Below are 55,969 nucleotides of genomic sequence, written 5' to 3'. Positions count from 1 at the left end.
CGGTCGCGAAGCCCACCCCGGCCTCGTAGTCGGTGTCGACCCACAGATCGTCGAGGCTTCCGGGAGCGAGGTAGCGAAGGCTCACGGAGCGGAAGATGCCCGGGAGCCACCACTGGTCCTGGTCCTCCAGGTAGGAACCGGGGCTGAACTGGTGCACGCGCACGGTGATCGTATTGGCGCCGGGGCGCACCACGTCGGTGACGTCGAACTCGTGGGCGAGCCGCGAGCCGCGGGCCATGCCGATCCACGTGCCGTTGACCCAGACGCTGGCCTGGCTTTCGACGCCGTCGAAACGCAGGGCGATGAGTCCCGTGTCCCACCCTGCGGGAAGCGAGAAGCTGCGGCGGTAGTCGCCGACGGGGTTCGCCTCCGGCGGGAATGGCGGGTCAACCGGGAAGGGAAAGTCGACGTTCGTGTAGGCGGGGTGACCGAATCGTCCCTCGCCGCGCAGCACCCAGTGACTGGGCACGTCGATCTCGGCCGTCTCCCCCGTGGCCTCGGGCTCGTCCCAGGGGCGTTCGACGTCAGTGAAGGGGGCAGGGTCGGTGCGGTGGTAGGAGAAGCTCCAGATTCCATCAAGGCTGAGGTGCGCCGAATCGTCGGCGAAGTGCGCGCGCGGGGGCACAAGCGCGCCCGCGCCGGGGGCGTAGGAAGGTATCATCGTGTTCACGTCTGGGTGCCTTTCGGATGTCGTCGTCGAAACTCCGATCGTCACCGTAAGACTAACACGTTATAGTTGTTGTGTTTCAACGAAACACCACCGAGCATCCGGAGCCGATTATGGAGCGCGCAACCCGGGCCGACGTCGCTCACGCGGCGGGCGTCGCCCCCTCCACCGTCTCACTCGTCCTCAACGGGCGGGGTCGAGACGTCAAGATCGCTCCCGCCACGATCGAGCGGGTCCGGCGGGCCGCCCGCGACCTGAACTACATCCCCAACGCGGCCGCCCGGTCGCTGCGCCGCGGAAAGTCCCACCTCATCGCCCTCCTCATGGCCGAGCTGCCGGATGACCCCTTCGTGCCCGTCGTTCACACGGTCCTCACCACCGCCATGATCGATATCCAGCGCCGCGGCTACCTGCTCCTCCCCCTCTTCCAGTCCGGGGATGGCGCCTCCGACGCCGAGGTGATCCGGGGGGTCCTGGGCGACACACAGCTGGCGGGCATCATCCGCGAGACCACGTCGGCCGAGGCCTTCACCTCGCGCCTGCTCGCCAACCTCGGCATCCCCGTCGTCGCCATGTCGATGATCGAGGCCAACCCGACCGGATCGGAGTCGGCCCTCATTCGCATCGACGAGGGCGCCGGCGTGGGCGACGTCCTCTCCGACTGCGCGCTCGTGGACCCATCGACCGCCGCGGGCAGCGGGCGGGCGGTGTTCCTGGCCGGACCGAACACGAACCACGCGCGCCAGAACCCCATCGCACGCGCGTTCGGCACCAAGTTCACCCTCTACTCGCTGCCAGACTGGGAACCCACCACCGCCTACCAGGCCACGCTGCGCCTCCTCGACGAGGACCCGTCGATCTCGCTCATCGCCCTGGCGGATGACTCGCAGGCACCCGGCGTCTTCCAAGCCGCCGCAGACCTGGATCTATCCGTGCCCGGTGACCTGTCGATCCTCGGCTTCGGCAACCAGGACCACCGCAGCGCCTCCGCGCTCGGCCTGACGACGGTCGAGTGGCCCCTGAAGGACATGACCGAGGCCGCTGTCTCCTCGATCATCAACGTCATCGAGGGGCGCTCCCCCATGAGCGATGTTCACCCGCAGGCATCCATCAACGAGAAGTCCGCAGACGGGACACCAATCGCGACGATCCCGACGCGCCCGGTGTGGCGCTCCTCGGTGGCCAGGCGCGCATAGGACGGCGCTTGATAGAACGCGGGGAGGGGCGGATGCCACGTGGCATCCGCCCCTCCCTCACGCTTGCACCTCGCTCCGGGCACTCCCGCACGCTCACAACATGCGGGAGCGCGCCCAGCGGCGACGCCATTTACTCGCCGAGGCCGCAGGCCCGGTAGATGTTGGCCAGCATGGCCAGGCGCTGTTCGAGAGACGCGTCCTTGGGGACGCAGACCTTCGCGCCGAGGTACTTGGCGCCGCCCTCGATGGCCGCCTTGGCACAGCGAGCGATCTCGGCCTCGTTCATGAGCGAGGTCGGCTCATCGGCCTGCGCGGGCAGGTGACCGTCGATCCAGGAGTAGCCATATTGGGTTTCCTCCGGGCCCGCACCCGAGAAGATGATGCCGTCCAGGACGCCTCGCTTGCCTGCCTCGAGCACGTGCTCGTACGCAGTGTCCGCGCCGCGACCCTCCACGGCGGAACGTCCCCAGTTGAGGTGAATGCCGATGCCGACCTCAGAGACGATGTCGATCTCGGATTCGAGGGACAGGAAGCCCTTTTCGGGGTTCTGCTCGGGCACAAACTTGTCGCAGTGCTCGATGACGAGGCGGGCTCCGCACCAGTCCCAGGTGGCCAGCTCGGCGAGCGAACGCTGGAAGGCATCCGACTGGGCCAGGCGCGTGGGCGCCGAGTGCAGCTGCACGCGGGCGACCAGCTGGCGGCCCGCTCGCTCACACAGGGCAGCGAGGTCGTCGCGCAGCGCGCGGGTGAAGTCGAGAGCGGCGGCGCGTCCGGCCTCGTCGGGCGAGGCCAGGCCGAAGTTCTCGTTCTTCCACACGTTCTGCATGGTGCCGGGGATCGCGGTGATCGTGTTGAAGTCCCAGCGCGGCGCCAGGTGGCTGGCCAGGACCTCACCTTCGGCGGCAAGCTGACCCGGGTAGGGCATCTCGACGCCGTTCACCCACGGCTGATCCGCGAGGAGGCGGTAGTAGTCAGCCTCCAGCTCCTGTGCCGGATGCGACGCGTACGCGCCGATAACAAAAGGAAGTGTCATGGTAATCATCCTTCCTTGATGATTTCGTCGTTTCCATCTTCGGGACGAACATACTCCGGACCCACGGCCTTCTGCAGGAGACGCGGGATATTCGCACCGATGGACACCATGACGATCGCGGCGAATCCGAAGGACAAGATCGCCAGCGCCATGCCCAGGCCCAGCTGGTCAGCGATCGCAGCACCGAGGACGGGGCCGACCGCGCCACCGAGGGCACCGACGTTGTAGCAGAAGCCGAGACCCGCGGCGCGCTTGTCGACCGGGAAGTAGGAGGAGACCCACTTGGGCAGCAGACCCGAGACGCCCTGGCCGAACATCTGCTGGAAGAAGAGCAGACCCGCCACGAGAGCAACATACTTTCCGTCCTGCTTGAACAGCGGGAAGACGATGACCTGCGAGAGCAGAAGCGAGATCGCGTACCAACGACGCATACCAAACTTGTCGCCGGCAAAGCCTGCGATGATGTAGCCTGCGGCATTGCCGAGGCCGGCGAAGGACACAACGTTGGCAACGACCTTCTGGTCCATGCCAACACCATGCAGGTAGGTCGGCAGGAGGCCCTGGATCGGCCAGGTGTACATGAAGGACGCGAAGATCGTCAGCATGATCGCAATGCCAATGATCCAGCGATTCGAGTCGAACTGGATAATCAGGTAGATGAAGACGATCGCGCACACGACGCCGATGAGGCTCACCGCAACGATGCCGCCCACCTGCTGGGCGAAGATCAGCAGCAGGCCAACGAAGGCGATCGCAACGACGATGTAGTTGAGGACCTTGCGCTGCCCGCCAAAGAGGACGGCGAGCATGTCATTCTTTTCGTCGCCACTCTTCTCCTTGGCCTCGCTCCAGTCTGCGGCCTCGGGCAAGGTGCGCCGCATGTAGATGGCGACAACGATCGGGACGATGCCCGTCAGGAACAGGGCTCGCCAGCCCCAGCCAGGGTGCATCGAATCAACCCAGGTCACGAAGTACTTGTCGACCTGAGCAGCGGCGATAACACCGAAGGCGTAGCCGGAAAGCAGGAAGCCCGAGGCCTTGTTGCGCATGTGCTTGGGCCACGATTCGATGACGTACGCAGCGGATGCGGAATACTCCCCTGCCATCGCGAAGCCGATGATGAGGCGCAGGACGAACAGGATCCAGAAGTTCGGAGCGAGCGCGCAGGCGATCGATCCGAAAGCGAACATGAAGATCGACAGGACCATCGCGGGCTTACGGCCGTAGCGGTCGCCGACAGCACCGAGCACGAGGCCACCGATCCAGCGGCTAATGAAGGCGGCCGAAATCAGGGATGCGCCCTGGACGAGCGTCAGGCTGAACGCCTCCTTGATCGCGGGGAGCGCGAAGGAGATGAGGACGAAGTCGTAGCCGTCCAACAGAACGCCGATCCAGGCGGCGAAGAAGGCCTTGCAATCTTCTTTGGTCAGGTATTGATACCAGGGCTTTGTGGGAAGCGCCTGTGCGGGGGACGTACTCATGATGAGTGCCTTCCTGAGATTTCATCGTCGAATAACGAGGAGCTTTGAGTCCAGATGCCTAACTAGGAAGTTGTCAGACAACTTGCCGCAATGTTAGCTCTCTCTCACACTAGAGTCAACACGAAATTTCGACCAGATCTGCGTATTGCCAACGAAATGTCATGGTGATAATCTGTCTGACAACTTACTATTTGTGATTGACCACATGCTCCGTTTCGTAATGATGCGAGGCGGAGTGAGCAACAAACAGAAAGGTGTCAAGCATGACCATCGACGCAGGTCACCCGGGATCCTCCTGGACCTTACAGTTCCGCGCACGCATCGACGGAACGCTCATCAAGCTCAGCAGCGCGGATGACACAGGGTGGGACCTGTTCATCCGCTCCAGCGCTCTCTTCCTCGAGGGATCAACGACATCAATGACGTTCGCCCTGGACATGGAGGACACCGCCTCCGTCACAGACGGCACCTGGCATTCGCTTGCGCTCACGGCGACGAGCGCCGGATCGAAGATCTTCCTCGACGGCTACCAGTGCTTCTCAACCTGCGCAGACCTTTCTCCCGCCGGAAGTGGCCCCGACGCCGCACTCGCACTCACCCCGGGAGCTGGCATCGAGATCCGTTCCTTCGCGGAGCACGACTTTGTCCTCTCCGCGGAAGAGATCCTCGCCCTCTCCCCCGCCCCGACGCCCCTCATCGAGTTCGCCGCCGCCCACCTGTCGGATTACGACGTCGCCGAAGCGTCCGAGCTCGCCGCCGGCACGATCTTCGCCCGCTATCGTGTGCGCGGCCCCGGCCAACACGGAACGATCCTCGCAGCCGGTGGCGCCGGCACCGAGCAGCTCAATCTGTCGGTCACAGCGGAAGGCATCGAATACAAGGTCCTGGGACGCAGGGGCCAGTGGCGTACGTTCACCGCACACGGGCACTGGGATCAGGGACACTGGCACGACGTCGTCGTTCGCGTCGGTCACGGCGCGGTGCAGATCTACGTGGATGGCTACCTCGAGGCTCACCTCCCCGGGCAGGCATTCTTCGCAGCCGTCGATTCCCTCGACGAGGTCGTCATCGGTCAGGACACCTCCGGCTCCCGACTGTTCGGCGAGGTCCGCAACGCCGCACTCTTCTCCTCAGTCCTCAACGACTCGCAGATCAAGAAGCTGTCCTCCGTCGCCCCGCTCGAGACGCAGTGCCTCTTCGATGCCGGGTTTCACGACTCCATCAGCTACCGGATTCCCTCGCTGATCACCCTCACGTCCGGGGTCGTCGTCGCCGGCGCCGACCAGCGCGAGACCATCGCCAACGACTCCCCCAACTCCATCAACTTCACGGTCCGCCGCTCCTTTGACGGCGGGCATACCTGGGGAGACCTCCAGACGGTGCTCACCTACCCCGGCCACGGGGCAAAGGGCGCGTCGGTCATCGATTCGTGCGTCGTGCAGGATCGCCGAAACGGCCGCCTCGTCGTCCTCATCGACCACTTCCCCGGCGGGATCGGTCAGCCCAACGCCGAGGCCGGCCTCGGCGTCGACGAGAAGGGACGTTACATCCTGCACGATGGCCAGGGTGCCACCTACACCTGGAACGAGGATGGAAGCGTCACTGACGCTGACGGCAACACCGCCCCATTCAGAATCTCCGAGCGCGGCGATGTCACCGTCACCGCGGACGGCCAGGAAAACCCCGGGGGCAATGTGTTCCTCGCCGATGGGGAAGACCCCCACCAGACGCTGCTCACCGCCCGCACCTGCTTCCTACAGATGATCTACTCCGACGACGACGGCGAGACCTGGTCCGGTCCCTTCAACCTCAACCAGGACGTGAAGGAAGAATGGATGTCCTTCTGCGGCACCTCCCCGGGCACGGGTGTGCAGCTGCGCAGCGGGCGCCTCGTCATCCCGATCTACTACAACGGGGACCACAAGCGTCACTTCTCCGCATCTGTCGTCTACTCCGACGATGGTGGTGCCACGTGGAAGCGCGGCAAGTCCCCCAACGACGGGCGTATCTTCGAGGGCCGGGAGATCGATTCGCGCACGCTCGACACCGAAGCGGCCGCCACGCACGAGGCCACGCTCATTGAACGGGCCGACGGTTCCCTCCTCATGCTCATGCGCAACCAGCACCCGAGCGGCAAGGTCGCCACAACCGTCAGCACCGACGGAGGCGAGACCTGGAGCGACGTCTCCTTCGCACAAGAGATCACCGAAATCTTCTGCCAGCCCAATGCCGTTGCGTGGCCGACGGAGGACTGCCCCGAGCGCGTCGTCTTCGCGAATGCCTCGCAGATGCGCCCCTACCGCGGCCGCGGCGTCCTGCGGTTGTCGGAGGACGGAGGGCGCACGTGGATCGCGTCGCGCACCTTCAACCCGGCGCACTACGTCTACCAGTGCATGACGATCCTGCCCGACGGAACTCTCGGCCTGCTGTGGGAGCGCGAGATGCAGGGACTGTACTTCAGCCGCATCCCGCTGGAGTGGATCGAGGCCGCCAAGATCTGACGATTCGTCTTACCCTGACACGACGCCGCCTGCCGCACTCTCCACACAGGAGGGAGGCAGGCGGCCTCGTACGTCGAGGACGTATACGCGCAGGGCGGGCACCGGCCGGTGCCCGCCCTGCGCATACGCTTCTCAGACGCTCACAGCGTCAGGTTCTCCTTGACGACGTCCGCCAGCGACGCGGCGACGGAATCGGCCTCCTCCTGGGTCGCGGCCTCAACCATGACGCGAACGAGCGGCTCGGTGCCCGAGGGGCGCAGGAGCACGCGCCCCGTGTCGCCCAGGCGAGCCTCAGCGGCCGCCACGGCCTCGGCGACGGCCTCGTTCGTCGACGCAGCCGCGCGGTCCACTCCACCCACGTTGATGAGGGTCTGCGGCAGGCGCTGGATGAAGGACGTCAGGTCGGCCAGCGAGCGGCCGGACTCCTTGACCATGCGCGAGATCAGGAGCGAGGACAGGATGCCGTCGCCGGTGGTCGCATGATCGCGCGCGATGATGTGGCCGGACTGCTCGCCACCGAGTGAGTAGCCGGACGCCAGCATCTCCTCGAGCACGTAGCGGTCGCCCACGCCGGTCTGCACGGTGTTGATACCGGCCTCGCGCATTGCGATCAGCAGCCCCAGGTTGCTCATCACGGTCACAACCAACGTGTCCTTGGCCAGGGCTCCCCGGTCGCGCGCGTTGACTGCCAGCGCCCCCATGATCTTGTCGCCGTCGATGAGGTTGCCCTCGTGGTCGACCGCCAGGCAACGGTCCGCGTCGCCGTCGTAGGCCACACCGAAGTCGCAGTCGGCCTCGACGACGGCGGCCTGAAGGGCCTCCGGGTGCGTCGAACCCGCGTTCAGGTTGATGTTGCGCCCATCGGGGGACGCGTTGATGACCGTGATATCAGCTCCGAGCTCGCGGAAGACCGCTGGACCGAGCTCGGAGGCCGCGCCGTTCGCACAGTCAATCGCGATCTTCATGCCCCGCAGGTCCGTGCCAATCGCGCCAACAAGGTGCGCAATGTAGGAATCCTTGGCCCACGCGTGATCGGCGTTCACCTCGCCGACGGCCTCACCCGTGGGGTGATCCCACACCGTGCCAATGAGAGCCTCAATCTGGTCCTCGACGGCGTCGGCCAGCTTGTAGCCGCCGTGCGCGAAGAACTTGATGCCGTTGTCGGGCATCGGGTTGTGGGAAGCGGAGATCATGACGCCGAGGTCGACGGTGTCCTCGGTGGCCGTCAGGTGCGCGACCGTGGGCGTCGTCACCACGCCGATGCGGGTCACGTCCATTCCGGCGCTGGCCAGACCTGCCGCAAGGGCGTGATCGAGGAACTCACCCGAAATGCGGGTGTCGCGCCCGATGATCGCGCGGGGCTTCGAGCCGTCCGCTCGTGGGGAGCCGCCGAACTGGCGGGCGGCCGCCTCGCCCAGCTGCAGAGCAAGATCCGCGGTGATATCAACGTTCGCCAGTCCTCGCACGCCATCCGTGCCGAACATCCTGGGCATAGTCTCTCCATTCGGTGGGTCATTCGACTGCACTAAGCGTACCGCGCCAGCGCCCGCGCACACGCGCGAGGTCGTGACGCGGACAGGCCGATCAGTTTCGTACGCGAAAGCCGCGCCCCGCAGGTGCGGGGCGCGGCCATCGACAATGTGCTGGAAGAATCAGCGCTTCGAGAACTGCGAGGCCTTGCGGGCCTTCTTGAGGCCTGCCTTCTTACGCTCGGTGGCGCGGGCATCGCGGGTCAGGAAGCCGGCCTTCTTGAGAGCCGGACGGTTGGCGTCGCGGTCGATCTCGTTGAGGGCGCGCGACACGCCCAGGCGCAGGGCGCCGGCCTGGCCGGAGACGCCGCCGCCGTTGATGCGGGCGATGACGTCGAAGCGTCCGTCAATGTCAAGCAGGACGAAGGGGGACTTCACCAGCTGCTGGTGCAGCTTGTTGGGGAAGTAGTCCTCGAGGGTGCGGCCGTTGATGGTCCACTTGCCGGAGCCGGGGACCAGGCGAACGCGGGCGACGGCCTCCTTGCGGCGACCCAGGCCCGCGCCGGGCGCGGTAATGGACTGACCGGCGCCGGCGGGAGCCGACTCGGTCTCGGACGTGTAGGAGCTGGGGACGACTTCCTCGTCCAGCTCAGCGGAAACGATGGTCTCAGCCACGGTTCTCCTCAGTGGTAAAGGTGCCAGCGACCGGTGGTCACTGAGCCACCTGGGTCAGTTCGTAGGGAACCGGCGACTGGCCGGCGTGGGGGTGCTCCGGGCCTGCGTAGACGTGCAGCTTCTTGAACTGCGCGCGGCCGAGGGAGTTGTGGGGAAGCATGCCCTTGACGGCCTTCTCGACAGCGCGCTCGGGGGCGGCGGCGAGGAGGTCGCGGTAAGCGGTCGCGGTCAAGCCGCCGGGACGACCGGAGTGGCGGTACGCCATCTTCTGGTCGAGCTTCTTGCCGGTCAGAGCAACCTTGTCCGCGTTGATGATAATGACGTTGTCGCCCATGTCCATGTGAGGGGCGAACGTCGGCTTGTGCTTCCCACGGAGGAGGGCAGCGGTCTGGGCTGCCAGGCGACCGAGGACGACGTCGGTGGCGTCAATGACGTACCACTTCTTGTCCGCGTCCCCAGGCTTGGGTGAATAGGTGCGCACGGGCGTAACCTTCAATTCTTGTTGGTCATGGGACGCCGCGCCGATTTTTCGGGGGCGTCCGCGATGAAACGGTTCGCGCGAGGCGTCGGCGAGGCTTCCTAGCGAGTGGGAGACACTAGGTGCTCTGCTGACGCACAGCACTAGCCATATTATCGGCGCACGCGCCGACGGTCAAAGCGCGGCGGCTACTGTGTCACATTCCTCAGGCATCATCGCCGCAGCAGGAGTCCCGCCTGGCTCGCGCCTGCGCGGCTCGGGCTGCCCATTCCTCGGGCGCGGGGTAGTCCACCCCTTCAAGGGTCAGTCCGTGAGCGGGCGCGATGGGAGCCGCGCTCGCTCGCGAACGCGCGCCGAGCACCCGCGCGGGGTAGTCGATGTTGCGCGCTCCGGATCCGACGAGGAGCAGCGCTCCCACGAGGGAGCGAACCATCGAGTGGCAGAATGCGTCCGCCTCGACCCGGAAGGCGAGGGTTCCGTCCGCCTCCCGTACCGCGCGCAGCGTGCGGAGGGCGCGGATAGTTGTCGCTCCCTCGCGGGGGCGACAGTATCCGAGGAAATCGTGTTGCCCGAGCAGGGGCGCCGCGGCGTCATTCATCGCCTGGTCGTCAAGGGGTTCGTCGACCCACAGGCGGTCCCAGCGCGCCAGCGGGTCTGGCGCGTCCGACACCCTGTAGGTGTAGCGGCGGGCCAGAGCGGAAAAGCGCGCGTCGAAGGAGGCGTCAACGACGCGCGCGGCGAAGATTCTCACGTCGCAGGTGCCGCGCGCCACGCCCATGCCTCGGGTGCGGGAGCGTTCACCGTATCGTCCCGAGAGTATCTTGTTGAGCCTGCGGACGATCGACGTGGCGGCGTCATCCTCGGAGCGCTCTCCCCTGGGCGCGAGCCGCGCCCACGCCTCGTCGCTCAGGTCGACGTGGCAAACCTGGTGGCGCGCATGCACCCCCGCATCGGTGCGCCCGGCGACGGTCGTCGTGACTTCCTCGCGCGAGGCCATAGCGAGGGCCGCTTCAATCTCCCCCTGGACGGTACGCAGCCCAGGTTGCGCAGCCCACCCGCGAAAGTCAGTGCCGTCGTATCCCAGGTCCAGGCGCAGGCGCCTCACGCTCACAGTTCCCACGCTCGCACGCCGCCGATGATACCCGCGTCGTTGGGCACAACGATCACGTCGTCGCCCATGAGACGCAGGTTCGACGCCGTGATCCGCTTCGAGTTTCCGCCTCCCAGGTACAGGCGGTCCCACATGTACATCGGGCGCAGTCCGTCAACGACCCGCCGGACGCGACGGGACCAGTGGACGTCGCCCAGGCGCAGGCGCTCGTGCTCCCCGATGTAGTCGTCGTAGGTGAGTCCCCAGCGCACCGGGCCCTGCGACACCTCGACGTGGGGTGCCAGCTGGCCTCCGTCGAAGACGGCGTTGCCCAGGCCGGTCCCCAGGGTGATGATCATCTCCAGGCCGCGACCGGTGATTGCTCCCGCCCCCGCGACTTCTGCGTCGTTGAGGACCTTTGTCGGCAAGCCGAGCGCGTCCCTGATTGCGCTGCCCATGTCGAAGTGATCCCAGCGCGCCACCAGGTCGGGGATGACGCGCGAACGGGGCCCGTCACGGGTGATGTAGTGCGGCGTCGCGATCACGACGCCGTGGCGAATCATGCCGGGCATGCCCATCGTGACGCGGGTCGGTGCCGGAAGCTGTTTCGCGAGGCCGACAACGGTTTCCACGAGCAGCTCAGGCGGGAGCGGGTAGGGGGTCGGAACCCTGCGCGCGGGCGCCATCATCGTGCCGCGCTCGTCCACGACCGATCCCTTGATCCCACCGCCCCCGCAGTCGATCGCCAACGTCATCTCGTGTTCCATGCGTCAAGGCTACCTCGGATGCAGTCAGGGCCGGGCACCCACACGGGATGCCCGGCCCTGGTCAGCCAGTTCAGTGACTCCTCGTCACTTCTCCTCAGCAACCTGCTCGGCCGCATCCGCTGCCTCGCCGGCCTCGGCAGCGAGCTCCTCGGCCTCGTTAGCCTTCGCAAGATCGCCTTCCTCACGAGCCTCCTCGGCACGCTCGGCGGCAGCCTCGGCGGCTTCCTCGGCCTCGGCGGCAACCTGAGACGCGGCGGCCTTTTCAGCCGTCTTCTCCGCGGCCTTCACAACGGCCTTCTTCTCGACCTTCTCCATGACGAGCTCGATGCGCATCAGGGGGGCGTTGTCACCCTTGCGGTTTCCCACGCGAATGAGGCGGGTGTAGCCGCCGGCGCGCTCGGAATCCATCGCGGGAACGAGCTCCTCGAAGAGGATCGCGACGATCCCCTTGTTCGGGATCTTCTTCAGGACCGTGCGACGAGCGTGCTGATCGCCGCGCTTGGCCTTGGTGATGAGCTTCTCGACGTAGGGGCGCAGCAGCTTGGCCTTCGCCTCCGTGGTCGTGAGGCCGCGGTGTTCGATGAGCTGAGCCGCCAGGTTCGACAGAATCAGCTTCTGGTGTGCCGGGCTTCCGCCCAGACGAGCACCCTTCTTGGGGGTGGGCATGAGTTTCTCCTACGGATTCAATGCGTCCATCGGACGCACGGGGTCAGATGGACTGGTCGTCCGAAAAGATCGCGGCGGACTCCGAATCACCGAAGCTCGGCATCACCGAGTCCTTCAGCGTCATACCGAGAGCCGCCAGGGACTCCTTGATCTCTTCGATCGACTTGGTGCCGAAGTTGCGGATGTCGAGCAGGTCGGCTTCCGAGTGAGCAACCAGCTCGCCGACGGTCAGGATGCCGCGACGACGCAGCGCGTTGTACGAACGCGACTGCAGGTTGAGGTTCTCGATCGGGAGAGCCAGATCGGCCGCGAGGGTCGCATCGGTGGTGGACGGTCCCACCTCAATGCCCTCCGCTTCCTCGTTGAGCTCGCGCATGAGGCCGAAGAGCTCCACCAGCGTCTTGCCGGCCGAGGCCAGGGCGTCGCGCGGGGTGATCGCCGGCTTGGTCTCCACGTCAATGACGAGGCGATCAAAGTCTGTGCGCTGCTCAACACGCGTCGCCTCAACCTTGTAGGTCACCTTGACGACGGGCGAGTAGATCGAATCGATCGGGATACGCGAGATCTCGGCCTGCGGATCCTTGTTCTGAGCGGCCGACACGTAGCCTCGGCCACGCTCGACGGTCAGCTCGATCTCCAGCTTGCCCTTCTCGTTGAGGGTGGCCAGATGAAGATCGGGGTTGTGGATCTCCACACCCGCGGGAGGCGTGATGTCGCCGGCGAGAACCTCACCGGGACCGGCCTTGCGCAGGTACATGACGACAGGCTCGTCATTCTCGCTGGACAGGACGATCTGCTTGATGTTCAGGATGATCTCGGCGACATCTTCCTTCACGCCTTCGATCGTGCGGAACTCGTGGGGAACGCCATCGATGCGGATGGACGTCACCGCTGCACCCGGAATCGAGGACAGGAGGGTACGACGCAGGGAGTTACCCAGCGTGTAGCCGAACCCGGGCTCGAGGGGCTCCAGAGTGAAACGGGAGCGCAGGTCGCTGACCTTTTCTTCGGTCAGGATGGGTCGCTCTGCAATGAGCACGTCTATTCCTTTCTGACCGGTGCCCGCTATATGACACCGGGTATGGGAACCTGCGAGAGCAGGCTAAGGGAGTGTGAACCGTGAGGTTCAGACGTGGGGAGGGCAGCGCCCTCCCGTCCACAAGTCAGCCGCGGCGGCGCTTCGGCGGGCGAGTGCCGTTGAAGGCCTGAGGGGTGACGTCCTGGATCGAACCGATCTCGAGGCCGGCGGCCTGCAGGGAACGGATCGCGGTCTCGCGGCCGGAGCCGGGACCCTTCACGAAGACGTCAACCTTCTTCATGCCGTGCTCCTGGGCGCGACGAGCCGCCGCCTCGGCCGCGAGCTGGGCGGCGAACGGCGTGGACTTACGCGACCCCTTGAAGCCAACCTGGCCGGAGGACGCCCAGGCGACAACCGCGCCCGTGGGATCCGTGAGGGAGACGATGGTGTTGTTGAACGTCGACTTGATGTAGGCGTGGCCGTTGGTGACGTTCTTCGAAATCTTGCGACGCGGCTTGCGGGCACCGCCCGAGCGCGAGGTCTTTGCTGCTGCCATTTCTGGTTCAGTTCCTTCTTGTCGCGGAGAGCTGCCCGAGGGGGCATACCCTCCTGGGCCTTACTTGGCCTTCTTCTTGCCTGCAACGGTGCGCTTGGGGCCCTTGCGGGTACGCGCGTTGGTCTTGGTGCGCTGACCGTGGACCGGCAGGCCACGACGGTGGCGAAGGCCCTGGTACGAACCGATTTCGATCTTGCGACGAATGTCAGCCTGAACCTCGCGGCGAAGGTCACCCTCAACCTTGAAGTTTGCCTCAATGTAGTCACGAAGCTTGACGAGTTCCTCTTCCGTCGCGTCCTTGACGCGGGTATCCGGGCTGACGCCGGTGGCGGCGAGGGTCTCTGCCGCGCGCGTGCGGCCGACTCCGTAGATGTATGTGAGCGCGATCTCGAGCCGCTTCTCGCGGGGGAGGTCGACGCCGGCAATACGTGCCATGGTGATGTTGCTCCAGTTGTTCATCGGAGGTCGTCATCGCTCAGTCCGGGCGAGCAGCCCGGCCTCGGCCTCCGAACCGAGGGTCGTCCCACGCTGGGACGCTGAGAGTGATGCTGTGGGGCACGGTGCCCCGCGGGTCGCAGCGGGCCTCAGCCCTGACGCTGCTTGTGCCTGGGGTTGTCGCAGATGACCATGACGTTGCCGTGGCGACGAATCACCTTGCACTTGTCACAGATCTTCTTGACACTCGGCTTGACCTTCATGGTTGTTACCTCCACTGCCCGGCGGGCAGTTTGTGTCGGGTCACTTGTAGCGGTAGACGATACGGCCTCGAGAAAGGTCGTAGGGGCTCAGCTCGACGACAACTCGATCCTCGGGCAGGATGCGGATGTAGTGCTGACGCATCTTCCCCGCAATGTGGCCGAGAACCACGTGGCCATTCTTCAGTTCCACGCGGAACATCGCGTTAGGCAGGGCCTCAACGACCGTGCCTTCCATCTCAATGACGCCGTCCTTCTTCGCCATATCCTCCGTTTATCCTCTACATGTCTCGGATAGCTTGCGGCGGATGCCGCCGGACGTGGTTGCGCCTGCAAGCAACGCAGATACGCCCAAGGGACTACTCTACGGCATCGGCCGGTCCGCACGGTAGTTGGAGAGCCTGTCGACTCGCTCACGTTCAATCGGTCACATTTTTGTTGCCGCTTCGCGAGTTTCTTGCAGTAACGGCCCGAGCGTGCCACCTCCGAGTACGGGACGAGGCCGCGAGCCAATGACGCCGGTGGGCCCGAAACCTCTTCGGTTTCGGGCCCACCGGCAGCATCATTCAGTCGAGGCCGACAGGAGTCACCCCGTACGGCGCGAGCCCAGCGGCTCCGCCGTCGCGGGCCGTCAGAACACTGACCCCGTCCTCCGTGATGGCGATCGAATGCTCCCAATGGGCGGCATCACGACCGTCCGCCGTGCGGACCGTCCACTCGTCGTCATCGGTGATCGACGCGATATCGCCGCGCACGAGCATCGGTTCGACGGCGAGGACCATGCCGGGCTTGAGGCGCGCCTGAATCCCGCGCACCCGGTAGTTGAGGACGTCGGGAGGCATGTGCATGCTCGTCCCGATGCCATGACCGACGAACTCCTCGACAATACCGGCTTCCCAGCCGTTGATCTCCCCGTGGTGGGCAACGACCTCTTCGACGGCCGAGCCGACCGCGCTGATCCGCTTGCCGGTCGCGAGTGCCGCGAGGGCGGACCAGAGCGATTCGCGGGTGAGGGCATTGAGCTGACGGCGCTCACGCAACACGTTTTCATCCACGCCCGGCAGGGAACCCGACGCTCGCACTCCGCTGGCGAAATCCTCGTCGGAAACGAAGGGCTCGCCGACAATCACGGAGAAGGCCGCGTCGCCGTGCCATTGCCTGCCGCGACGTTCAACGTAGGCGCCGCAGTCGAAGGAGACGATGTCACCTGCGGCAAGCTCCGTGTCACCCGGAATGCCATGAACGATCACGTCGTTGACGGAAATGCACACCGTTGCGGGATAGTCGTAGTAGCCCAGGAAGTTCGAGGTGGCACCCGAATCCGCAATGGCCGCGGCACTCACCTCGTCAAGCTCACGGGTGGTGATGCCCGGAGCGACGGCGGCGCGAAGCGCCTCGTGTATGGAGACGACCACTAGGCCCGCCTCGCGCATCCAGCGCAGCTCCTCCGCGCTCTTGAGTTCGATGCGAGCCATTGTTACTTCGAGGCCACCGAATCCAGGATGGCGAAGATGCGGGCCGTCACCTCATCGATCGAGCCGGTTCCGTCGACGACCTCCAGGAGATCCTGGTCCACGTAGTACGTGGCCACGGGCAGCGTCTGCTGGTGGTAGACCTCGAGGCGGTGGCGCATGACCGGCTCGGTGTCGTCCGTGCGATGCTGCTCCTGCGCCCTCTTGAGCATGCGTTCGACGACCTCGTCCTCGTCGACCTGAATCTCCAGGACCACATCGATCGACGTGCCGAGATCGAGGAGCATGTCTCGCAGAACGTGCGCCTGCTCGACCGAGCGCGGGTAGCCATCCAGCAGGAAGCCGTTGGCGGTGTCTGGGGCGGCCAGGCGAGCCTTCACCATCGTGTTCGTTACCGAATCGGGCACGAACTCTCCGCGGTCCATGTACGCCTGGGCCTGCTTGCCGATCTCGGTTCCTTCCGCCATGTTCGCGCGGAAGATGTCACCGGTCGAGATGGCGGGGATGTCGAGGCGCTCCGCGATGCGCGAAGCCTGCGTTCCCTTGCCTGCTCCGGGAGGGCCGAGGAGGATGACGACTGTCATTTGAGGAATCCTTCGTAGTGATGCTGCTGCAGCTGGGTGTTGATTTCCTTCACCGTCTGCAGGCCGACGCCGATGATGATGAGCAATGTCGTGCCACCAAAGGGCATCTGCGAGCTCGACAGCTTCAGCGGGATGATTGCCAGCGACGGCAGCAGCGCGATGATCACGAGGTAGAGCGCCCCGGCGGAGGTGATCCGGTTAATCACGTAGCGCAGGTACTCAGCCGTGGGGCGTCCCGCACGGTAGCCCGGGATGAAGCCCCCGTACTTCTTCATGTTGTCGGCTACCTCGTCCGGGTTGAACGTGATGGCCGTGTAGAAGAACGTGAAGAAGAGCGTGAACAGGGCGTAGATGGTCAGGTAGAACGAGCTGCCCTGCGTGAAGTGTTCCGAGATCCACTGCACCCATCTGTCGTTGGTCTTGCCGAACTGGGCAACCATGGGGGGCAAAGCCAGGATCGAGGAGGCGAAGATGACGGGGATGACGCCCGACATGTTGATCTTCAGCGGGATGTAAGTCGTTGTTCCGCCATACTGGCGCCTGCCGATCATGCGCTTGGCGTACTGGACGGGAATGCGGCGCTGCGCCTGCTCGACGTAGACAACGGCGAGCGCGACCACCAGGAGCAGGGCGACGATGGCGGCGACCGATGCCCACTTGCCGGACTGTCCGATGGACAGCAGCTGCTCGGGCAGGCGCGCCGCAATCGAGGTGAAGATCAGCAGCGACATGCCGTTGCCGATGCCGCGTTCAGTGATGAGTTCACCCAGCCACATGATGACGCCCGTGCCTGCCATCATGACGATGATCATCATGATGAACGTAACGATCGAGCGATCCTTGATGACTCCTTCGGAACACGACTGGAAGAGCTGACCGCTGCGCGCCAGGGAGACCGTGGTCGTGGCCTGCAGAACACCCAGGCCGATCGTCAGGTAACGGGTGTACTGCGTGAGCCTCGCCTGACCGGTCTGGCCTTCCTTGTGCAGATCATCGAACCTGGGGATCACGACGCGCAGCAGCTGAATGATGATCGAGGCCGTGATGTAGGGCATGATGCCCAGGGCGAAGATCGACAGCTGCAGCAGCGCGCCACCCGAAAAGAGGTTCACGAGGTCCAGAAGCGACGCCTGGGACTCCTGCGCCATACAGCGCTGCACGGCCTGCGAATCGACGCCCGGCGTGGGAATGAATGATCCCAGCCGGAACGCGGCCATGATGAACAGGGTGAAGAGTAGCTTCCGACGCAGGTCGGGGGTACGGAACGCCTGGGCAAATGCACCGAGCAAGGCTTCCTCCTACGGGTGATGGCAAGCGGGGCGAGGCCCCTAGACTGATCCAGCTTACCCGACACGGGTAGCGGTTGGCGATATCCAATCATTAAAGTGTCACGCTCACGCCCGCCTAGTGTCTCGGCGTAAGTGACCCCGCAACGGGGCGCGGTAGCCGCCGCGACACAGCACTATGGTGCCGCGTCGCGCCGACGGAGCAGACAGGTAACGGGGGTGGCCCCTTCGTGGGACCACCCCCGCCCAGCATCAGCGAGCCGAAATCGACCCGCCGGCGGCAGTAATCTTCGCCTCGGCGGAGGACGACCAGGAGTCGACCTCAACCTCGAGCTTGACGCTGAGTTCGCCGGTTCCGAGGACCTTGACGGGCGCGGAATCGCGAACGGCGTGCTTGGCGATGAGGTCCTCGACCGTGACCTTGCCGCCCTCGGGAAAGAGCTCCCCGAGCTTGCCAACGTTCACGACCTGGTACTCAACGCGGAAGGGATTCTTGAAGCCGCGAAGCTTCGGCAGACGCATGTGGATCGGCATCTGGCCACCCTCGAAGCCGGCGGCAACCTGGTAGCGGGCCTTGGTGCCCTTGGTACCGCGGCCGGCGGTCTTGCCCTTCGAGCCTTCACCGCGACCCACGCGGGTCTTCGCGGTCTTGGCTCCGGGGGCAGGACGCAGGTGGTGCAGCTTAACGATCTGCGTCTTGTTCGTGGAGTCCGCCATTGTCAGTCGACCTCCTCAGCGGTCACCAGGTGACGCACGGTGCGAACGGCACCGAGGACGGTGTCGGTCTGCTCGCGCACGACGCTCTGGCCGATCTTGCGCAGCCCGAGGGTGCGCAGCGTATCCTTCATGTTCTGCTTGGCGTGAGCAGAGGACTTCACCAGCGTGATCTTGATGTTCTTCGCCATCACTTAGCCTCCCCTGCAGCGGCCTTGTCGGCCTCGGCGGCCTCGGCAGCCGCGCGCTTCTCTGCCTCACCCTCTGCGCGAGCGCGCAGCATGGATGCGGGAGCAACGCGCTCGAGGGGCAGACCGCGACGAGCGGCGACAGCCTCGGGCTGCTCGAGCTGCTTCAGAGCGTCAACCGTCGCGTGGACGATGTTGATCGCGTTGGACGAGCCCAGCGACTTCGTGAGCACGTCGTGGACGCCCGCGGCTTCCAGGACCGCGCGCACCGGGCCGCCGGCGATAACGCCGGTACCGGGGGCAGCCGGACGCAGGAGGACGACACCTGCGGTGTCGCGACCCTGCACCACGTGCGTGATCGTGCGGCGGATCATCGGGACGCGGAAGAAGTTCTTCTTCGCCTCCTCGACACCCTTGGAGATGGCCTGGGGAACTTCCTTGGCCTTTCCGTAGCCGACACCCACCGTGCCTTCGCCGTCACCCACGACAACCAGGGCGGTGAAGGAGAAGCGGCGTCCGCCCTTCACGACCTTGGAGACGCGGTTGATCGTCACGACGCGCTCGATGTACTCGTTCTTGTTCTCGTTGTTCCGGCGGTTGTCGCGATCGTTGCCGCGGCCGGAGCGGCGCTCACGGCGATCGTTGTTCTCGCCCGCGCCCGAACCGTTCCTGTCTCGCTGCTGTGCAGCCATCAGATGATCTCTCTTTCTTTCGGCTCGTTCACAGCTCGAGCCCGCCCTCACGGGCGGCCTCGGCAACGGCCGCAACGCGACCTGCGTACTTGTTACCACCGCGGTCGAAGACGACGGCGCAGATTCCTGCGGCCTTCGCGCGCTCGGCGATCAGGGCGCCGACCTTGCGGGCCTTGTCGGTCTTCGTGCCCTCGGAACCGGCCAGGTCCGCTTCGATGTCGGAGGCCGACACCAGCGTGTGACCCACCGTATCGTCGATGACCTGCGCCACCATGTGGCGGTTCGAACGGGTGACGACCAGACGGGGACGCTCGGGCGTGCCGTTGATCTTCTTGCGGAGGCGGAGGTGACGGCGCTTGCGAGCGACGAACTTGCCCTTGCCCTTGATCGAGTAAGCCATCACTTACCAGCCTTTCCGACCTTGCGACGGATGGTCTCGCCCACGTAGTGGATGCCCTTGCCCTTGTAGGGTTCCGGCTTCTTCAGCTTGCGGATCCGGGCAGCCGTCTCGCCGACGAGCTGCTTGTCGATGCCGGACACCGTGAACAGCGTCTGAGACTTCGGGGCGATCGTGAACTCGATGCCCTCGGGCGGCGTAATGGTAATCGTGTGGGAGAAGCCCAGGGAGAACTCCAGGTCCTTACCCTTGGCGACCACGCGGTAACCGGTGCCCGTGATCTCGAGATCCTTCTTGTAGCCCTCGGTCACACCGACGATCATGTTGGCGATCAGCGTGCGGGAGAGCCCGTGAAGCGAACGCGCGGTGCGCTCGTCGTTCGGACGCTCGACGACGACCTGACCGTCCTCGACCTTGGCGGTGATCGGCTCGGCCACGACGTGGCTCAGGGTGCCCTTGGGGCCCTTCACGGTCACGTTCTGTCCGTCGATCGCGACGTCAACGCCGGCCGGGATTGCGATGGGGTTCTTACCAATTCGCGACATTGTTCAGCCTCCTCATCACCAGATGTAGGCGAGGACTTCCCCACCCACACCCTTCTCGGCTGCCTGGCGGTCGGTGAGCAGGCCGGAGGACGTGGACAGGATCGCCACGCCGAGGCCGCCGCGGACCTTGGGCAGGTTGGTGGACTTGGCGTACACGCGCAGACCGGGCTTGGACACGCGCTTGAGCCCCTGGATCGCGGCCTCGCGGTGCGAGCCGTACTTCAGGTTGATCGTCAGGGTCTTGCCCACGCGGGCATCCTCGACGGTGGTCGAGGCAATGTAGCCTTCCTCGACCAGGATGTTCGCAATCGCGTTCTTGAGCTTGGAGTACGGCATCGAAACCGCATCGTGGTGCGCACGATTCGCGTTGCGCAGACGCGTCAGCATATCTGCAATCGGGTCTGTCATTGTCATGGGGGTTTATTCCCCTTCCTCGTCGCGGTTTCTCCGGTTGCCCGGGACCTGCGACGTTCGTTTTACCAGCTGCTCTTGGTGACACCGGGGAGTTCGCCGCGGTGGGCGAGCTCGCGCAGGCACACGCGGCACAGTCCGAACTTGCGGTACACCGAGTGCGGACGTCCGCAACGGTTGCACCGGGTGTAGGCACGCACGCCGAACTTCGGCTTGCGGGCAGCCTTGACCTTTAGGGATGTCTTGGCCATGGGTCAGTCCTCCTTGAACGGGAAGCCGAGGTGACGCAGAAGGGCGCGACCCTCTTCGTCATTGGTGGCCGAGGTGACAACCGTGATGTCCATGCCGCGCACTCGGTCGATCGAGTCCTGGTCGATCTCGTGGAACATCGACTGCTCCGTGAGACCGAAGGTGTAGTTGCCGTGACCGTCGAACTGCCTGGAGGACAGTCCGCGGAAGTCACGGATGCGGGGAAGCGCCGTCGACAGGAGGCGGTCCAGGAACTCCCACATGCGATCGCCGCGAAGCGTGACGTGGGCGCCGATCGCCTGACCTTCGCGCAGCTTGAACTGCGCGATGGACTTCTTGGCGCGGGTGGTCACGGGCTTCTGGCCGGTGATCGCGGTGAGGTCGCGGATAGCGCCCTCAAGTGCCTTCGAGTCGCGAGCGGCCTCGCCGACACCCATGTTGACGACAATCTTCGTCAGTCCGCCGACCTGCATGACGTTCTCGTGCTTGAACTCCGCACGGAGCGCCTCGCGGATCTCGGAGACGTACTTTTCCTTCAGACGCGGGGCCATGCTCAGATCTCCTTGCCCTGCTCAACGCCGCGCTTGGCGCCGCCGCGAGTCACGCGAACTCGCACGGTACGGGTGCGGCCACCGCGCTCGACGGTATCCTCGCGGAAACCGACGCGAACGCGCTTCTTGGTCTCGGGGTCGACCAGAGCGACCTTGGACAGGGAGATGGGGGCCTCGATGGTCTCGATGCCGCCGGCGCTGCCCTGCTGGCCCTGGCGCACGTGGCGAGTCTTCAGGTTGACACCCTCGACGAGGACCTTGCCCTCCTCGGGGAACACCTGGATAACGCGGCCCTGCTTGCCCTTGTCGCCGGGCTTCAAAGGCTCGAGGCCCTCTTCGGCGCGGCGGGCGTTGCGCTTGGCCAGCGCCTTCTCGTCACACGTGCGTCCGCGAACGACCTCAACGAGGTCATTCTTGCGAATCTTGGCTGCCATGGATCAGATCACCTCCGGAGCGAGGGAGACGATGCGCATGAACTTCTTCTCGCGCAGCTCGCGGCCCACGGGACCGAAGATGCGCGTGCCACGCGGCTCGCCATTGTTGTTGATGATGACGGCCGCATTCTCGTCGAAACGAATGTAGGAACCGTCGGGGCGGCGGGTTTCCTTACGCGTGCGAACGATCACTGCCTTGACGACTTCGCCCTTCTTGACGTTGCCGCCGGGAATGGCGTCCTTCACGGTGGCGACGATCGTGTCGCCGATACCCGCGTAGCGCCGACCCGAGCCACCGAGAACACGGATGGTCAGGATCTCCTTGGCCCCTGTGTTGTCGGCGACCTTCAGTCGCGACTCCTGCTGGATCATTTTCTATTGACTCCTGTCGTCGTGCCGGTTCTCTTCCGGATTGTCCCGGTCGAGCCTTGCCGAACGGATTTCGGTCTGTGAGCGAAGGTCACTTCGCCTTTTCGAGGATCTCCACAACGCGCCAGCGCTTGGTGGCCGACAGCGGGCGGGTCTCCATGATGAGGACGAGATCGCCGACGCCGCACTCGTTGTGCTCGTCGTGAACCTTGACCTTCTTGTTCTTGCGCATGACCTTGCCGTAGAGGGCGTGCTTGACGCGGTCCTCGATTCGCACGACAACGGTCTTGTCCATCTTGTCGCTGACGACGTAGCCGCGACGGACCTTACGCTCACTGCGAGCGGTGGTTTCTGCCATCAGGCTCACTCCTCAGTGTTCGGGGCGGTGCGGTAGCCGAGCTCCCGCTCACGCGCGATGGTGTAGATCCGGGCAATGTCGCGGCGCACGGTCTTCATGCGACCGTGATCCTCGAGGTTGCCGATGGCCTGCGCAAAACGCAGGTTGAACAGCTCTGCCTTGGCCTTCTCGAGCTCCTTGGACAGCTGGGAGTTGTCCATGGCATCGAGCTGATCGGTGGTCAGACCCTTATCTGCCATCAGATGTCACCACCCTCTCGGACCACGAAGCGGGTCTTGATAGGAAGCTTGTGCTGGGCACGGCTGAGGGCCTCGCGAGCGAGCTCCTCGGGCACGCCTGCCAGCTCGAACATGACGCGTCCGGGCTTGACGGGGGCAACCCACCATTCCGGTGCACCCTTACCGGAACCCATTCGTGTTTCGGCGGGCTTCTTGGTCAGAGGACGGTCCGGGAAGATGTTGATCCAGACCTTACCGCCACGCTTGATGTGGCGGGTGACGGCGATACGGGCCGCCTCAATCTGACGGTTGGTGATGTACGCACTCTCCAAGGCCTGGATGCCGTAGTCGCCGAACGCGAGTTCGGTGCCACCGGAGGCGAAGCCAGTGCGGTGAGGACGGTGCTGCTTGCGGTACTTAGTCCGACGGGGAATGAGCATGGGGCTCAGGCCTCCGTTCCGGTTGTGGACGCAGCGGCCTCGGAGGCCTGAGCCTCACGGGGGGCCTGCTGCGAAGCGGTCTCCTGGTTGGGGCGTCCGCCGCGGCGGGGGCCACGGCGACCATCGCGACGGCCGCCACGCTGGGCGTGCTCGGCCTGCTGGCGAGCGAACTCGCGCTCGGTCAGGTCACCCTTGTAGATCCACACCTTGACGCCGATGCGACCGAAGGTCGTACGGGCCTCGTGGAATCCGTAGTCGATGTTCGCGCGCAGGGTGTGCAGCGGCACGCGGCCCTCGCGGTAGAACTCGGAACGGGACATTTCCGCGCCGCCCAGACGACCCGACACCTGGACACGAATGCCCTTGGCGCCGGCGCGCTGAGCCGACTGAATGCCCTTGCGCATCGCACGACGGAAGGACACGCGAGCAGCGAGCTGCTCCGCGATGCCCTGGGCGACGAGCTGCGCTTCGAGATCGGGGTTCTTCACCTCGAGGATGTTGAGCTGGACCTGCTTGCCCGTCAGCTTCTCGAGCTGCACGCGCAGGCGGTCGGCCTCGGCTCCGCGGCGACCGATCACGATGCCCGGGCGAGCGGTATGCAGGTCGACGCGAACGCGGTCGCGCGTGCGCTCAATGCTCACCTCGGCGATGCCGGCGCGCTCGAGGTTGTCGGTCAAGAACTTGCGGATCGCGACGTCTTCGGCCACGTAGTCCGCGTAGCGCTGTCCCTTGGTGGTGGAGTCGGAGAACCAACGAGACCGGTGGTCCGTGGTGATTCCCAGACGGAACCCGCGGGGATTGACCTTCTGGCCCATGTCAGCGGTCTCCCTTCTTCTTGTCTTCCTTGGTCCCCACCACGATGGTGATGTGGGAGGTGCGCTTGAGGATGCGACCGGCGCGTCCCTGAGCACGGGGACGAATACGCTTCATGGTCGGACCCTCGTCCACGTAAGCCTCCAGGATGAGCAGGTCGGCCTCGTTGAAGGTTTCGCCGGCGTTCTCCGCCTTGACCTTCGAGTTGGCGACGGCGCTCAGGAGCACCTTGCGGACATCGGTGGCGACGGCCTGCGGAGCGAACCGCAGAATGTCGGCGGCCTCCAGAACGCCCTTGCCGCGAACCTCGTTCACAACGCGACGGGACTTCTGGGGCGTGACGCGGATGAAACGCGCCTGCGCCTTGGCTTCCATGTATATGCCTCTTCTTCCGTGGGGTCGGCTCAGCGCCGACGTCCCTTACGATCGTCCTTGTCGTGGCTGCGGAAGGTACGCGTGGGAGCGAACTCTCCGAGCTTGTGGCCCACCATCGACTCGGTGACGAAAACGGGCACATGCTTACGGCCGTCGTGGACGGCGATGGTCAGGCCCAGGAAGTCCGGGGTGATGACCGAGCGACGCGACCAGGTCTTGATGACGTTCTTCGAGCCGGATTCGTTCGCGGCGTCGACCTTCTTGAGCAGGTGGTCGTCGACGAACGGGCCCTTCTTCAAACTACGCGGCATTTCAATCGACTCCTACTCAGCGGTTCTTGCCGGTCTTGCGACGGCGGACGATCAAACGATCGGACGCCTTCTTCGGACGACGCGTACGGCCCTCGGGCTTGCCCCAAGGCGACACGGGGTGACGACCACCGGAGGTGCGGCCCTCGCCGCCACCGTGCGGGTGATCGACCGGGTTCATGACAACGCCACGCACGTGCGGACGCTTGCCCTTCCAGCGCATGCGACCGGCCTTGCCCCAGTTGATGTTCGACTGCTCGGCATTGCCGACCTCGCCGATCGTCGCGCGGCAGGTGGCCTCGACGTTGCGGATCTCGCCGGAGGGCATACGCAGCTGGGCGAAGCGACCCTCCTTGGCGACGAGCTGCACGGAGGTGCCGGCGCTGCGAGCGATCTTCGCGCCACCGCCCGGGTAGAGCTCAACGGCGTGCACAACGGTACCCAGGGGAATGTTGCGCAGCTGCAGCGAGTTACCGGGCTTAATGTCGGCGCCGACGCCGGCCTCGATCTGATCGCCCTGCTTCAGGCCGGTCGGAGCGAGGATGTAGCGCTTCTCGCCATCCGCGTAGTGCAGGAGAGCGATGCGGGCGGTGCGGTTGGGGTCGTACTCAATGTGCGCGACCGTCGCCGGGACGCCGTCCTTGTCGTGACGACGGAAGTCGATCACGCGGTACTGGCGCTTGTGACCGCCGCCACGGTGACGGGAGGTCACGCGACCGTTGTTGTTACGGCCACCGGTCTTGTGCAGCGGGCGCAGCAGCGACTTCTCGGGCGTGTCGCGGGTGATCTCGACAAAGTCAGAGACGGACGAGAAGCGACGGCCCGGGGTCGTGGGCTTGTACTTGCGAATTCCCATTGTTCAAATGTCCCTTCGGTCCTCAGGCCTGATCGCCGAAGATGTCGATGGTGCCCTCACGCACGGTGACGATGGCACGCTTGACGTCCTTGCGCTTACCGATCCCGCCTCGGGTGCGGTAGGTCTTGCCCTTGCGGTTCTGGGTCGCGATGGAACCGATCTTGACGCCGAAGATGCGCTCCAGGGCGATCTTGATCTCGGTCTTGTTCGCGCGGGGGTCAACCTCGAAGGTGTACTTGCCCAGGTCCATCAGGGCGAGCGACTTCTCGGTGGTGACCGGCTTCAGGATGATGTCGCGGGGGTTCTTGCCCGCTTCGATCGAGCTCACTTGGTCTCCTCCTTGGTACCGAGGAAGGACTCAAGGGCGGCCTGCGTGAAGACGATGTCGTCGGCGTCCAGGACGTCGTACGTGTTCAGCTGGTCGGCCCACAGGACGTGAACCTCGGGAACGTTGCGCAGGGACAGCGCGGTCAGTTCGTTGCCGCGCTCGAGGACGACGAGAGCCTGGCGGTCCTCGACGATCGCGCGCAGTGCGGCGAGAGCGGCCTTGGTCGAGGGCTTCTCGCCTTCGAACAGGGCGGTGACGACGTGGATGCGGTCGGCGCGCGCACGATCGGACAGAGCGGAGCGCAGGGCGCCCTGCTTCATCTTCTTGGGGGTGCGCTGGTCATAGTCACGCGGCTGGGGCCCATGAACGATGCCGCCGCCGGTGAAGTGCGGTGCACGGATCGAGCCCTGACGAGCGTTGCCCGTGCCCTTCTGGCGGAACGGCTTCTTGCCGCCGCCGGCAACCTGGCCGCGGGTCTTCGTCGCGTGTGTGCCCTGGCGGGCGGCCGCAAGCTGAGCGACGACGACCTGGTGCATCAGCGGAATGTTGGTGGGAACGTCAAAGATGGAGCCGGGCAGGCTCACCGAGCCGACCTTCTTGCCCGTCAGGTCGATGACGTCGACGTTACGATCGTCAGCCATGATCACGCACCCTTCACGGAGGAGCGAACCAGGACCACGCCGTTCTTGGGACCCGGGATGGCGCCGCTGATGAGCAGCAGGCCCTTCTCGGCGTCCACGGCCTGGATCGTCAGGTTCTGGACAGTACGACGGTTGCCGCCCATGCGGCCGGCCATCCGCAGGCCCTTGAAGATGCGACCGGGGGTCGCGCATGCGCCGATCGAACCGGGCTTGCGGTGGTTGCGGTGCGCGCCGTGGGAGGCGGACACGCCGGCGAAGCCGTGACGCTTCATGACGCCGGCGAAACCCTTGCCCTTGGTGGTGCCGGAAACGTCGACGGACTGGCCAGCCTCGAAGGCGGTGGCGTCAAGTTCCTGGCCCAGCTCGTAGGAGTCGTGCTCGGACGTACGGACCTCGGCGAGGTGGCGACGGGGGGCGACCCCGGCCTTCTCGAAGTGGCCCAGCAGGGGCTTGGTGACCTTGCGGGAGTCGATCTCACCGAAGCCAAGCTGGATTGCGGAGTAGCCGTCAACCTCAACGGTGCGAACCTGGGTGACGACGTTGGTGCCGACCTGCACGACAGTCAGGGGCACGAGGTGGCCGTCGGCGTCCCATACCTGGGTCATGCCGATCTTGCGGCCGAGCAGCGCCTTCATGGGCGCGGCAGCGTGCTGCTTCTTGTTAGTCATTGCAGATGTCCTCAGAGCTTGATCTCGATGTTGACGTCCGCAGGCAGGTCGAGGCGCATGAGCGAATCGACGGCCTTGGGGGTCGGATCGATGATGTCGATGAGCCGCTTGTGCGTGCGCATTTCAAAGTGCTCGCGGCTGTCCTTGTACTTGTGGGGCGACCGGATGACAACGAAAACGTTCTTCTCGGTCGGCAGCGGCACCGGGCCCACGACCGTGGCGCCCGCACGCTGTACGGTGTCCACGATCTTGCGCGCGGAGCTGTCGATGACCTCGTGGTCATACGACTTGAGCCGGATGCGGATCTTCTGTCCCGCCATGCCGTCTTACCTCTTCTCGTACAGATTCGCCGCCGGTCCCCGCACTCGGGCGTGTCGCAGCCGTTGTGCTCGCGATCGCTCGCGACGGACCGACGTCTTGTCCAAAGATCTTGGGCATATTGCCCGATCCATGCGCGATGGCACGCATGGACCACCCCAGAGACGCTGGGGCAACCGTGCCATTCTGTCAGAGTTCCACCCGCGAGTACAAACCGGAACGGGAACTCTCGCATGTGAAACCACCGACAGAGTGGCGATGGTGCCGATCTCGGCCACGCTGAGCGGCGCCGACCGTCACCAGGAAACTACCGTACCCCGCACTCGGGCGTGTCGCAACCCGTTGTTCGTCACAACCGTCGGTTGTACACCGCGGTGCGGAATCACCGCTTCGCGGGACGCTTGATTCGCGCGCACCGCGGCCTCGCGCGAGGCACGTATATCGTCGGCGAGGACCGGCGCCCCACTCGCCCACGCGCCGCTTGCGTGGCACGCCACGTCGCGTGAATAGCGAGGGACCCCGCCTCCTGACGGAAGCGGGGTCCCCGATGCCGCTGGATCAGCAGCGAATCGTTGCTAAAACTCGCTCAGCGGTTGATTCACTTGATGATCTTGGTGACGCGACCGGAACCAACGGTGCGGCCACCTTCACGGATGGCGAAGCCAAGGCCGGGCTCCATGGCGATGGGCTGGATCAGCTCAACGGAGATCTCGGTGGTGTCGCCAGGCATGACCATGTCAGTGCCCTCGGGGAGGGTGATGACGCCGGTCACGTCCGTGGTACGGAAGTAGAACTGCGGACGGTAGTTCGAGAAGAAGGGGTTGTGGCGGCCACCCTCTTCCTTCTTGAGGATGTAGACCTGGCCCTCGAACTCGGTGTGGGGCGTGATGGAGCCGGGAACGGCCACGACCTGGCCACGCTCGACCTCGTCGCGCTTGGTGCCGCGGAGGAGCAGACCACAGTTCTCGCCGGCCCAGGCCTCGTCCATGGACTTGTGGAACATCTCGATACCGGTAACCGTGGTCTTCTGGGGCTCACGGATACCGAGGATCTCGACCTCGGAGTTGATGGGCAGCTTGCCACGCTCAACACGACCGGTGACGACCGTGCCACGACCGGTGATCGTGAAGACGTCCTCAATGGGCATGAGGAAGGGCTTGTCCATGTCGCGCTCGGGGGTGGGGATGTAGGAATCCACCGCGTCCATGAGCTCCTCGATCTTGGCAACCCACTCCGGGTCGCCCTCGAGGGCCTTCAGAGCGGACACCTGGATGATCGGGGCGTCGCGATCGAAGTCCTGGGACTCCAGCAGGTCGCGGCACTCTTCCTCAACCAGCTCCATCATTTCCTCGTCGTCGACCATGTCAGCCTTGTTGAGGGCGATGAGGATCGTGGGAACGCCAACCTGGCGGGCGAGCAGGACGTGCTCGCGGGTCTGAGCCATGGGGCCGTCGGTGGCGGCGACCACGAGGATCGCGCCGTCCATCTGGGCAGCGCCGGTGATCATGTTCTTGACGTAGTCGGCGTGGCCGGGGGCGTCAACGTGCGCGTAGTGACGCGCCTCGGTCTGGTACTCAACGTGGGAGACGTTGATCGTGATGCCACGGTCGCGCTCCTCGGGAGCGTTGTCGACCTGATCGAAGGGGGTGAACTCGTTGAGATCGGGGTACTTGTCGTGCAGCACCTTGGTGATTGCTGCCGTCAGCGTCGTCTTGCCGTGGTCAACGTGACCAATCGTGCCGATGTTGACGTGCGGCTTGGTGCGCTCAAACTTGGCCTTCGCCACTTGTGTCCTCCTGGACTCGGGTAGATATTCTCAGCCTACGGCTAGGTGTCACTTTAACACCCATGGGGCTAGAGACCTACTGGGTTTACTTGTGTGTGAGGCGGCTCGCAGGGCGGGTCACCCTGCCCCGCGAGCCCCCGGTGGGACTCAGTTGCCCCGAGACTTGCCGACGATCTCATCCGCGACGGCGCGCGGAACCTCGGCGTAGCTGTCGAACTCCATGGAGTAGACAGCGCGGCCCTGCGTCTTGGAGCGCAGGTCGCCAACGTAGCCGAACATCTCGGACAGCGGCACCTGAGCCTTGACGACGCGCACGCCGTGCTGCTCATCCATTGACGAGATCTGGCCACGGCGAGAATTGAGGTCGCCGATCACATCGCCCATGTACTCCTCGGGAGTACGAACCTCGACGGCCATGATCGGCTCGAGGAGGACGGGGTTGGCCTTCTTGGCCGCTTCCTTCAGGGCCATCGAGCCAGCCACCTTGAACGCCATTTCGGAGGAGTCAACCTCATGGTAGGCGCCGTCGAGGAGCGTGGCCTTGATGTCGACCATCGGGTAGCCGGCCAGAACGCCGGACTGCATGGCATCCTTGATGCCCGCATCAACCGAGGGGATGTACTCGCGCGGAACACGGCCACCGGTGACCTTGTCCTCGAACATGTATTCTTCCTCGGAGTCGGCCGGAAGCGGCTCGAGCGCGATGATGACGCGCGCGAACTGACCGGAACCACCGGTCTGCTTCTTGTGCGTGTACTCGTACTTCTCGACCGTCTTGCGAATGGTCTCGCGGTAGGCAACCATCGGGTTACCGACGTTGGCCTCGACCTTGAACTCACGACGCATACGATCGACGATGATGTCCAGGTGAAGCTCACCCATGCCACCGATGATCGTCTGGCCGGTCTCGGCGTCGAGCTCGACGGTGAACGTCGGGTCCTCTTCCGCCAGCTTCTGGATGGCGACGCCCATCTTCTCCTGATCGGCCTTCGACTTGGGCTCGACGGCGACCTGGATAACGGGGGCGGGGAACGTCATCGACTCCAGCACGATTGGCTTGTCCATCGCGCACAGCGTGTCGCCGGTCGTGGTGTCCTTCAGGCCGATCACCGCGTAGATGTGGCCAGCGTGCGCCACGTCGACGGGGTTCTCCTTGTTGGAGTGCATCTGGAAGATCTTGCCGATGCGTTCCTTCTTGCCCTTGGTCGAGTTGAGGACCTGGGAGCCGGACTCGACCTTACCGGAGTACACACGAATGAAGGTGAGCTTGCCGTAGAAGGGGTGAGCGGCGATCTTAAACGCCAGAGCGGAGAAGGGCTCGTTCTCGTCGGGCTTACGAACTTCAGTTTCTTCCTCGGTCTCAGAACCGGGGAGGAAGCCGCGAACGTCGCCGATGTCGAGCGGGGAGGGCAGGAAGTCCACGACGGCGTCGAGGACGGGCTGCACACCCATGTTGCGCAGAGCGGTACCGCAGTAGACGGGGAAGGCACGCGAGGAGATGGTCAGAAGGCGGATGCCTTCCTTGATCTGCTCGATCGTGAGCTCGCCGTTCTCCAGGTAGGCCTCGGTCAGCTCGTCGGAGCCCTCGGCCGCGGCCTCAACGAGCGCCTCACGGTACTCTTCAGCCTTTTCCTGGTACTCGGCGGGAATCGGGCCGCGCTCGACGATGGAGCCGAGCGTGTCGTTGCCCTTGTCGTCCTTGGCCGGGTAGGTCAGGGCCTCCATGGTCAGCAGGTCGATGTTGCCGACGAAGTCGTTCTCGGCGCCCATCGGGATCTGCATGACGATCGGGGTCGCGTGCAGGCGGTCGCGGATGGTGCCAACCGAGAAGTAGAAGTCGGCGCCCATCTTGTCCATCTTGTTGATGAAGCAGATACGCGGAACGTCGTACTTGTCGGCCTGACGCCACACGGTCTCGGACTGGGGCTCAACGCCCTCCTTGCCGTCGAACACGGCGACGGCGCCGTCGAGGACGCGCAGGGAGCGCTCAACCTCGACGGTGAAGTCAACGTGACCGGGGGTGTCGATGATGTTGATCTGGTTACCGTTCCAGAAAGAGGTAACGGCGGCGGACGTAATCGTGATGCCGCGTTCCTTTTCCTGTTCCATCCAGTCGGTGGTCGAGGCGCCGTCGTGCGTCTCGCCGATCTTGTAGTTGATGCCCGTGTAGAACAGGATTCGTTCGGTCACGGTCGTCTTGCCGGCATCGATGTGAGCCATGATGCCAATGTTGCGGACCTTGTTGAGATCCGTCAGCACCTCTAGTGCCACGAGTGTGGTTCCTTCGTTCGAAGTAATGGGTGTGAAAGCTGCGTGAGACGAGGCCCGGTTGCCCAGGCCTCGTCTTTACATCACCAGCGGTAGTGCGCGAAGGCGCGGTTGGACTCAGCCATCTTGTGCATGTCCTCACGGCGCTTCACAGCGGCACCGAGGCCGTTGGAGGCGTCGAGGATCTCGTTGGCGAGACGCTCGGTCATGGTCTTCTCGCGGCGCTGACGCGAGAAGTCGACCAGCCAGCGCAGGGCCAGCGTCGTGGCGCGCGCGGGGCGAACCTCGACGGGGACCTGGTAGGTCGCGCCACCGACGCGGCGGGAGCGGACCTCGAGGGCCGGGCGGATGTTCTCGAGGGCGCGCTTGAGCACGGAGACGGGATCCTGCTCGGTGCGCTCGCGAACGGTTTCGAGGGCGCCGTAGACGATGCGCTCGGCGACGGTCTTCTTGCCGTCGAGGAGAACGCGGTTGACCAGCTGGGTCACGACCTTGGAGCCGTAGACCGGGTCATCGACGAGGGGGCGACGGGGAGCGGGGCCCTTACGAGGCATTACTTCTTCTCCTTCTTCGCGCCGTAACGGGAACGAGCCTGCTGACGGCCGCGGACACCCTGGGTGTCGAGCGAGCCGCGGACGATGCGGTAGCGCACGCCGGGCAGGTCCTTCACACGACCACCGCGCACAAGCACGATCGAGTGCTCCTGCAGGTTGTGGCCCTCACCGGGGATGTACGCGGTGACTTCGATGCCGGACGATAGGCGCACGCGGGCGACCTTTCGCAGAGCCGAGTTCGGCTTCTTCGGCGTGGTGGTGTACACGCGGGTGCACACGCCGCGACGCTGGGGGGAGCCCTTCAGCGCGGGGGTCTTCACCTTCGCGCGCTTCGAGACACGTCCCTTGCGGACGAGCTGCTGAATGGTAGGCACTGGGTCTCCAGTTTCTTTCCGTCGGCGGCCTCCCCTCACTTCGAGGGGCGGCCCTGATTGTCAGTCTTCCGCGACTGCATGACCCCCGTGTGGGCACACGTGTCCGCTGGGGGCCGGCGCGCCATGATAACCACGAGGGTCAGAGAATGACGCCCGGAGCTCCGACGGACGGAGCCCGCTCCCGGTTTCCCGGGCACAGAGATCCCGCAGAGGCGGGAACCATCCACAAGGATAGCGGGCAGCGTCCCGATCCGTCAAAGGGGCTGCATTGTGTTTCCCCCCTCATCAACGAGGCACGGGCCGGGTATTGTCCCTGCGCGTCCTCGTGCGCATCTACCGTTGCACGCGACTTCTTTACTCGCGTGTGCCTCGAATGTGCCCGGCCTCGATCCTTGCGGAAACGCGGAGGGGCCCGCAGGCGCTTGCCTGCGGGCCCCTCCGCCACGGGTGAAGGATCCTCAGTGCCACCCGAGGGAGGCGCGGGCAACGGTTAATCCCGGATCGGTCACTCTTGCGCCTTCGCGGCTCCGGCCTCGTCGATCGAAGCGGACTGCTCAACGGCGACCACGGCCTCCTCCTTGCGAGCGCGGTAGCGGCGGATCGCCACCACCTCAAGGCCGAGCAGCGCGAGGATCACGGCGCCTGCCACCACCCAGGTGATGTACTCCCACGCGTTGCGGGTGACCTCGGGCTGGCCGTTTTCGTACATCCACGAGTTGGCGACCGTGTAGAGGATGTTGTGCGAGGCCCCTCGCAGGGCACTCACGCCTGCCGGGTCCTGCACATTGACCGTGGAGATCGGCATGTCGATCGTGGCCAGCATCATGTCGCCGCCACCTCGCGTGATCTGGTCGGCGTTCTGGTAGCCGTAGCCAGCGAAGTAGTCGGTGAGGACCATGCCGCGGAAGCCCCACTCGTCGCGCAGGACATTGTTGAGCAGTGCCGAGTTCGCACCCGCGTACTTCGTGCCGATGTAGTTGAACGCGCTCATGATTGCGTGCGCGCCGCCGTCCTTGACGCCAATTTCGAAGGGACGCAGGTAGATCTCGCGCATCGCCTGCTCGTTCGTCCAGGTCGCCAGCATGTGCGTGCGGTTGGTTTCCTGGTCGTTGAGGGCGAAGTGCTTGAGGAAGGCGTACACGCCCTTGGCCTGCGCGCCCTTGATCTCCTCGGCGACCAGCGTTCCGGCCAGGACCGGGTCCTCCGAGAAGTACTCGAAGTTACGTCCCGCGTAGGCGTAGCGGTGCGTGTTCGTGGCCGGCGCGTACCAGCCGGACACCTGCATGTCGTGCGCCATCGTGCCGATCGCATCGCCGAAGGAACGCGCGAGTTTTTTGTTGAAGGTGGCCGCCACGGACACCGCTGAGGGCAGGCCGATCGAGCCGACGCCTGTGAAGTTGTTGTTCAGCGAGGCGGGGCCGTCCACGTCGGAGACGCGCAGCTTGCCGATCGAGGAGATCGCCGGGGAGCCGTAGCCGCCCTTGGAGATCAGGGTGTTCATCTCCTTGATGGTCAGCTGGTCAAGGAGCTGGTCCCACTTCGGGTCGTCGTAGTCGAGACCCGCGAGGTCTCCCAGGACGAGGCCGTTCTTCGCGCCCGTGGTGGGCATCGTCGCGGTGCTGTCGGCGTCAGCGGCTGCCGCGTCGTAGTTCGACGTCGCGAGGAACGTCGCCTTGTTGGCGTCGCTCATTTCGAAGCTCGTGGGGGCTGCGGTCGCCTGCGCGAGGTTGGCGAAGCGGCCGGCGCGGGACAGGTAGGTGACGTCGCCCGCCGCGTCGTCGAAGTGGTTGGTGGCCACGACCTGGTCACCGTCGTGCGTGCTGTCGGCGGTGTTGAAGGTCTGCGTCGCATCCACCGTGTACGTCTTCTCGTCGACGACGTCGTGCGAGTTGGAGCGCGCGGAGATCCTGTAGTCGCCGGCCTCAAGCACGTAGGCCTTCGCATTCACCGAGTCGTAGGAGGCCAGCGCGTCGCGCTTCCAGGTGAGGGTCAGGGTCTGGGATTCACCGGGCTCCAGCAGCTTCGTCTTCTCAAACGTCAGCAGATTCGCGGCGGCCTTCTCGATGCCACCGTCCGAGTAGGGCGGGTTGTCATAGATCTGCACGACGTCCTTCCCGGCGACCTGGCCCGTGTTCGTCACGGTCACGTCCGCCGACATGGTTCCCGTGGCCTCGTCGGCCGTCATGTCGCTCATCGACTGGGAGAATGTCGTGTAGGACAGGCCGTAGCCGAAGGGATAGACGACCGCGTTCGCGTAATCGATGACTCCCTCAGCGGCGGCAGTCTCGTACCAGCGGTAGCCGACGTAGATCGAATCCGAGTAGTTGACAAAGGACGGCTGCGTCTGGGTGCCCTTGTTGAAGGGGTCGTCCTGGGCGAACTCCGTCATGTTCGTGTACTGGAAGTCGCCGAAGTTGTTGGCTGCGGGGCCGGCCTTGATGTCGCGCGCGAACGTGTCGGGTGTCTTGGCCGAGGGGTTGACCTCGCCGTCCAGGATGCGTCCCAGCGCGTTGAAGCCAACCTGGCCGCCGGGGATCGCCCACACGATCGCGTCGATCTCCGGGTCATCCTGGAGCTCACCCAGCTGGAACGCGTTGGCGGCGTTGATGACGACGACCGTCCTGGTCGAGGTTTTCTTCGCCAGCTCGATCATGTCCTTCTCGGGACGCGTCAGCTCGAGGTAGCCCTGGCCGTCCTCGAAGTCCGCGTACTCCTCGGAGTTGTTCGTGTAGCTGAAGTACGGGTTGCTCGCCATCTCCTGGTTGACGTCGCGGGGCAGGTCAAAGCCCTCGCCGCCCGAGCGGGCGATCGTCACGATCGCGGTGTCGCTGAAGGCTGTGGCATTGGAGAGCAGGTCGTCGGAGTACTTGTCCCGTGTGGGTTCGGGAAGCGACCAGTCGGCCTTAAACATGCCGACCTCGGGGCGCTCGCCGCGGTAGGAGGTGTACAGGTTCGTCAGCTCATCGTTCGTGGTGAAGCCAGCGTTGTGAAGGCCGTCCAGGAGGGTCGTCGTCGGGTTGTCCTTCGACAGGGAGCCCGAGCCGGTGCCGCCGTAGATCGGGTTCGTCGAGCCCCAGCCCCACACGTTGATCGCGGATCCCTTGGCCAGCGGCAGAGCACCGTTGTCGTTCTTCAGGAGGACCATGCCCTCGTCGGAGATGTCGTTACCCAGGGCCTCGACTTGAGCCTTCGACGCGGCAGTGAGGGCACCCGTGCCTGCGGCGAGATCCAGTACCGTCTTGAAGCCGCCGTACAGCATCGACACGACGGCCATGACGAACGCGACGAACGCCGCGACCCAGGCGGTCGAGCGCGCGAGCTTGCGGGCAGGCTTGCCCACCTTGACAACAGCGAGGGAGACGATGATGGCGAGCGCCAGCGCCACGCCGATTACGATCAAGGGAACCTTGATCGACTCAACCATCTTCCACACATCAGACCAGTTGATGGAAAGCATGTTGATTGTCCTCTTTCAGTTCCAAAGCCCTGCATCCCAGAGCGGTGCCGCGCCCTGAACCGCCCCTCACCTGTCCGCATCGACACGGGTCGCCTGAGACCTGAGGGCAGTTGGGAGCCGCCACCTCCTATCCAACCCTGCTGGTTCGCAGGGGAGGTAACGGGCCGTCTGATCTGTCGGATTGTGCGCACAATCTGTCACGCGGGAGGGCGGGGTAGGCACTTCCAGCTCGACCAGTGGCGTCGCCGGAACCCGTGGCGTCGCCGAGGCCGATGGCGCGTCCTCCCAGGAGGGCACATGCCTCGTGAATCACCCTCAAACCTGCCGGATCCCCTACGAGTCGACCGCTGGGCCCTCCTACCGGCAGCGTTAACCCCCCAATGCGCAGCTAAACCCACCTAGTGGAGGCTGGGCACATGCGCCCACCTGCCACTCGGTGGGTTAACGTGCGCACAGGTGGGCTCATGCAGCCACCTGATGGGTCACCACGCAAGCACAACGTCGTTGCCCTCTGCGACCAACACACCCCGCCCGGCTTCGAGGCACCCGACGCTCATTCGGCGACAGGGCCATCCCACCACGTTGTCCACAGCTGTCGCACCCAACAGCGTTTTCCACAGGCACCGTCGGAGCATTGGATTGTTCGGACTGTTGTCGTCTATACCGTCGACATGATGATCATAGAGTCATTCCGTACACATCGGCACAGTCGACGCAACATCGTCAACGACCCTGAGGTTCTGACGATTCGACGCGGCTACAGGATTCGGCTCCACAATGATGAGCAGGCTCCGCCCTGGAAGCTATGGAACGTCATTAACATCTCTCGCCTCCACGCCCTTGCTTACCAGTGCACACAGCGCCTGGTCTTTACCGGCAGCAGCGCTTTGTTGCTGCACGGAATCCCCACGTGGTCTGCCAATCCAGATGTCGAGGTGTGGCCGAGCGAGACACGCCTTCGTGCGACACCCTTTCACGCGGTTCGACATCCTCGAACAACTGTCCCTCGGGCGAACATCATCAGCCGGGCACGGCGACCGAGGAATGTCACCACCGTTGACACACTCGAAGCCGAATCACCCATTGAAGCGGCTGTTCGCCTCGCGCTCAACGACGAACCACTCACCGGATTCGTTGCCACATGCATGGTCATGCACACGCTGTCACGCTTCGACCGCTTCGATCTGGAGGAGTCTCGACGCCGATGCGAACGCATACGCGAAGAGATGCATCAAGAACTATCCCGGCAGCCGCACCACCCACATTACCTCCGCGCACACACTGTTCTTCGTAAGGCTGATGGTGGATGCGACAACGTTTTCGAAGCAGCAATCTTGTGGTTCGTCAATACTCTGTACAGCGGCCGTATTGTCACTCAGCTCCCGATCACTGTTGAAGACCATACCTACTTTGGCGACATCGTCCTGCCAGAACTGAAGCTGATGATCGAGCCGGATGGACGCTCCAAATTCGGTAGCACCGACCAGGAGGTACGCGATAACACCAACAAATGGCTGAAACGCCAGCACGAACTAGTGAACGACGGGTGGCGCGTAATTCGGGTGAGCTGGCACAGCACGGATGACTTCGGCGCATTCCGCGAATACTTGGCAACGCAACTGGCTATCCGGCACCTGAAAGTACCGCAAGACTGCCTGCGGCTGTGGCTTGAACAACACCAGATGCACTGACAGGCGGGCCGACTCATACCTCGTGCCGACTGATGTGTCCCTCCTCATTCTCACGACTCCCCGTCATCGCTCTGGCAACACTCGTCGTTGCACCGCTATCCGCTCAGACATGTCTACAACGTCCGGTAACTCCCGGCACCAGGGAAGCCCGGGAACTCATCCTCCGAACGCTCCTACCGGCAGCGTTAACCCCCCAATGCGCAGCTAAACCCACCTAGTGGAGGCTGGGCACATGCGCCCACCTGCCACTCGGTGGGTTAACGTGCGCACGGGTGGGCTCATGCAGCCACCTGATGGGTCACCACGCAAGCAGCCCGATCGACGTTCCAAGTCGTACGCGGATCGAGGCCCAAACGGATCTCTCGGGGCTACGCGCGCATCGGCGGATGCTAGGCGCCACGCATCGGGCGCACAGTCCCACCTGACGGCCCAAGCCGCGCATGGACGAGGCCGTGGTCGCGTGGCGTTCACGCCGGCAGGGGCCGGGGCGACACCCGCATGCTCCCCCGCCGCACGCACCAACCGCAGCCGTACGCGCGCAAAGGGCCCCGGCCTCGTCACGTTCTCACGGACGAGGCCGGGGCCCCACGCGGTCATGTCACCGACTACTCGCGGAAGTTCATGCCGAAGTCGATGGCGCCCAGCGCGTCGAGGAAGTCCTCGGACACGGAGCCGTCACTGAAGTCGGCCTCGGAGTAGTTCGAGTTGGCCATCGCCTCGGCCGTCGGCTCAACGATCACGTCGTTGTAGCGCGACAGGCCGGTGCCGGCCGGGATGAGCTTACCGAGGATGACGTTCTCCTTCAGGCCAACCAGGGAGTCCGACTTGCCGTTCATCGCGGCTTCCGTCAGGACCTTCGTGGTCTCCTGGAAGGAGGCGGCACTGAGCCAGGAATCCGTGGCGAGCGAGGCCTTCGTAATGCCCATGAGCATCTGACGACCGGAGGCAGGCTGCCCTCCCTCGGCCGCGACGCGGCGGTTCTGCGTCAGGTAGGCCATGCGGTCGACGAGCTCGCCGGGCATGAACGTCGTGTCGCCGGGTTCCAGGATGGTGACGCGGCGCAGCATCTGACGCACGATGACCTCGATGTGCTTGGCGTGGATGCCCACGCCCTGGTCGCGGTAGACCTTCTGCACATCGTCCACGAGCATCTTCTGGGACACGTTGCGCCCCATGATGCGCAGGATCTCCTTCGGGTCCAGCTGGCCCTCGGTCAGTGGGGTGCCGGCCTGGATGTGCTGGCCCTCGGACACGAGCATCTTCTGGCGACGCGAGACCTCGATGACCAGGTCCTCCTTGCCGTCATCACGGGTGATGATGACCTTGCGGGCGCTCGGGTCCTCGTCGTTGATGTGGACGCGGCCGGCGGCCTCGTTCATCTTCGCTTCAACCTTCGGGCTGCGTGCCTCGAAGAGTTCCTGGACTCGAGGCAGACCCTGCGTGATGTCCGCCGCGGAGGCAGCGCCACCGGTGTGGAACGTACGCATCGTCAGCTGCGTGCCGGGCTCGCCGATCGACTGGGCGGCGATGATGCCGACGGCCTCGCCGATGTCGACCTGCTTGCCGGTGGCCAGTGAGCGACCGTAGCAGGCCGCGCAGGTGCCGACCTGAGACTCGCAGGTGAGGACCGAGCGGCACACGATCTGCTCGACACCCGCCTCGACGAGCTGAGCGAGCTGGTCGTCACCCAGGTCCGTGCCCGCGGGGAGGACGACCTCGCCGGCCTCGTTCACCGCGTCACGGGCGAGGTTCCGGGCGTAGGCGGTCGTCTCGATGGTCTCGGACGCCTCCCACTGTCCCAGGTCGTTCTTGTGGGCAATGTCGATCTTGAGGCCGGCGCGAGTCCCGCAGTCGGCCTCGCGAACGATGACGTCCTGCGAGACGTCGACGAGGCGCCGCGTCAGGTACCCGGATTCGGCGGTACGCAGAGCCGTATCCACGAGACCCTTACGGGCGCCGTGGGTGGCGATGAAGTACTCGAGGACGGTGAGGCCCTCGCGGTAGTTCGCCTTGATCGGCTGCTCGATGAGCTTCTGCTTCGGGTCGGACACGAGGCCACGCATGCCGGCGATCTGCTGCACCTGAGACCAGTTACCACGGGCGCCCGAGTTCACCATGCGGTACACGGTGTTGCGCTCGGAGAAGTTCGCACGCATGTCATCGGCGACCTCCTCGGTGCACTGCAGCCACAGCTTCACGAGCTCCTCGTAGCGGGTCTCTTCGAGGATGATGCCCGTCTCGAACTGCTCGACGATCTCGGCCGCCTTGGCCTCGTAGCGGGCCAGGATCTCGCGCTTGCGCGGCGAGGCCTGAATGTCGGAGAACGCGATCGTGATGCCCGACCAGGTCGACCAGTGGAAACCGGCGGCCTTCAGGGCGTCCAGGCAATCGGCGACCAGGACGTTCGGGTAACGCTGGGTCAGCGTGTTGACGATGCTCCCGAGCTGCTTCTTGCCGACGACCTCGTTGACGAACGGGTAGTCGGTGGGCAGCTGCTCGTTGAAGATCGCGCGGCCGAGGCTGGTCTCGAGGATCAGCTCGTCGCCGGGCTCCCAGCCCTCGGGGGCTTCCCAGCCCTCGGGCGGCACGGTGCCATCGGCGAAACGGATCCGCGCGGTCGCGTTCAGGTCCAGGTTGCCGGCGTCGAAGGCCATCTGAGCTTCCGCCTGGCTGGAGAAGTACGGAACCACGGGGTTGCCGTCCTTATCCTTCTCGACCGGAACCGACGGGTCGGGGTTCGAGGTCAGGTGGAACAGGCCGATGATCATGTCCTGCGAGGGCATGGCCACGGGGCGCCCATCGGAGGGCTTCAAGATGTTGTTCGTCGACAGCATGAGGATGCGGGCCTCCGCCTGCGCCTCGGCTCCCAGCGGCAGGTGAACGGCCATCTGGTCGCCATCGAAGTCGGCGTTGAACGCGCCGCAGGCGAGGGGGTGCAGCTGGATGGCCTTACCCTCGATGAGCTGGGGTTCGAACGCCTGGATGCCGAGGCGGTGCAGCGTGGGCGCGCGGTTGAGCAGCACCGGGTGCTCGCGGATGACGTCGTCGAGGACGTCCCACACCTCGGGGCGCTGGCGCTCGACCTTGCGCTTGGCGGCCTTGACGTTCTGCGCGTAGTTCTTCTCCACCAGGCGCTTCATGACGAAGGGCTTGAAGAGCTCCAGAGCCATCTGCTTGGGCAGGCCACACTGGTGCAGCTGCAGCTGCGGGCCGACGACGATGACGCTTCGGCCGGAGTAGTCGACGCGCTTACCGAGCAGGTTCTGGCGGAAACGACCCTGCTTGCCCTTGAGCATGTCCGAGATCGACTTGAGCGGGCGGTTGCCCGGTCCGGCGACGGGGCGTCCACGTCGGCCGTTGTCGAAGAGGGCGTCAACGGATTCCTGAAGCATGCGCTTCTCGTTGTTGACGATGATCTCGGGGGCGCCCAGCTCAAGCAGACGCTTGAGTCGGGTGTTGCGGTTGATGACGCGACGGTACAGGTCGTTGAGGTCGGAGGTCGCGAAGCGACCACCGTCGAGCTGAACCATGGGGCGCAGGTCCGGCGGAATCACGGGAATCTTGGTGAGAACCATGGAGGCCGGGGAGTTTCCGGTGGCGACGAAGGCGTTGATGACCTTCAGGCGCTTGATGGCGCGGGCCTTGCGCGGACCGGAGTCCGAGGCGATGGTCTGGCGCAGCGCGGCGACCTCACCTTCCAGGTCGAAGGTCTCGAGGCGCTTCTGGATGGCTGCCGCCCCCATGTCGCCCTTGAAGTAGGTGCCGTAGCGGGCGACCATGGCGCGGTAGAGGCGCTCGTCGCCTTCCAGGTCGCCGACCTTGAGGTCCTTGAAGCGCTCCCACACGGCCTCCAGGCCATCGATGTCGCCGTCGAAACGTCGGCGGATCTTGGCCATCTCGCGCTCGCCCTGCTTGCGGGCGCGCTCGCGCTCGGCCTGGGAGGCGCCGTCCTTCTCGAGGGCGGCCATGTCGGATTCGAGCTGTTCCGCGAAGTCGTTGATGGTGGCGTCGCGGTTGTTCTCCATCTGCTTCTTCTGCACCTCGAGCTCGGCGCGCAGTTCGGCCAGATCCTCGTGGCGGCCCTTCTCGTCGACCTCGGTGATCATGTAGGCCGCGAAGTAGATGACCTTCTCGAGGTCCTTGGGCGCGAGGTTGAGCACGTAGCCCAGGCGGGAGGGGACTCCCTTGAAGTACCAGATGTGCGTGACGGGCGCGGCGAGGTCAATGTGCCCCATGCGCTCACGGCGGACGCGGGAGCGAGTGACCTCGACTCCGCACTTCTCGCAGATGATGCCCTTGTAGCGCACACGCTTGTACTTGCCACACGCGCATTCCCAGTCGCGCGTGGGACCGAAGATCTGCTCACCGAACAGGCCGTCGCGCTCGGGCTTGAGCGTGCGGTAGTTGATGGTCTCCGGCTTCTTGACTTCACCGTGGCTCCATTCGGCGATGTTGTCGCCGGTGGCCAGGGTGATCTTCAGGCTGTCGAACGTTTTGGCGTCCAGCAAAGTTATCTCTCCCTATCAGATCGCATCGATGGTCGCCGCAGCGTTCGGACGGGCATCGAGGGTGATGCCCAGGTCCTCACGCGCATTGAAGTCTTCGTCCTGTTCGCGCAGGTCAATGACGTTGCCGGCCGCGTCGAGGGCTTCGACGTTCAGGCACAGCGAGCGCATTTCCTGGATGAGGACTCGGAAGGACTCGGGGATGCCGGGCTCGGGGATGTCCTCGCCCTTGACGATGGCCTCGTACACCTTGACGCGGCCGGTGGTGTCGTCGGACTTGATGGTCAGCAGCTCCTGGAGGGCGTAGGCGGCGCCGTAGGCTTCCAATGCCCACACCTCCATCTCGCCGAAGCGCTGGCCGCCGAACTGGGCCTTACCGCCCAGCGGCTGCTGCGTGATCATCGAGTACGGGCCCGTGGAGCGGGCGTGGATCTTGTCGTCGACCAGGTGGTGGAGCTTGAGCATGTAGGTGTAGCCCACCGAGATCGGGTACGGGAACGGTTCGCCGGAGCGCCCGTCGAAGAGGCGCGCCTTCCCCTCGTAGTTGGTCAGGACGTCGCCGTCGCGGTTAGGGTTGACGTTGCGCAGCAGTCCCGCGAGTTCGTCGGCCTCGAGGCCGTCGAAGACCGGGGTCGCAACGGGCGTACCCGGCTCGGTCGTGACGCCGTCGGCGGGCAGGTGCGTCGCCCACTCCTCGCCCGCCTCGACGGCCGCCGAGGCATCCCAGCCCTGGTGTGCGAGCCACCCGAGGTGGTACTCGAGCACCTGACCGACGTTCATGCGGCCCGGAACGCCCAGGGGGTTGAGGATGATGTCGACGGGGGTGCCATCGGCCAGGAAGGGCATGTCCTCGACGGGCAGGATCTTGGAGACGACGCCCTTGTTTCCGTGACGGCCGGCCATCTTGTCGCCGATCGTGATCTTGCGCCGCTGGGCGACGTAGACGCGCACGGTCTGGCGCACGCCGGGGTTGAGGTCGTCCTCGTCGTCGTTGAATTCACGCACGCCGATGACGATGCCCTCTTCGCCGTGGGGGACGCGCAGGGACGTGTCGCGCACCTCGCGGGCCTTCTCACCGAAGATGGCGCGCAGCAGGCGCTCCTCGCTGGTCAGCTCGGTTTCGCCCTTGGGGGTGACCTTGCCGACGAGGATGTCGCCGGCGGTGACCTCGGCGCCGATGCGGATGATGCCGCGCTCGTCCAGGTCGGCGAGGGATTCCTCGGAGACGTTGGGGATGTCGCGGGTGATCTCTTCCTCGCCGAGCTTCGTCTCGCGGGCATCAACCTCGTATTCCTCGATGTGAATGGAGGTCAGGATGTCCTCTTCGACGACGCGGCGGCTCAGGATGATGGCGTCCTCGTAGTTGAGGCCTTCCCAGGACATGTAGGCGACCAGCAGGTTCTTGCCGAGTGCGACCTCGCCGTTGGAGGTTGAGGGGCCGTCCGCCAGGACGTCTCCGACCTCGACACGGTCGCCCTCGTCGACGATAACGCGCTGGTTGGTGCAGTTACCGGGGTTGGAACGCTCGAACTTCTCGAGGCGGTAGGAGTCGCGGCCGCCCTCGTCCGTGGACACGACGATCAGGTCGGCGGAGACCTCGGAGACGACGCCTGAGTGGGCCGCGAGGATCATTTCACCGGAGTCGTGCGCGGCGCGCATCTCCATACCGGTGCCGACCAGGGGTGCTTCCGTGGTGAGCAGCGGCACGGCCTGACGCTGCATGTTCGCGCCCATGAGGGCTCGGTTGGCGTCGTCGTGCTCGAGGAAGGGGATGAACGCCGCCGCAACGGAGACCATCTGGCGCGCGGAGACGTCCATGTAGTCGACGCGTTCGCGCGCGATCAGGGTGGGGTCCTCGCCGGCGACTCGGCACAGGACGTCGCGTTCGGCGAAGGAGCCGTCGGCGTTCAGCGGGGACGAGGCCTGGGCGATGAAGTGGCCCTTCTCGTCGTCCGCCGTCAGGTAGCGGATCTCGTCGGTGACCTTGCCGGCCTCGACGACGCGGTAGGGCGTCTCGATGAAGCCGAAGGGGTTGATGCGCGCGAAGGTCGCGAGCGAACCGATGAGGCCGATGTTGGGGCCTTCGGGGGACTCAATCGGGCACATGCGACCGTAGTGCGAGGGGTGAACGTCTCGCACTTCCATGCCCGCGCGGTCGCGTGAGAGGCCGCCGGGGCCGAGGGCCGAGAGGCGCCGCTTGTGGGTCAGGCCGGCCAGCGGGTTGTTCTGGTCCATGAACTGACTGAGCTGGGAGGTTCCGAAGAACTCCTTGATGGCGGCCACGACGGGGCGGATGTTGATCAGCGTCTGGGGCGTGATCGAGTCCGTTTCCTGGGTGGTCATGCGCTCGCGAACGGTGCGCTCCATGCGCGCCAGGCCAGTGCGAACCTGCCCCTGGATGAGTTCGCCGACGGCGCGGATACGACGGTTGGCGAAGTTGTCGATGTCGTCGACCTCGACGCGGACCTCGACGGGCTCGCCGCCGCGGGTGCCGGCGAACGCCTTATCGCCCTGGTGCAGGGCGAGGAGGTACTTGACGGTGGCGACGATGTCCTCGAGGGAGAGGGTCGAGGCCTTGGGGTCGGCCTCGATGGCCAGCTTCTTGTTGATCTTGTAGCGGCCCACCTTCGCCAGGTCGTAGCGACGGGAGTCGAAGTAGAAGTTGTTGAGCAGCGTCTGGGCGGCGTCGACGTTCGCGGGCTCGCCGGGGCGCAGCTTGCGGTAGATGTCGAGCAGGGCTTCTTCCTGGGTGGACACCGTGTCCTTCTCGAGGGTTTCGAGGAGGACCGGGTAGGCGGCAAAGGTGTCGCGAATCTCAGATTCGGTCATGCCGATGGCCTTGAGGAAGTGGGTGACCGATTGCTTGCGCTTGCGGTCGATGCGCACGCCCACCGCGTCGCGCTTGTCGATCTCGAACTCGAGCCACGCGCCTCGCGAGGGGATGACCTTCGCGCCGAAGGTCTCCTTGTCCGTGGTGCGGTCCGAGAGCTTCTCGAAGTACACGCCGGGGGAACGAACGAGCTGGGAGACGACGACTCGTTCGGTGCCGTTGATGATGAAGGTGCCGCGCGGGGTCATGAGCGGGAAGTCGCCCATGAACACGGTCTGGGACTTGATCTCGCCGGTTTCATAGTTCATGAACTCGGCGGTTACGTACATGGGGGCGGAGTACGTGTAGTCCTTGGCCTTGGCTTCCTCCATGGAGTACTTGGGGGATTCGAGGCGGTGGTCGTGGAACGATAGGCTCATGGTGCCTGCGACATCCTCGATGGGGGAAATCTCATGGAAGATTTCTTCGAGGCCGGAGACGTCGGGGACGTCGCTGCGGCCCGATGCCTGTGCGGCTTCGACGCGAGCCTTCCACGCGTCGTTGCCCAGCAGCCAGTCGAAGCTTTCGACCTGAAGGCCGAGCAGATTGGGGGCCTGGAGGGGTTCGTGTAGCTTGGCGAACGAGATGCGGTGCCTGGGCTGTTTGGCGGTGCTGTTGGCAGCCAAAGGGGGTCCTTCCCTGCTTTTACGGTGCGCACGCGGCCTTATCCCCCATTATCTGACGCGTCCTGGTCCGCCAAGCGCCTGTTACGGCGGCTGGATACGGGTCACCTCGGGCATGATAAGGCGCAAATACTCAGGCTACCGTGAGTCGCGTCGCGAGTCAAGGCAGCTTGTGTTATGTGCAGGGATTCACGGGACGAGGCCGCGGCGGCGTGTCCCCCTCTCCTGGCGTCAAGAGGGTGCTCGCGCCTGACAGGCGGGCGTGCCCATCGCACCGCCCGGTCATTGGTGCCCCAAGTCGGGCTTGAACCGACGACCGACGGATTATGAGTCCGCTGCTCTGACCGACTGAGCTATTGGGGCCCTGCCATCCTAACGGAGGAAGGCGCGAGTCTTCCACCGACACCCCTCGCTGATCCATCGATCACGCTATAGCGACACGGGACCTTAGTCATACCTATTGTGATTTTGCAAGGTTTGACCCAAACAAATTAAGGAGATGACATGAACGTCGCAGAACAGATCGTCGGGCAGCTCGTCGACGCGGGCGTCCACCACATCTACGGCATCGTCGGCGATTCACTGAACCCGATCGTTGACGCAGTGCGCAAGACCGGCGGCTCAAAGAAGGGCGGCATCGACTGGATTCACGTCCGCCACGAGGAGGCGGCGGCGTTCGCAGCGTCGGCGGAAGCACAGCTGACGGGCAAGCTCGCTGTGTGCGCGGGTTCGTGCGGCCCGGGCAATCTTCACCTCATCAACGGCCTGTACGACGCGAACCGCACGGGCGCACCCATCCTGGCCATTGCCTCGCACATTCCGAGCGTCCAGATCGGGTCGATGTACTTTCAGGAGACCCACCCGGACCGCATCTTCGAGGAGTGCTCGGTCTACAACGAGCTGATTTCCTCCGCGGCGCAGTCGCCGCGCACCGTGAACTCGGCGATCCGCCACGCGGTTGGCCTGGGCGGCGTCGCCGTCATAACACTTCCCGGTGACGTGTCCGACCTCAAGGCCGTCGATCACGTTCCCACCTACGCGCCTGCTCGCCCCGCTACGCTGGCCCCCAATGCGGCGGACATCGAAGAGGCGGCCGCCCTGCTCAACAAGGCGGACAAGGTCGCGATCTTCGCGGGTGCGGGTGTCGAGGGCGCCCACGACGAGGTGATCGCGCTGGCGGATGCACTCAAGGCGCCGATCGGTCATTCGCTGCGCGGCAAGAACTTCATCCAGTACGACAACCCCTTCGACGTGGGTATGACGGGCCTGCTGGGCTATGGCGCGGCTGCGGAAGGCATGAGCGACGCGGACGTGCTGATCCTGCTGGGCACGGATTTCCCCTACGACCAGTTCCTGCCCTCCACCCCCACGATTCAGGTGGATACGCACGCCGAGAAGCTGGGTCGCCGCACGGACGTGGGCCTCGCGATTCACGCCCAAGTGAAGCCTTTCATCGAGGCTCTCCTCCCCCACCTGCGGCAGGATCGTTCCGACGCCTTCCTAACAGCCAAGATCAAGAAGCATTCGGAGATCATGCACGCTCCCGTGGGCGCCTACACGCGCAACGTCGAGAAGATGCGCCCGATCCACCCCGAGTACGCCGCCCACCTGCTGAATGAGACGGCCGCGAAGGATGCGATCGTCACGGCAGATACAGGCATGTGCAACGTGTGGACGGCGCGCTACCTCGATCCGCTGGGGACACGTCGCCTCGTCGGTTCGTTCCTGCACGGCTCCATGGCCAACGCGCTGCCGATGGCGCTGGGCGCGCAGGTTGCGTTCCCGGATCGTCAGGTGGTGTCCGTGTCGGGCGACGGCGGCCTGTCGATGCTGCTGGGCGAGCTCATCACCGCGAAGATGTACAACCTGCCCGTCAAGGTGGTTGTGTTCAACAACTCGACGCTGGGCATGGTCAAGCTGGAGATGCTGGTCAACGGCATTCCGGACTTCCAGACTGACGTGCCCGACACAAATTACGCGGAGATTGCCCGCGCAATTGGTTTCCACGCGGAGCGCGTCGAGGATGCGCCACGCCTGGCGGACGCCTATCGCGAGGCGTTCGCGGCGCCCGGCCCCGCCCTCGTCGAGGTCATCACCGACCCGAACGCTTTGTCGCTGCCTCCGGCCATCACGGGTGGCCAGGTGGTTGGTTTCGCGACGGCGATGAGCAAGATCGTACTCAACGGCGGCATCGCCGAGGCATTTTCGATGGCAACCTCCAACATGCGCAATATCCCGCGGCTGTAGGTCGCGCATCGCCCCGGAAGGCGAGGCTGGGGTCGGGTCGTTCACACAACCCGCCCCCAGCCTCGCGCACGTTCAGCGTGAGGATCGTGTGCCGGACCGCGAACGCACGAGCTTGGCCACGCACCACAAGCCCCCGCCGCACAGGAGAAGTCCAAGGACTGCGGGGACAATGACGGAGGCCCCCGCCTCACCCGCAAACGCCACACTCCACAGGGATTTTGCAATGGCGATCAGCGCCATGACCGCTAGACCGAGCCAGAGATTGCGCCGCCACAATGCTGCCGCTAGCGCCGCCAACGACAGTGGAACCATGACCGTGAGGAGGACCTTACCGGGCGTCCAATCACCCTGCAGGTACTGCTGCTCAAACTGGAGGAACTGCTGCACGCGCGGGCTCACCTGACGCGGTGGGGGAAACCATCCCATGCTGGTGAGGAGGAGGAGCACCGTCGCCATAATCCCCGCGCCGCTGCGCTTGTAGGCGAACCAGCACAATGGAATGAGGAAAAGCGGCCGAATATACCAGCTCAGCTGGTTCTGGTGGCGCTGCCATAGCCAGTCCCAGAAGCTCGGTACCGTGAATGCCGCACCGATGAACGCGACAATCAAGGCACCACAGACGAATGCGATAGCTGTGTCATACTTTCGCAGCGCCACCAACATGCACACAGACTAGCACTCCCGTCGAAACGTCACCATCACGCATCCGTCGTCGGGTTGGTTGTTTGCGCCGCGCATGCACGTGCACGGGGTCAACAATCGGCCGTATCGCAGTCAGTCGGAGCGCGCCATGCACTCCGGCCCGGCGCGAAGGCATCCCCTTCTAGCTATAGCGTCGGGCGATCGAGACGGCCTCGGGCACGTAGGAGCGACCGAAGAGGGCGCAGTGAACCATGATGATGTGCATCTGGTGCAGGGCCACGCGCTCGCGCCAGCCCTCCGCCAAGGGCGAGGCCTCGTTATAGGCGGCGAGTATGCGTTCGTAGTGCGGGCAGCCGAAGACCGCGAGGGCCGCCAGGTCCTCCTCGGCGTGGCCGCCCTGGGCGGCGGGGTCGATGAGGACCGCCCCGTCGGGGGTCCACATGACGTTGCCGGACCACAGGTCGCCGTGGGTGCGGGCCGCGCCGACGCCACGGCCTTCGGCTACGCGCTGGGGCAGATCCCCCGGATGCCCGTCGACTACTCCTCCTCCGAGCGCGCCGCCGCCAGGTGCGACGCCCTGGCCGGCCTCGTCAACCACCCGGTGCGGGTCGGGCGGATCGTCTCGTCGGACTCCTTCTGCACCGAGCAGGTGGCCGAGCCGATGCGCCAGCGCTTCCCCGACGCCATGGGCGCGGACATGGAGACGTGCGCGATCGCCCAGGTCGCGTGGAACTGCGGCGTCGATTGGATCTCGCTGCGCGCAGTGTCCGACCTGTGCGGCCCGGGCGCCGACCAGGCCTTCCACATGGACGGCGAACGCGCGGCCGCCCACAGCGCCGAGGCCGTCCGCGCCTACCTGGCCCTGCTGTGAGGGGGGTTCGATGCGCGTCCTCATGGTGTGCACCGGCAACATCTGCCGGTCGACGATGGCCCACCAGGTGCTCGACGAGGCCGTGGCGGCCGGTGGGCTCTCCGGCGCCGTCCGCGTGGACTCCGCGGGCGTGTCCGACGAGGAGCACGGCAACCCCATCGACCCCCGTGCCGCCCGAGTGCTGCGCGCCCACGGGCACGGCGTCCCCGACCACCGCGCCAGGCAGGTGCGCGCCGACGAGCTGGCCGACTGGGACCTGGTCCTGGCGATGACGTCGTCGCACTACGCGGCGCTATCGCGGCTGCGCGACCGCGCCCGCCCCGGCGGGAGGGCGCCGGAGATCCGCATGTTCCGCGACTTCGCCCCCCAGTGCGCGCACCTGCCCGAGGGGCCCGGCCGGGACAAGGACCTGCCCGACCCCTGGTACGGGGACTACGGGGACTTCGTGGACACCCTGGCCGTTATCGAGCGCTCCACACCTGCGCTGGTCGACTACGTGCGCCCCTAGGGCGTATCGCGTGTGCAGGTGCGGTGGGATCTTTCGGGTATTGTGCCCCCGGCAAGGCCCACTTCCGGCGGGGGTGCCCGCGCCAGGCCTCGCGCCCGCCATGCCGCGGCCTCGGCTCCCGACGACCCGACCAGGTGGCCAGTCGGCGAGGTGACCCGACCCGGCGGGCTGTTTTGCAAGCGTTGTTCCGCATTGGGGTAGGAAACAGGTCATTCGGGCAGGTTAGTAACCTGCCCCAATGAGGGCTAACCTGCCCCAATGCTTGGTTTCCTGCCCCAGTGTCGTCCGCTGGGCACTGGAGGGCGCGGCTGTGGTGCGGCGGCACGGCTGCGCCTGGCCCAAGGGCGCCTGGGTCCGGGTGCGCGCCCGCGTCTGCGCCACTTGGGCATTGCCCGCACCACTTAGGCCCCCGACACGCCGGGAGAACCAGGGCCCATTTGGGCCTAAGTGGCGCAGTGGAGCCCTAAGTGGTGTAGCGGTGCGCTAAGTGGTGCAACGGCGGGCTAAGTGGTGAAGCGGCGCACGAAGCCGCGCAACCGCGAGCGAATCCCGCAGCACAGCGTACGAAGCCGCCCAAAGCATCGACAACGAGCCGCACACGCAGCCCCTCCCCACAACCACGCACACAAAAGGACCGGAATCAGACAACACGGCCTAGTCGGGCACGCACGTAAGGGGACTGATTTCCGAAACACACTGCGCATACAACGGCTTGATTCCGCCCTTGTACGCGGTCGCATGTTGCGTAATTCCGATCCTTGTGTGCGTAAAACGGGGCTGCGCGGCGCCGTCTACACTGCGCCCGATTGCCCGTCAGATGATCGTCCCCCGTCCCAGGTGGGCGCGGTTGAGGGGGAGGGCGCCCCTCCCGGGGCCGGTCCGCTGTCCGGTGTGGGCGCCCCTCCCGGGGTGGGGGCCGGGTCCGGGGCCCCGACGCGCAGGACCACCAGGGGCTCGCCCGTCGGCTGGGCGGACCCGCCCTGGGGCTCGAAGGTCAAGAAGATCTCACTGCCCGGCTGGGGCATGATGTCCACGAAGGAGTAGTCCCCGCCCCGCCGCTCGTAAACGCCCAAGGATTCGACGGTGTTTCCGTGGCGCGCCCACACCTGCATCACCTGTCCCTTGGGTGCCCGCAGCGCCGAGGGCGTGGTGATCGCGGTCATCCCCATTTCCGGCGACCAGGTGAGGGTGACAACGTGTCCGTCGGGCATGGTGTCGGTGGAGCGCCGTACGTCTTGCGCCTGGTTGAGGGCGGCGTAGTGACTGGTGGACTCCATTGAGGTCATCGTGGTCCACCGGCCCACGCCGATCCCCGCTGCGAAGAGCGCGACCGCCGCAGCCGCCGCGGCGAGGACGCGCGCGAACATGGGGATGGCCCTGCGGTCGCGCGCGGGGGCCTTCCCGTGGGCACCTCCGCGGCTTCCGGATCCGGAGTCCGCCCCGGTATCGGCCGCCACCCCGGAGCCGGAGCCCGCCTCTGATCCTGCCCCCGCCGCAGTGGGCGCCGCCATGCGGACGAGGCGCGGGCCGGCGCCGGGGCCGTCCTCCGCTGCGGCCTCCTCAGGGGCCCCCGTCCGCCGCTCCTGCTCGACCTCCTCGATCGCGGCCAGGAGGGCGCCGCGCACGCGCGCCGACGGCTCGACGGGGGCGAGGGAGGCGCCGAGGCGGGCAGCGGTCTCGTCGTCGTCGAAGATGTGGTCGCTCATCGTTCCTCCAAGATGGTGCGCAGGCGGGCGAGGGCCTGGCGGATCGTGCTTTTCACGGTGCCGAGCGGCAGTCCCGTCGCGTCGGCGATCCTCGAATGGCTCAGTCCCCCGAAGTACGACAGGAGGATGACGGTCTTGTGCGGCTCCCCCAGGGAGCCGAGCGCGCGGCGGACGTCTCCACCCGCGATGCGGGACTCCGCCTCCTCCGCCGTCTGGTCCCAGTCCACGTCCGGGGGCGAGGCGAGTTCGCGGTCGCGCGCCGCCTGGGCCGAGCGCACCCGGTCGATGGCCCGCCTGCGGGCGATGGTGGTGAGCCAGGCGCGGACGCTGCCGCGGCCGGGGTCGTAGGAGGGGGCGCGCCTCCACACGTGGAGGAACGTGTCCTGCAGGACCTCTTCTGCTTGGGCGCGGTCCTTGAGGACGCAGCGGATGAGCGCGAAGAGCGTGGGCGCCCAGGCGTCGTAGAGCCTCGCGAACGCCCGTTTGTCCCCTTCGGCGACCAACTGCAGGTCTTCGCGGCCCAGGTCGCGTGCGGCGGTGTCAGTCACGGTGCTCATGGTAGAACGCCGTGGCGCCCGGCGCCGGGGGACGCCCGGCGCCGGGCGGGGTCTCCGCCGGGGCGACGCCGCGAAGGCCACCTGTTCCTCCGCGGCCAAGCCGTCACCCGAAGGTGAAGGAGTAGAGCGCCAAACCCTTGCTGGCCGTGACGGTGAGCAGCCCTGAGGAATCGGTGTCCCCGCTCACCAGCGTCATCGAGTTCGGGGTGCCGCTCACATGCTGGGTGTGGGACTGGCCGTCCATCTCCCAGGTGAGGTCGCCCTCGCCCGAGACCACCAGGTCCACGCGGCGTCCGCGCCACATGAGGCGCAGTTCCGCCTCGTCGTCGGCGGGGCTGATCGACTGGGCGCCGATGGTCCACCGTCCCTGCAGGGCGAAGCGGTCCGCGCCTAACGAGGCCGGGGCCGCGTAGTCGCGCGTCCCGGCGGAGTAGGCCTCCGTCCCCGCGAAGCTTGCTGCACGTTCGTGGCCCAAGTAGGTCTCGGGCGTGCGGTGAAAGGCCACTCCTTCGACGCCGTCGTCGGTGAAGAGCGGGTCGGGTAGCGCGTTGCCCTGGTCAGCCAGGAGCCGGCGGATCAGTGACTCCAGGGTCGCCTCGCCGCCCTCTCCGAAGTGCGTGTAGCGCAGTTGCCCGTGCGCGTCCGCCAGGTACTGGGCGGGCCAGTAGTGGTTGTCGAAATCCGTCCAGGTCTCCAGGTCGGAGTCGACGGCGATCGGGTAGGTGATGCCCAGCTTGTCGCCCCCGGATTGGACGTTCGCGGTCTCCTTCTCGAAGGCGTACTCGGGGGAGTGGACGCCGATGACTTGGAGCCCGTAGGGGTGGTACGCCTCGTAAAGCCTTTCGATCCCGGGAATGGAGCGCTGGCAGTTGATGCACGAGTACGCCCAGAAGTCGACCAGGGTCGCTCCACTGCCCTGGGGGGCCGCCCCGCCGTCCGTGTTGAGCCACGCGGTGGGTTTCAAGGAGGGGAGCGCGCCGCAGTCCGCCAGGGTCGTCGCGCCGTCGACGCAGGCTGAGCGCTGGCCTCCGCCCCTGCTCAGACCCGGATCGGCGCTGCGCTGCAGCGTTGACGTGTAGTCGGGCAGCGCCCTTTGGAGAACGGCGGGCAAGTCGGTGACGATCCCGGCGGCCAACGCCAGGACGGTGGCGCCCGCGGCGATGCGCACGCGCCGCTGGTGGCGGCTGAACGCGGAGACGCGCTCGGTGAGGCGGCGCCCCGCTAGGGCGAAGGCCAGGAGGGGGATCGCTGTGCCCGCGGCGAAGGAGAGCGCCAGGGCCACGGTGTCGGCCCCGATGCGGCCGGTGGAGCCGGCGACGCTCACCGCCGCCAGTACGGGTCCCGCGCAGGGCACGTAGGCGGCGCCGAGGACGATGCCCAGGCCGAAGCCGTTGGTCCCCGTGCGCCTACCGGCCTTGGAGAACACGGCGAAGGGCTTCTCCAGGACGTGCATGAACCGTGGGACGATCATGCCCACACCGATGAGGACCAGCAGGACCACCCCGGCCCACCGGATGAAGTCCTGGGGCAGGTGGAGCGCCGTGAGCAGTGTCGAGCCGAGCAGCGTGAATGCTGTGAAGCTGAGGACCAGTCCCGCGACGACCTGGTAGGGCCGCCATTTCGAGGGGGCGCGGGGCACTGGCCGTGTCGCGCGGTGGTCTTCCTGTGCGCCGGAAGTCCCCCCGAGGGAGATGCCGGTGCCCGGAGCAACAGCGAAGGAAGGGGAGGGGCGCGCCGAAGCGGCGCCACCCGCCATGAAGATGACGGGGAGGACGGGGAGGATGCACGGGGAGATGCCCGTGATGAGGCCACCGAGGAATCCGATGAGGACCAGGGTTGTCATGATGCTCCTTTCGTGTGGTGCTACTCCTGATTCGTCGCAGTCGCAGTCGTGGATCAGCGGATGTCGTGTGTTGTATGTCACTGATGGCTGGGTGATCCGTGGCGCTGTTCGCGCCGAATAGGAGGGTGAAGGCGCTAACGGAGCGCCCGTCAACAGAAGGAATCACGCAATGAGTATTCGCCGCGCGGCTCTGGCAGCCGCCCTGTCCGTCGTCTTCGCCGCTGGTTTGGCGGCCTGTGGGAACTCCGCCAACGACAAGATGGAGAACCCGTCGTCGCCGTCGATGACGCAGGACACGAAGATGGAGAACTCGATGTCGGGCGATGGCATGAAGGGGGGGATGGACGACGGCAAGATGGACGACGGGAAGATGGACGACGGCAAGATGGACGACGGGAAGATGAACGACGGCAAGATGGACGACGGGAAGATGGACGACGGGAAGATGGACGACGGCAAGATGGACGACGGCAAGATGGACGACGGCAAGATGGACGACGGGAAGGAGGGGTAGCAGTAGGCCGCGGCTCGGGGCGTCCCAGAATCCCAAGGGCGGCGGGCTGATCCATGTGATGTCCCGCCGCCCAGGGCCTATCGATGGGCGCTGGCGGCGCAGTGGGGCGAGCGGGTGCTGTTGCGTGAGTCAGCGCTGAGGGCACCGGGTGCGAAACTGCCTCACGCCGCCACTTACTCTGGCCGCACTGTGGCGCCTGCTCACACGTGCCCCTGGATCTGCGCGAAGACGCGGCCGATGGGCTCGCGGATGATCAGGTCGGCGCGCCCGTCGTAGGGGGTGGGCGTCGCGTTCATGAGGACGAGGCGCCCGCCCTGGTAGTAGTCGATGAGCCCGGCCGCCGGGTAGACCGCCAACGACGTGCCGCCCACGATCAGCATGTCCGCCCCCGCTATGGCCAGGACGGCCCCCTCCAGCGTCGCCGGGTCCAGAGCCTCGCCGTAGAACACGATGTCCGGGCGCACCACGGCGGAGCACGACGGGCAGTGGGGCACGCGCCCGGCCCGGGCCTCGTCGAAGTCGTCGATGGTGGAGCGCGCGCCGCACCCCGTGCACTCCAGCCTCGTCCAGTTCCCGTGGAGCTCGAGCACGCGCTTGGAGCCCGCGGCCTGGTGGAGGCCGTCGATGTTCTGGGTGACCACCGCCTTCAGTTTCCCGGCGCGCTCGAGGCCGGCGAGGAAACGGTGGGCGGCGTTCGGGGCGACCCCCTCGCGGGCGGTCTGCTCGGCGAACCAGGCGTAGTAGGCCCCGGGGCAGGCGGAGAAGAAGTCTATGGACAGCACCCGTTCGAGGGGGATCTCGCGCTCCTGGTGGTAGAAGCCCTTCGCGCCCCGGAAATCGGGGATCCCGGACTCCGTCGACACCCCCGCGCCCCCGAAGAACACGATGTCGTGCGAGCCGTCGATCCATTGCGCCAGCGTGGACGCGTCGTCACTCATGATGGCCCCCTTCGGACACGGTGCCGCCTACGGCAACGGTAGCATCGCCTGGGCGCGCCGGCGGTGCATCAGCTGCTCCCGGCTATCGCTTTCGCGATCTTGCCCGACCCGAGGACCACCATCATGAGGATCACCGGCGTGATGAGGATTGGAAGGTAGTTGCCCACCAGCCACGCCAGGGGGTCGTCCGAGCCGATCGGACTCACTTCCAGGAAGGAGCCGTTCTCAGCATTGGAGGCCACGCTGATGATGCCTTTGTAGATGTGGATGCTGACGATGATGCACACGCACACTAAGGCGGACTGCAGTCTGAACAATATTGCGTATTTCTTTGAAGGTATCACCTGGCACAAATCCCTCTCTATTGATTAGACTCTCAAGGCTAGGCGCACCCGCTTCGGTTAAAAATACAGCGCCAAAGTAGGAATTCTGTCCTAGAGCATGCAAGCCTTCTCTCTTATCGAGATCCACATAGTCACTCAGCTCATCATCTACATCGATACTATAGT

Annotated in this window: 59 protein-coding genes, 1 tRNA gene and 1 pseudogene (1 of these 61 only partly in view); 7 read left to right on the top strand and 54 right to left on the bottom strand. The window is 65.4% G+C overall.

What is annotated here, in order from left to right:
• Positions 1-661 carry the start of a glycoside hydrolase family 2 TIM barrel-domain containing protein gene (locus HMPREF9006_RS08730; RefSeq protein ID WP_034232368.1) on the bottom strand. It extends 2,165 nt beyond the left edge of the window, so the window shows 661 of its 2,826 coding nt (coding positions 1-661); its start codon is at positions 659-661; its stop codon lies off the left edge, out of view.
• 119 nt (positions 662-780) lie between these two features.
• On the opposite strand from HMPREF9006_RS08730, the gene HMPREF9006_RS08725 reads away from it, so the two are divergent.
• Positions 781-1,863: a LacI family DNA-binding transcriptional regulator gene (locus HMPREF9006_RS08725; RefSeq protein WP_009213227.1), complete on the top strand. Its 1,083-nt coding sequence runs from the start codon at positions 781-783 to the stop codon at positions 1,861-1,863.
• A gap of 130 nt (positions 1,864-1,993) precedes the next feature.
• Here the strand turns inward: HMPREF9006_RS08725 and HMPREF9006_RS08720 are convergent, their stop codons facing one another.
• Positions 1,994-2,896 carry a DUF4862 family protein gene (locus HMPREF9006_RS08720; protein ID WP_034232365.1) on the bottom strand — a complete coding sequence of 301 codons (903 nt, stop codon included), beginning with the start codon at positions 2,894-2,896 and terminating at the stop codon, positions 1,994-1,996.
• 5 nt (positions 2,897-2,901) lie between these two features.
• On the bottom strand, positions 2,902-4,377 hold the full coding sequence (locus HMPREF9006_RS08715; RefSeq protein ID WP_009213225.1) for an MFS transporter: 1,476 nt from the start codon (positions 4,375-4,377) through the stop codon (positions 2,902-2,904).
• Positions 4,378-4,640: 263 nt separating this feature from the next.
• Between HMPREF9006_RS08715 and HMPREF9006_RS08710 the strand changes: the two genes are divergently transcribed.
• Positions 4,641-6,878, top strand: a complete 2,238-nt coding sequence (locus HMPREF9006_RS08710) for a sialidase family protein (RefSeq protein ID WP_009213224.1) — start codon at positions 4,641-4,643, stop codon at positions 6,876-6,878.
• Between the two features lie 140 nt (positions 6,879-7,018).
• Here HMPREF9006_RS08710 and glmM read toward each other — a convergent pair whose 3' ends face one another.
• From glmM to HMPREF9006_RS08510, 40 genes are all read right to left on the bottom strand, one after another.
• Complete coding sequence (gene glmM, locus HMPREF9006_RS08705) at positions 7,019-8,371, bottom strand: phosphoglucosamine mutase (protein ID WP_009213223.1); 1,353 nt, start codon at positions 8,369-8,371, stop codon at positions 7,019-7,021.
• Positions 8,372-8,530: 159 nt separating this feature from the next.
• Positions 8,531-9,022, bottom strand: a complete 492-nt coding sequence (rpsI, locus tag HMPREF9006_RS08700) for a 30S ribosomal protein S9 (protein WP_009054763.1) — start codon at positions 9,020-9,022, stop codon at positions 8,531-8,533.
• 37 nt (positions 9,023-9,059) lie between these two features.
• The gene (gene rplM, locus HMPREF9006_RS08695) at positions 9,060-9,503 is read right to left on the bottom strand and encodes a 50S ribosomal protein L13 (protein ID WP_009057965.1); all 444 of its coding nucleotides are present in this window, start codon (positions 9,501-9,503) and stop codon (positions 9,060-9,062) included.
• Positions 9,504-9,705: 202 nt separating this feature from the next.
• Entirely contained in the window at positions 9,706-10,611 is a 906-nt protein-coding gene (locus HMPREF9006_RS08690) for a tRNA pseudouridine synthase A (protein WP_034231593.1), read from the bottom strand.
• Positions 10,608-11,357, bottom strand: a complete 750-nt coding sequence (locus HMPREF9006_RS08685; protein ID WP_009213220.1) for an ROK family protein — start codon at positions 11,355-11,357, stop codon at positions 10,608-10,610. Before HMPREF9006_RS08685 ends, HMPREF9006_RS08690 begins: the two co-directional genes overlap by 4 nt.
• Before the next feature lie 84 nt (positions 11,358-11,441).
• Positions 11,442-12,023 (bottom strand): 50S ribosomal protein L17, encoded by a 582-nt coding sequence (gene rplQ / locus HMPREF9006_RS08680; RefSeq protein ID WP_009213219.1) that lies wholly within the window; start codon positions 12,021-12,023, stop codon positions 11,442-11,444.
• A 43-nt stretch (positions 12,024-12,066) separates the two neighbouring features.
• Positions 12,067-13,062 (bottom strand): DNA-directed RNA polymerase subunit alpha, encoded by a 996-nt coding sequence (locus HMPREF9006_RS08675; protein ID WP_009054765.1) that lies wholly within the window; start codon positions 13,060-13,062, stop codon positions 12,067-12,069.
• Between the two features lie 124 nt (positions 13,063-13,186).
• The gene (gene rpsK / locus HMPREF9006_RS08670; protein ID WP_003790556.1) at positions 13,187-13,597 is read right to left on the bottom strand and encodes a 30S ribosomal protein S11; all 411 of its coding nucleotides are present in this window, start codon (positions 13,595-13,597) and stop codon (positions 13,187-13,189) included.
• A 60-nt stretch (positions 13,598-13,657) separates the two neighbouring features.
• Positions 13,658-14,032: a 30S ribosomal protein S13 gene (rpsM, locus tag HMPREF9006_RS08665; RefSeq protein WP_005872704.1), complete on the bottom strand. Its 375-nt coding sequence runs from the start codon at positions 14,030-14,032 to the stop codon at positions 13,658-13,660.
• Positions 14,033-14,181: 149 nt separating this feature from the next.
• Complete coding sequence (gene rpmJ / locus HMPREF9006_RS08660) at positions 14,182-14,295, bottom strand: 50S ribosomal protein L36 (RefSeq protein WP_003790577.1); 114 nt, start codon at positions 14,293-14,295, stop codon at positions 14,182-14,184.
• A gap of 40 nt (positions 14,296-14,335) precedes the next feature.
• Complete coding sequence (infA, locus tag HMPREF9006_RS08655; RefSeq protein WP_003790580.1) at positions 14,336-14,557, bottom strand: translation initiation factor IF-1; 222 nt, start codon at positions 14,555-14,557, stop codon at positions 14,336-14,338.
• A gap of 301 nt (positions 14,558-14,858) precedes the next feature.
• Positions 14,859-15,767: a type I methionyl aminopeptidase gene (locus HMPREF9006_RS08650; protein ID WP_009213218.1), complete on the bottom strand. Its 909-nt coding sequence runs from the start codon at positions 15,765-15,767 to the stop codon at positions 14,859-14,861.
• A gap of 2 nt (positions 15,768-15,769) precedes the next feature.
• Positions 15,770-16,348 carry an adenylate kinase gene (locus HMPREF9006_RS08645; RefSeq protein ID WP_009213217.1) on the bottom strand — a complete coding sequence of 193 codons (579 nt, stop codon included), beginning with the start codon at positions 16,346-16,348 and terminating at the stop codon, positions 15,770-15,772.
• Entirely contained in the window at positions 16,345-17,637 is a 1,293-nt protein-coding gene (gene secY / locus HMPREF9006_RS08640; protein ID WP_009213216.1) for a preprotein translocase subunit SecY, read from the bottom strand. Before secY ends, HMPREF9006_RS08645 begins: the two co-directional genes overlap by 4 nt.
• A gap of 249 nt (positions 17,638-17,886) precedes the next feature.
• A complete protein-coding gene (gene rplO / locus HMPREF9006_RS08635) occupies positions 17,887-18,351 on the bottom strand; it encodes a 50S ribosomal protein L15 (RefSeq protein ID WP_003790587.1) in 465 nt (154 codons plus the stop codon).
• Positions 18,352-18,353: 2 nt separating this feature from the next.
• Positions 18,354-18,539, bottom strand: coding sequence for a 50S ribosomal protein L30 (gene rpmD / locus HMPREF9006_RS08630; RefSeq protein ID WP_009213215.1), 186 nt, complete (start codon positions 18,537-18,539; stop codon positions 18,354-18,356).
• A complete protein-coding gene (rpsE, locus tag HMPREF9006_RS08625; protein ID WP_003790589.1) occupies positions 18,539-19,228 on the bottom strand; it encodes a 30S ribosomal protein S5 in 690 nt (229 codons plus the stop codon). Before rpsE ends, rpmD begins: the two co-directional genes overlap by 1 nt.
• A gap of 28 nt (positions 19,229-19,256) precedes the next feature.
• Positions 19,257-19,628, bottom strand: coding sequence for a 50S ribosomal protein L18 (rplR, locus tag HMPREF9006_RS08620; protein ID WP_034231588.1), 372 nt, complete (start codon positions 19,626-19,628; stop codon positions 19,257-19,259).
• Positions 19,628-20,170: a 50S ribosomal protein L6 gene (gene rplF / locus HMPREF9006_RS08615; protein ID WP_009213213.1), complete on the bottom strand. Its 543-nt coding sequence runs from the start codon at positions 20,168-20,170 to the stop codon at positions 19,628-19,630. The genes rplR and rplF overlap by 1 nt, the downstream gene beginning before the upstream one ends.
• Before the next feature lie 15 nt (positions 20,171-20,185).
• On the bottom strand, positions 20,186-20,584 hold the full coding sequence (gene rpsH, locus HMPREF9006_RS08610) for a 30S ribosomal protein S8 (protein ID WP_009213212.1): 399 nt from the start codon (positions 20,582-20,584) through the stop codon (positions 20,186-20,188).
• Positions 20,585-20,646: 62 nt separating this feature from the next.
• A complete protein-coding gene (locus HMPREF9006_RS08605) occupies positions 20,647-20,832 on the bottom strand; it encodes a type Z 30S ribosomal protein S14 (RefSeq protein WP_003790603.1) in 186 nt (61 codons plus the stop codon).
• A 3-nt stretch (positions 20,833-20,835) separates the two neighbouring features.
• Positions 20,836-21,381 (bottom strand): 50S ribosomal protein L5, encoded by a 546-nt coding sequence (rplE, locus tag HMPREF9006_RS08600; RefSeq protein WP_009213211.1) that lies wholly within the window; start codon positions 21,379-21,381, stop codon positions 20,836-20,838.
• Between the two features lie 2 nt (positions 21,382-21,383).
• Positions 21,384-21,815, bottom strand: coding sequence for a 50S ribosomal protein L24 (gene rplX, locus HMPREF9006_RS08595; protein ID WP_009213210.1), 432 nt, complete (start codon positions 21,813-21,815; stop codon positions 21,384-21,386).
• 3 nt (positions 21,816-21,818) lie between these two features.
• A complete protein-coding gene (gene rplN / locus HMPREF9006_RS08590) occupies positions 21,819-22,187 on the bottom strand; it encodes a 50S ribosomal protein L14 (RefSeq protein WP_009213209.1) in 369 nt (122 codons plus the stop codon).
• Between the two features lie 88 nt (positions 22,188-22,275).
• Positions 22,276-22,542 carry a 30S ribosomal protein S17 gene (rpsQ, locus tag HMPREF9006_RS08585; protein ID WP_009213208.1) on the bottom strand — a complete coding sequence of 89 codons (267 nt, stop codon included), beginning with the start codon at positions 22,540-22,542 and terminating at the stop codon, positions 22,276-22,278.
• 5 nt (positions 22,543-22,547) lie between these two features.
• Positions 22,548-22,781, bottom strand: coding sequence for a 50S ribosomal protein L29 (rpmC, locus tag HMPREF9006_RS08580; protein WP_009213207.1), 234 nt, complete (start codon positions 22,779-22,781; stop codon positions 22,548-22,550).
• Positions 22,781-23,200: a 50S ribosomal protein L16 gene (gene rplP, locus HMPREF9006_RS08575; protein ID WP_009058543.1), complete on the bottom strand. Its 420-nt coding sequence runs from the start codon at positions 23,198-23,200 to the stop codon at positions 22,781-22,783. The genes rpmC and rplP overlap by 1 nt, the downstream gene beginning before the upstream one ends.
• A gap of 5 nt (positions 23,201-23,205) precedes the next feature.
• Positions 23,206-24,015, bottom strand: coding sequence for a 30S ribosomal protein S3 (gene rpsC, locus HMPREF9006_RS08570; RefSeq protein WP_009213206.1), 810 nt, complete (start codon positions 24,013-24,015; stop codon positions 23,206-23,208).
• Between the two features lies 1 nt (position 24,016).
• Positions 24,017-24,388 carry a 50S ribosomal protein L22 gene (gene rplV, locus HMPREF9006_RS08565; protein WP_009213205.1) on the bottom strand — a complete coding sequence of 124 codons (372 nt, stop codon included), beginning with the start codon at positions 24,386-24,388 and terminating at the stop codon, positions 24,017-24,019.
• 29 nt (positions 24,389-24,417) lie between these two features.
• Positions 24,418-24,699, bottom strand: a complete 282-nt coding sequence (gene rpsS, locus HMPREF9006_RS08560; RefSeq protein WP_003790621.1) for a 30S ribosomal protein S19 — start codon at positions 24,697-24,699, stop codon at positions 24,418-24,420.
• A 16-nt stretch (positions 24,700-24,715) separates the two neighbouring features.
• The gene (gene rplB / locus HMPREF9006_RS08555; RefSeq protein WP_009054709.1) at positions 24,716-25,552 is read right to left on the bottom strand and encodes a 50S ribosomal protein L2; all 837 of its coding nucleotides are present in this window, start codon (positions 25,550-25,552) and stop codon (positions 24,716-24,718) included.
• Between the two features lie 22 nt (positions 25,553-25,574).
• Positions 25,575-25,880: a 50S ribosomal protein L23 gene (rplW, locus tag HMPREF9006_RS08550; RefSeq protein WP_009213204.1), complete on the bottom strand. Its 306-nt coding sequence runs from the start codon at positions 25,878-25,880 to the stop codon at positions 25,575-25,577.
• The gene (gene rplD / locus HMPREF9006_RS08545; protein WP_034232362.1) at positions 25,877-26,521 is read right to left on the bottom strand and encodes a 50S ribosomal protein L4; all 645 of its coding nucleotides are present in this window, start codon (positions 26,519-26,521) and stop codon (positions 25,877-25,879) included. Before rplD ends, rplW begins: the two co-directional genes overlap by 4 nt.
• Positions 26,522-26,523: 2 nt before the next feature.
• On the bottom strand, positions 26,524-27,189 hold the full coding sequence (gene rplC, locus HMPREF9006_RS08540; RefSeq protein WP_009213202.1) for a 50S ribosomal protein L3: 666 nt from the start codon (positions 27,187-27,189) through the stop codon (positions 26,524-26,526).
• A gap of 11 nt (positions 27,190-27,200) precedes the next feature.
• The gene (gene rpsJ / locus HMPREF9006_RS08535) at positions 27,201-27,509 is read right to left on the bottom strand and encodes a 30S ribosomal protein S10 (RefSeq protein WP_003790631.1); all 309 of its coding nucleotides are present in this window, start codon (positions 27,507-27,509) and stop codon (positions 27,201-27,203) included.
• Positions 27,510-28,105: 596 nt separating this feature from the next.
• Positions 28,106-29,293: an elongation factor Tu gene (tuf, locus tag HMPREF9006_RS08530; RefSeq protein ID WP_009213201.1), complete on the bottom strand. Its 1,188-nt coding sequence runs from the start codon at positions 29,291-29,293 to the stop codon at positions 28,106-28,108.
• A gap of 147 nt (positions 29,294-29,440) precedes the next feature.
• Positions 29,441-31,564 carry an elongation factor G gene (fusA, locus tag HMPREF9006_RS08525; RefSeq protein WP_009213200.1) on the bottom strand — a complete coding sequence of 708 codons (2,124 nt, stop codon included), beginning with the start codon at positions 31,562-31,564 and terminating at the stop codon, positions 29,441-29,443.
• A gap of 80 nt (positions 31,565-31,644) precedes the next feature.
• Positions 31,645-32,115 (bottom strand): 30S ribosomal protein S7, encoded by a 471-nt coding sequence (rpsG, locus tag HMPREF9006_RS08520; RefSeq protein ID WP_009213199.1) that lies wholly within the window; start codon positions 32,113-32,115, stop codon positions 31,645-31,647.
• Positions 32,115-32,489, bottom strand: coding sequence for a 30S ribosomal protein S12 (gene rpsL / locus HMPREF9006_RS08515; protein WP_003790639.1), 375 nt, complete (start codon positions 32,487-32,489; stop codon positions 32,115-32,117). Before rpsL ends, rpsG begins: the two co-directional genes overlap by 1 nt.
• Before the next feature lie 505 nt (positions 32,490-32,994).
• On the bottom strand, positions 32,995-35,946 hold the full coding sequence (locus HMPREF9006_RS08510) for a glycoside hydrolase family 3 C-terminal domain-containing protein (protein ID WP_009213198.1): 2,952 nt from the start codon (positions 35,944-35,946) through the stop codon (positions 32,995-32,997).
• Between the two features lie 671 nt (positions 35,947-36,617).
• On the opposite strand from HMPREF9006_RS08510, the gene HMPREF9006_RS10930 reads away from it, so the two are divergent.
• The gene (locus HMPREF9006_RS10930; protein WP_232209863.1) at positions 36,618-37,637 is read left to right on the top strand and encodes a hypothetical protein; all 1,020 of its coding nucleotides are present in this window, start codon (positions 36,618-36,620) and stop codon (positions 37,635-37,637) included.
• Positions 37,638-38,242: 605 nt separating this feature from the next.
• Here the strand turns inward: HMPREF9006_RS10930 and HMPREF9006_RS08500 are convergent.
• The 3 genes from HMPREF9006_RS08500 to HMPREF9006_RS08490 form a co-directional block, all read right to left on the bottom strand.
• Complete coding sequence (locus HMPREF9006_RS08500) at positions 38,243-42,145, bottom strand: DNA-directed RNA polymerase subunit beta' (protein ID WP_009213196.1); 3,903 nt, start codon at positions 42,143-42,145, stop codon at positions 38,243-38,245.
• Positions 42,146-42,160: 15 nt separating this feature from the next.
• On the bottom strand, positions 42,161-45,637 hold the full coding sequence (rpoB, locus tag HMPREF9006_RS08495) for a DNA-directed RNA polymerase subunit beta (RefSeq protein WP_009213195.1): 3,477 nt from the start codon (positions 45,635-45,637) through the stop codon (positions 42,161-42,163).
• Between the two features lie 283 nt (positions 45,638-45,920).
• Positions 45,921-45,997, bottom strand: a tRNA-Ile gene (locus HMPREF9006_RS08490).
• Positions 45,998-46,138: 141 nt separating this feature from the next.
• Between HMPREF9006_RS08490 and HMPREF9006_RS08485 the strand changes: the two genes are divergently transcribed.
• Positions 46,139-47,881: a pyruvate dehydrogenase gene (locus HMPREF9006_RS08485; RefSeq protein ID WP_009213194.1), complete on the top strand. Its 1,743-nt coding sequence runs from the start codon at positions 46,139-46,141 to the stop codon at positions 47,879-47,881.
• A 72-nt stretch (positions 47,882-47,953) separates the two neighbouring features.
• Here the strand turns inward: HMPREF9006_RS08485 and HMPREF9006_RS08480 are convergent, their stop codons facing one another.
• The gene (locus tag HMPREF9006_RS08480; protein WP_009213193.1) at positions 47,954-48,544 is read right to left on the bottom strand and encodes a hypothetical protein; all 591 of its coding nucleotides are present in this window, start codon (positions 48,542-48,544) and stop codon (positions 47,954-47,956) included.
• Positions 48,545-48,704: 160 nt separating this feature from the next.
• Positions 48,705-49,010 (bottom strand): annotated as a pseudogene (locus HMPREF9006_RS10660) (fructosamine kinase family protein); the annotation flags it as partial.
• On the opposite strand from HMPREF9006_RS10660, the gene HMPREF9006_RS08470 reads away from it, so the two are divergent.
• Both HMPREF9006_RS08470 and HMPREF9006_RS08465 read left to right on the top strand, forming a co-directional pair.
• Positions 48,912-49,394 (top strand): 5'-methylthioadenosine/S-adenosylhomocysteine nucleosidase, encoded by a 483-nt coding sequence (locus HMPREF9006_RS08470; RefSeq protein WP_232209879.1) that lies wholly within the window; start codon positions 48,912-48,914, stop codon positions 49,392-49,394. The pseudogene HMPREF9006_RS10660 and the gene HMPREF9006_RS08470 sit on opposite strands and share 99 nt — an antisense overlap.
• Before the next feature lie 10 nt (positions 49,395-49,404).
• Positions 49,405-49,902, top strand: a complete 498-nt coding sequence (locus HMPREF9006_RS08465; protein ID WP_009213190.1) for a low molecular weight protein-tyrosine-phosphatase — start codon at positions 49,405-49,407, stop codon at positions 49,900-49,902.
• Positions 49,903-50,693: 791 nt separating this feature from the next.
• Here the strand turns inward: HMPREF9006_RS08465 and HMPREF9006_RS08460 are convergent.
• From HMPREF9006_RS08460 to HMPREF9006_RS08450, 3 genes are all read right to left on the bottom strand, one after another.
• On the bottom strand, positions 50,694-51,608 hold the full coding sequence (locus HMPREF9006_RS08460) for an anti-sigma factor (RefSeq protein WP_009213189.1): 915 nt from the start codon (positions 51,606-51,608) through the stop codon (positions 50,694-50,696).
• Positions 51,605-52,165, bottom strand: coding sequence for a sigma-70 family RNA polymerase sigma factor (locus HMPREF9006_RS08455; protein WP_009213188.1), 561 nt, complete (start codon positions 52,163-52,165; stop codon positions 51,605-51,607). The genes HMPREF9006_RS08460 and HMPREF9006_RS08455 overlap by 4 nt, the downstream gene beginning before the upstream one ends.
• A gap of 103 nt (positions 52,166-52,268) precedes the next feature.
• Positions 52,269-54,008 (bottom strand): cytochrome c biogenesis protein CcdA, encoded by a 1,740-nt coding sequence (locus HMPREF9006_RS08450; protein WP_034231573.1) that lies wholly within the window; start codon positions 54,006-54,008, stop codon positions 52,269-52,271.
• A 169-nt stretch (positions 54,009-54,177) separates the two neighbouring features.
• Here HMPREF9006_RS08450 and HMPREF9006_RS08445 point away from each other — a divergent pair, with 169 nt between their 5' ends.
• On the top strand, positions 54,178-54,522 hold the full coding sequence (locus HMPREF9006_RS08445; RefSeq protein WP_034231558.1) for a hypothetical protein: 345 nt from the start codon (positions 54,178-54,180) through the stop codon (positions 54,520-54,522).
• 200 nt (positions 54,523-54,722) lie between these two features.
• Here HMPREF9006_RS08445 and HMPREF9006_RS08440 read toward each other — a convergent pair whose 3' ends face one another.
• From HMPREF9006_RS08440 to HMPREF9006_RS10925, 3 genes are all read right to left on the bottom strand, one after another.
• Positions 54,723-55,460: an NAD-dependent protein deacylase gene (locus HMPREF9006_RS08440; RefSeq protein WP_009213185.1), complete on the bottom strand. Its 738-nt coding sequence runs from the start codon at positions 55,458-55,460 to the stop codon at positions 54,723-54,725.
• Between the two features lie 68 nt (positions 55,461-55,528).
• Positions 55,529-55,702 carry a hypothetical protein gene (locus HMPREF9006_RS08435; RefSeq protein ID WP_232209862.1) on the bottom strand — a complete coding sequence of 58 codons (174 nt, stop codon included), beginning with the start codon at positions 55,700-55,702 and terminating at the stop codon, positions 55,529-55,531.
• Positions 55,686-55,969: hypothetical protein (locus tag HMPREF9006_RS10925; RefSeq protein WP_009213184.1), on the bottom strand; the 284-nt coding region annotated here is incomplete at its 5' end. The genes HMPREF9006_RS08435 and HMPREF9006_RS10925, both read right to left, overlap by 17 nt.

The sequence above is a fragment of the Actinomyces sp. oral taxon 180 str. F0310 genome (genome assembly GCF_000185285.1).
Classification (GTDB): Bacteria; Actinomycetota; Actinomycetes; order Actinomycetales; family Actinomycetaceae; genus Pauljensenia.
The sequence above is the reverse complement of the archived record's forward strand: the minus strand, read 5'-3'. Positions and strand labels throughout refer to the sequence as shown.

Coding starts and splice junctions, on each gene's coding strand:
- rplP (WP_009058543.1), bottom strand. CDS start 23,200: ATGCTCATTCCCCGTCGGACTAAGTACCGCAAGCAGCACCGTCCTCAC.
- rpmJ (WP_003790577.1), bottom strand. CDS start 14,295: ATGAAGGTCAAGCCGAGTGTCAAGAAGATCTGTGACAAGTGCAAGGTG.
- glmM (WP_009213223.1), bottom strand. CDS start 8,371: ATGCCCAGGATGTTCGGCACGGATGGCGTGCGAGGACTGGCGAACGTT.
- rplX (WP_009213210.1), bottom strand. CDS start 21,815: ATGGCAGCCAAGATTCGCAAGAATGACCTCGTTGAGGTCGTTCGCGGA.
- HMPREF9006_RS08725 (WP_009213227.1), top strand. CDS start 781: ATGGAGCGCGCAACCCGGGCCGACGTCGCTCACGCGGCGGGCGTCGCC.
- HMPREF9006_RS08480 (WP_009213193.1), bottom strand. CDS start 48,544: ATGTTGGTGGCGCTGCGAAAGTATGACACAGCTATCGCATTCGTCTGT.
- HMPREF9006_RS08485 (WP_009213194.1), top strand. CDS start 46,139: ATGAACGTCGCAGAACAGATCGTCGGGCAGCTCGTCGACGCGGGCGTC.
- HMPREF9006_RS10930 (WP_232209863.1), top strand. CDS start 36,618: ATGATGATCATAGAGTCATTCCGTACACATCGGCACAGTCGACGCAAC.
- rpsJ (WP_003790631.1), bottom strand. CDS start 27,509: ATGGCGGGACAGAAGATCCGCATCCGGCTCAAGTCGTATGACCACGAG.
- rpsM (WP_005872704.1), bottom strand. CDS start 14,032: ATGGCACGTATTGCCGGCGTCGACCTCCCCCGCGAGAAGCGGCTCGAG.
- rpsK (WP_003790556.1), bottom strand. CDS start 13,597: ATGGCAGCAGCAAAGACCTCGCGCTCGGGCGGTGCCCGCAAGCCGCGT.
- HMPREF9006_RS08605 (WP_003790603.1), bottom strand. CDS start 20,832: ATGGCCAAGACATCCCTAAAGGTCAAGGCTGCCCGCAAGCCGAAGTTC.
- rpmC (WP_009213207.1), bottom strand. CDS start 22,781: ATGGCAGATAAGGGTCTGACCACCGATCAGCTCGATGCCATGGACAAC.
- rpsG (WP_009213199.1), bottom strand. CDS start 32,115: ATGCCTCGTAAGGGCCCCGCTCCCCGTCGCCCCCTCGTCGATGACCCG.
- HMPREF9006_RS08465 (WP_009213190.1), top strand. CDS start 49,405: ATGCGCGTCCTCATGGTGTGCACCGGCAACATCTGCCGGTCGACGATG.
- rplR (WP_034231588.1), bottom strand. CDS start 19,628: ATGGCTTACTCGATCAAGGGCAAGGGCAAGTTCGTCGCTCGCAAGCGC.
- rplC (WP_009213202.1), bottom strand. CDS start 27,189: ATGACTAACAAGAAGCAGCACGCTGCCGCGCCCATGAAGGCGCTGCTC.
- rplB (WP_009054709.1), bottom strand. CDS start 25,552: ATGGGAATTCGCAAGTACAAGCCCACGACCCCGGGCCGTCGCTTCTCG.
- rplF (WP_009213213.1), bottom strand. CDS start 20,170: ATGTCGCGAATTGGTAAGAACCCCATCGCAATCCCGGCCGGCGTTGAC.
- rpmD (WP_009213215.1), bottom strand. CDS start 18,539: ATGGCGAAGAACATCAAGATCACGCTGGTGAAGTCCTCTGCTCACGCC.
- rpsE (WP_003790589.1), bottom strand. CDS start 19,228: ATGGCTGCACAGCAGCGAGACAGGAACGGTTCGGGCGCGGGCGAGAAC.
- HMPREF9006_RS08445 (WP_034231558.1), top strand. CDS start 54,178: ATGAGTATTCGCCGCGCGGCTCTGGCAGCCGCCCTGTCCGTCGTCTTC.
- HMPREF9006_RS08440 (WP_009213185.1), bottom strand. CDS start 55,460: ATGAGTGACGACGCGTCCACGCTGGCGCAATGGATCGACGGCTCGCAC.
- rplO (WP_003790587.1), bottom strand. CDS start 18,351: ATGGCGGACTCCACGAACAAGACGCAGATCGTTAAGCTGCACCACCTG.
- HMPREF9006_RS08460 (WP_009213189.1), bottom strand. CDS start 51,608: ATGAGCGACCACATCTTCGACGACGACGAGACCGCTGCCCGCCTCGGC.
- rpsC (WP_009213206.1), bottom strand. CDS start 24,015: ATGGGCCAGAAGGTCAATCCCCGCGGGTTCCGTCTGGGAATCACCACG.
- rpsS (WP_003790621.1), bottom strand. CDS start 24,699: ATGCCGCGTAGTTTGAAGAAGGGCCCGTTCGTCGACGACCACCTGCTC.
- HMPREF9006_RS08720 (WP_034232365.1), bottom strand. CDS start 2,896: ATGACACTTCCTTTTGTTATCGGCGCGTACGCGTCGCATCCGGCACAG.
- HMPREF9006_RS08645 (WP_009213217.1), bottom strand. CDS start 16,348: ATGACAGTCGTCATCCTCCTCGGCCCTCCCGGAGCAGGCAAGGGAACG.
- HMPREF9006_RS08685 (WP_009213220.1), bottom strand. CDS start 11,357: ATGGAACACGAGATGACGTTGGCGATCGACTGCGGGGGCGGTGGGATC.
- rplD (WP_034232362.1), bottom strand. CDS start 26,521: ATGGCTGACGATCGTAACGTCGACGTCATCGACCTGACGGGCAAGAAG.
- rplN (WP_009213209.1), bottom strand. CDS start 22,187: ATGATCCAGCAGGAGTCGCGACTGAAGGTCGCCGACAACACAGGGGCC.
- HMPREF9006_RS08450 (WP_034231573.1), bottom strand. CDS start 54,008: ATGACAACCCTGGTCCTCATCGGATTCCTCGGTGGCCTCATCACGGGC.
- HMPREF9006_RS08715 (WP_009213225.1), bottom strand. CDS start 4,377: ATGAGTACGTCCCCCGCACAGGCGCTTCCCACAAAGCCCTGGTATCAA.
- rplE (WP_009213211.1), bottom strand. CDS start 21,381: ATGGCCCCGCGTCTGAAGGAAAAGTACGTCTCCGAGATCCGCGAGGCG.
- rpsH (WP_009213212.1), bottom strand. CDS start 20,584: ATGACAATGACAGACCCGATTGCAGATATGCTGACGCGTCTGCGCAAC.
- infA (WP_003790580.1), bottom strand. CDS start 14,557: ATGGCGAAGAAGGACGGCGTCATTGAGATGGAAGGCACGGTCGTTGAG.
- rplQ (WP_009213219.1), bottom strand. CDS start 12,023: ATGCCCACCCCCAAGAAGGGTGCTCGTCTGGGCGGAAGCCCGGCACAC.
- HMPREF9006_RS08710 (WP_009213224.1), top strand. CDS start 4,641: ATGACCATCGACGCAGGTCACCCGGGATCCTCCTGGACCTTACAGTTC.
- HMPREF9006_RS08455 (WP_009213188.1), bottom strand. CDS start 52,165: ATGAGCACCGTGACTGACACCGCCGCACGCGACCTGGGCCGCGAAGAC.
- HMPREF9006_RS08510 (WP_009213198.1), bottom strand. CDS start 35,946: ATGCTTTCCATCAACTGGTCTGATGTGTGGAAGATGGTTGAGTCGATC.
- HMPREF9006_RS08650 (WP_009213218.1), bottom strand. CDS start 15,767: ATGGCTCGCATCGAACTCAAGAGCGCGGAGGAGCTGCGCTGGATGCGC.
- rpsQ (WP_009213208.1), bottom strand. CDS start 22,542: ATGGCAGAAACCACCGCTCGCAGTGAGCGTAAGGTCCGTCGCGGCTAC.
- rplV (WP_009213205.1), bottom strand. CDS start 24,388: ATGGAAGCCAAGGCGCAGGCGCGTTTCATCCGCGTCACGCCCCAGAAG.